Here is a 57671-nt window from a genome sequence, read left to right as displayed (position 1 = left end):
GCGAGCGCGGGATCGTCGGAATTCCGGACGGGATGCCAGTAGAGTTCTTCGATCTCTGAAAGCGCGCGCGGCGTCCCCTCCAGGGACCCCGTATACAGACGCACAAAGACGCGGGTTGCGTTCATGCCAGCAGCCTGGTCCCCGAAGCACCCCGAAAAGGCAAGTGATCCCCTTTCGACGCCGCAGCCGAGTTTCCTCGACGAGTTCCCGCTCAAGTGTCTCGACGTCGCTCTCATCGCCCTCCGGCTTTCCACCTGGGAGTCAAATGCTCCCCGCCCCTCTTGCGAACCAAAAGGATCATGCCATCCGAGATCACGGCCAGTCCGATTTTCAAGATCGTTCGCATCGCGTTCTCTCCCAAAGATGACTAGCATACTAGGCGAGCTTGCGGCGGCTGGCACGCTCACAGGCGCACAGATCTGTGGATAGAGAGAATCTTGCAACGTAAGACCGTATGTCCGTCTTCGTGGCTGAGGTGGCTCGCCCTACACTGGTCTTCCGAGGGTTGCTCGGATAGGCCGAGCCGATCCTCATCACAGGAGGACGAGCCGTGGCAGATTATAGAGAAGTGTTCGTTGGAATCGATGTTGCCAAACTGAAGAATGCGATTGCTGTTGCCGAATCCGGCCGCGAGGGAGAGATCCGCTTTTGGGGTGAAGTTGATGCATCGGATGCAAGCATGCGCCGCGTCATCCAGCGAATAGCTGCAAAGTTTGACCGCGTGCATTTCTGCTACGAGGCCGGGCCAACCGGTTACGGCCTGCATCGGCTGATCCAATCCCTTGGCCATGAATGCATGGTTGTCGCGCCATCATGGATCCCCAGGAAGCCGGGCGACAGAGTGAAGACGAACCGTCGAGATGCACTCGCGCTCGCCCGGCTATTGAGGGCCGGCGAGCTCACGGCGGTGTGGGTTCCCGACGAGGGCAATGAGGCGATGCGCGACCTCGTTCGCGCTCGAGCTGCGGCTGTCGAGACGTTGCGGGTTCACCGGCAACAGATAAGTGCCTTCATGCTCAAACACGGTCGTATCTATCCACGCAAGAAGGGCTGGACGATGCGATATCTTTGCTGGCTCCAGGAGCAACAGTTCGATCATCCCGCGCATCAGATCGCTTTGCAGGAAATGGTCGAGGCGGTCCGCATCTCGAAAGAGCGCGTCGGACGTCTGGAGAGAGTAATTAAGGAATTTGTCCCCAATTGGTCTCTGGCTCCAGTCATCCGAGCGCTGCAGACGCTTCGAGGGATTGATCTGATCGTCGCCGTTACATTCGCCACGGAAGTCGGCGATGTCAGCCGTTTCGAGAGCCCGCGCCAATTGATGGGCTATCTTGGCTTGGTCCCTGGTGAGCGATCTACGGGCGAGACGGTCAGACGGGGCTCGATCACAAAGGCAGGCAACGGTCGGGTTCGGCACATGCTGGTCGAGAGCGCGTGGACTTATCGCTACCCGCCAAAAGTCGGCGCGAGAAAGCTATACCGGCTGGAGGAAGCGCCGCCGGCAGTCAGGGAGATCGCGTGGAAGGCTCAGAGCCGATTGACGGCTCGATATCGCCTGTTGGTCGCGCGGGGAAAACGGACAGCGGTGGTTTGCACCGCAATTGCCCGAGAATTGGCCGGCTTCATGTGGGCTGTTGCAAGGGAGGCGCAGGCGATCAGGACATAGGTCACTGCAGCGAACTTGCACCTCGCGCATGGGCGGAGGCGGGACAACGGCAGGGGAACATCCGTCAGACGCTTTGTGGCCGGCCTTGTCCGACGCCCGTAGTAAGATAGGAACAGCCCCGGACGCACAATCGGGAATGCGGTAGCCAACCCGCGCATCAGAGCTTGAACACCGACGTCCTTGAGTTCCGCCTCCACCCATACGCGATCATCATCATGAATAGTCGTTCGTCAGAACGAGCGATTGCACACGTCCAGAGCATTGACAACGGACATCAGAGCGGATGTGCCAACCCCATCTTGGCTGGATAACACGGAATTGGGTATCGTGCTTCAATGGGCGGCATTTTTGAATTGGGACAGAGTGCCAAAACTACTTCAAGGAAGCCGGATATGAACGGACATAAAACAATCCCGCTCTAAAGGCCGAGGCAATCCGCCTATCCACGCGCTCCTAAAGCTCTATAGCTTAAGAAGTGATGCCTAGTACCTCAATGACAAGCTACTGCGCCGTGGGTTCGCGGCCTATTTCCTATACTGGAAATTGCGTTTGCAATTGCGAATGTTCAGATTAACGTATGCCGAATCGCCGGGCGCATCGATTTTGAACGCAGGTATGCAGAGTGTCAGAAGCATCTAGTTTTTCAGCAGCAGATTCTTTCATCGGCTACGTGTATCAATGCGAATACGCACTATACCGCGCTCTAGATCCCGATGATCATGCGCAGGGCGTTATGATCGAAACGCTGGATGATGTCACGGCAGAAGGCCTGGACGCGCTTGAGTTGATTCAGCTTAAGCATCACGATCAGAAGAAGTTGAAATCGCTGACAGACAAAAGCGAGGATGTCTGGAAGACCGTGCGGGCTTGGTCGGTGGCAATACAGAAGGGAACGGTCGATGCGGCAAACGCCAAGTTCTTCCTCCTGACGACCGATCCTAGCTCGACCTCGTCTATGCTGGCAGAGCATCTTTCAGCCCCCGGCGAAGGGTCCAAACGCAACGCCATCGAAGCATATAACTTGATGGTCGCTATCGCCGAAGAGATGGCCGCCAGCAACGTTGAAGATAATCGCAAGCGCGCCGGGCCGTTCCTAGCCCTCGATGAGGTCCATCGAAAAGCTCTGGTGTCGAACATTACGATCGTCTCCAACATGCCCGTTATCGAAGAACTTAGGAAGAAAATCCTGAAACGTCTGAGTTTCAGCGGCGCGACCGCCGAAAACCTGGAGGAGTTTACCGAGGCGATCGCGGGTTGGTGGTACACAGCCCTGATACAGCGGCTGAGAACGCCGGAGCGCGAGATGATTCTGAAGGAGGCGCTTCAGGAAAAGATTTCGAGCCTGGTGGTCCAGTACGCCGCGATGACGCTTCCAATGTTCGAAGACATCGGAAAGCCCGGGGAAGACGACGTCAACGTGCTACGGCGCAGGCTTTTCGTGAAGCAACTAGCAGCGATCGGACATACCGGAGGCGTGGTTGCGGTCTCCAGCGCCATGACCGATTATTACAAGGCGGATGGCCACATCAAGCGGTGGGTCCAAAACCTTCAGGTCGAACCAAAAGATCTTGCTGCTTTCGAGGACGAGTTGACCGGGCACTGGGCGACCAATTTCGCCACGGCGGAGGCGGAAGCCCGATTTCTATCGGGCGATCCAGATTCCGAGAAAAAGCATCAGGGGCTTGGAAGGACTGCCTTGAAGGAAACGCTTCAGGGCAGCCAGGCCAAGTTGAAAGGCCTTTCGCTCGATTATCTCCGGCGCGGCGTCCTCCATATGATGGCGAACAAGCCGTCCATCGGTTGGCATCCACAGTGGACGTCGATGTTCAAGGGAGACAAATGACATGCCGCTCGAGCAATGGGTTCACCGCCAACCCGATCATGCCAACTGCTTCAACCCCGGTTACCTGGCACTACTTATGCAGGCAACGGTCAAGGCCTATGAGAAGCAGGCCCAACCCATGCCCTTTTCCTTGGTATTTCCCGCTGCTACCATGGTGCTGCATCCGGGCATCCGATCCTCGCTCCCCAAGACGGTTGCTACGGGTTGGCCGAAATGGTTGAGGGACGATCCCCAAATCCGCGTGGATCTTGCATCTTCGATGCGCGCGTTGGTTCCGTCGATCAAGGAGGGTGCGCTGACCGCGCTGAGGTCGCGATGGGTCGCTGCCGCTCCCGGAGGACGACTGACAATATCCACACCGCCGACATTGGGGAAATTACCGATCGCCGCCGAGTTCGAACGAGATCTTTCGGCAGCCACTTTCGTCGGCAAATGGCTGGCTCGAGCGGGTACCGAGCAGGATATCTATATCAAGATCGGGGTTAGGCCCTGATGCAAATCAAATCCGTTATCCTTTATTCTCACGACGGGCGGGTACGCGAGCTTCCGTTCGAGCTTGGAGCCGTCAACATCCTCAGTGGTCCCAGCGGTAAAGGCAAGTCCGCGCTCTTGAGTGTCATCGACTATTGCCTCGGATCGTCTAGCTTCGACGTCCCCGCTGGTTTCATCTCCAGCGCCGTGTCCTGGTTCGCCGTCAAGCTGGCGATCGGGACAGAAATCATGTTCGTCGCCAGGCGCGGCGTGAAAACCGGAACGAAAGCCAGCACAGAATTCCACCAAGTATATCTAGCGGGAGATGAGACGCCCACCTTCGACGAACTGCGTCCCAACGTCAAGCGAGAGGAAGTGATCGACCGTATCGGAGGTCGGCTCGGTGTTGGCGAGACCCTGCTGCCACGCGCCGATGGTACGGCGGACAAGAAAAAGCTCACCTTCAGGTCAGGCTTGATCTATTGCCTGCAGAAGCAGAATGAAATCGCCAACCCGGACTTGTATTTCCATCGCCAGAGCGAACTGGCCCAAACTATCAGGGACACCCTGCCATACTACCTTGGCGCAATCTCCCCGACTATTATCGAGAACCAGGCACAGCTGCGGCTCATGAAGAAGCGGTTGCGCGAGATCGAGCGCGAGTTGCAGAAGAACTCGTCGGTCTCCGAGCGGGTAGATAGCGAGATCCAGTCTCTCATCGCAGATAGCGTAAGGCTCGGCCTGTTGGACCAACCCCCGTCGCCGGGTACCTCCGCTATCAAGCTCGTCGACATGCTCACAGAGCGATTCGCACAAACAAACTTCGTAATCGGAGCAGGCAGCGATGTCGATACCCTGACACGCTTAAACACCGAACTGGTCAAGCGAACCCGCGAGCGTGCCGATCTCAAGAAACAGATCGACGCCCTCCAACAATTCGACGGCGATCAGGATGTCGTCGATGTCGCCTTGAACGAGCAGCGCAGGCGCCTCCAGGCGATCGAGGTCCTTCCCAACTGGCACGATGCCGCCACATGCCCCCTTTGTGACAGCCAACTGGCGACCGTCACCGCTTCCGCTGCCGACATGCGATCGGCACTGGTAAAGCTCGAATCAGAGTTGAGCGTGGTTGGAAGCGACCGCGTCGATCTAAGGCGGCATCTTTCCAGCAAACGCGCCGAGCTCACCGAAATCAATGAGCAGATCTCTGATATTCGCCGCGAGGTCGCTCGCTTGAACGAGGAACAGGAAGAGATCCGAGCACTTCTCGAAAAGCGGAACGAAATCTCCCGCCTGTCCGGCATGTTTCAGATGTTCCGTAAGCTCGTCGTGACGGCTGACAAGGTCGGCAACGCGGCGCTGGAGAGCGCTCGGGATGCCCTAATCTCCGACATCGAGGTGCTCGAAGACGAAACAAACCTAGGAGATGTACGCGCCAAGACCACCATGTTCCTCGGCGCCATCGGCAGCACGATCACCGAATGGGCTCGTGAACAAAAACTGGAGTATTCGGCCGGGTTTCTCACTTTCGACATCCGAGGTCCGCGGCTGGTCAGCCAGCTTCCCGACGAGACAGTACCGTTCTCTCGCTTCGGCAGCGGCCGAAATTGGGTCTGGTACCATCTGCTGGGCCATATGGCACTCCACGCGTGGTTTCGCGGCAACAATCGACCAGTACCCTCGTTTATCGTTCTTGATCAGCCATCACAGGTTTACTTCCCGTCAGTCGCGGGTGCGCGAGACAAAGAGGACTGGCAAGAGGTGAAGCGAATCTACCATTGGCTGTTCAAAGTGGCGGCCGACTTGGAAGGCGGTATTCAGATCATCGTTACTGACCACGCAAGGTTCGAGGACGACAAGGAATTCATGCGGAACCTAAGGCATGATTGGTGGAACGACGAGACGTTGGTTCCTATCGATTGGCCGAACGGCTGATCGGTAAGGACACGTTCGCGGTCGGTTGGTTTCCACGTGGAGCTTAGCCCGTCGCCGCCAGCCGAACGATCCCTAAGTGACACCCCATGCCCGAAACCTCCCCCTCCCCGTCATCTCCCTAAGATCGAGCTCCAAAACGATCCGCCGCGCCGCCTGCGGCGTGACGTCGAGCGTCTTCGCCACCATGCCTGCCGACACCAGCGGTTTTGCTATCACCAGCTCAACCAGCTCCGGCAATTTTGACGACGTCCGCCGTCCTTCCAGTTTTCGGTCCATCATCGTTTTCGCCAGCGCCAGCCGGTCGTGCTCTTCAGCCCGATCTCGGCGGCCGCCAGAAGCCCGTGGGCGATGGCGAGCAGCCGAGTCTCGCGGTCGCGGTGGCGGCGTCGGTCGACGGGAATGGTTTTCAGGCCAAGATTTACGGCGGCGAGATGCGCGCCTGACGTGATGCCGGCCTGGCGCAGGATTGCGGCGCAAAACAGCCGGCCAAGCCAGGGCGCATGCTGCAGCACCGAAAACTCGTTCCAGGCATCCAGCGCGACGATCGCCTGCAGCACTGCCGGCAGATCTTCCATTTGCCGCAGCACGGTGCGCCATTCCTCCAGCCGCTCGTCTTCATCCCAGTCTAGATCATAAACCAACGGATCCTTTTCCCGAACCCGAGCCGGGCCGGGCGTCCTTGCCTGTTCGATTGCGGCGTCTGATCGAGCCAGCACTGCATCGATGGCGGCGAATTCTTCCGCCAGCGGGCCGGCGTCATCATCGTCCTCCTGCCCCTCCCCTTCTGCGGGTTCGCCGGAATGCACCACGCCGACTTCTTTGGCGACGTGGCCATCGCCACCAGATGATGCTGCAGGCCGCGCCTGCCCCCGCAAACTGCGTAGACTGTCGGGCGACAGCGCCCAGCCGGCTGGCTGGCCAGAAATGCGCCGGCGGGTGCGCAGCACGTCGCGGGCGATGGTGAGTTCGTGGGTCGGGGTGCGGATATCGCGGGTGGCGTCGTGGAGGACGAGGTCCTCGAGATGGACGAGTTCGCCGTCGACCCACAGCGAGGCGCAGGCGTCGGCGAATTGGGCGCGTTCGAGGAACGCCGTCGCCGACGGTTGAACGGGCGATGCGCTCGTCGAGACGGGCGAGTGCGATGCCGGCGTCCGAAATCGGCCGCAGCAGTAACTGGAGCAGATCTGGTGGCACGGGGGATTCCGATTTTTTGTGAATCATGATTCACTTCCTTTATGACGAAGCGCCGCCTCCCCATGGTCGAGCATGCTGATACGCTGTCGCTGAAGGCGCTGCGGGAATTGGTGACGGGACTTGTGGCGCGGGCCGATCGGGCAGAAATCCGGATTGGAGCGCTTGAGGCTGACAACCGAAAGCTTCGAGAAGAAAACGACCTGCTCAGGGTAGAGAACACCCGGCTGAAGGTCGACAACCAGCTTCTGCGTGATGAGATTGCGCGGCTTAAAAACCTGCCGCCACGCCCACCGTTCAGGCCATCGGGCATGGACCAGGCAACCAGCGACAAGGCGGTTGCCGGCAGCCGAAAGCCTGCCCGGCGTCGCGGGCCGAAGGGCGACACGGGGAGCGCCACGCGCGAAGAGGTGCTGCCTGCCAGAGCCCCACCTGGATCGCGGTTTAAAGGCTACAAGGATTGCGTGGTCCGGGATCTGGTCGTGCGAGCCGAAGTGGTGCGCTATCGCCGCGAATGCTGGGTGACACCGGAAGGACGCACGATCATTGCGCCGCTGCCAGCAGGGATAAAGGGCGGCTACGGCGCCAGTCTGCGTCGCTTCTGCCTGATGCTTCATAGCCATGGGCAGGTCACGACGCAGCGATTGACGACCTTGCTGAACGATGTCGGTGTCGAGATTTCCAAACGCCAGGTCATCCGGTTTTTGACAGAGCGGCTGGATGGCTTTCATGCCGAGGATGCCGCCGTGCTGCATGCCGGCCTGGTCTCGGCTCCCTTTGTCACGGTCGACGATACAGGTGCCCGCCATTCCAATCGCAATTTCCATACGACACAGATCGGAGGCGAACAGTTCACCGCCTTCCGCACGACGCCGTCGAAGTCGCGGCTGAACTTTCTGGCCCTGCTGCGCGGCAACTATCAGGACTATGTTCTCAACGATGCCGCCTTCACCTTTCTGGAAACCCGTCAGATGGACCCCGCCCTTCTGGCGCATTTGAAGACATGCGAACCGCGGCGGTTTGCCAATCAGGTTCCGTTTCTCGAGTATCTGGCCGCCAATGGTATCGACATCTTCGACAAGGACATAATCCGCCCGTTTGCCGAGGCCGGCATCTGGGGCGCCATCCGCCATCATGGTCTGGTCGGCAATGCGGTGATCGTATCCGACGATGCCGGACAATTCCGCGTCGGCACCCATGCGCTGTGCTGGGTCCACGCCGAGCGGTTGCTGCACAAACTGATGCCGGCGACGCCCGGCCAAGCACGGAATGTCGAAACCCTGCGGAATCTTATCTGGCATTTTTACAGGGCCCTGAAAGCCTATCAGCGAAGACCTGATCCCCGTGCAGCCCGGGGCCTTCAGGCTCGGTTCGATCGGATCTTTTCGCTGCGCACCGGTTATGGCGACCTCGACAAACTGCTGTTTCGACTGGGTCGCCGCAAGGCCGAACTGCTGCGGGTTCTGGAGCGGCCTGAAACCCCGCTCCATACCAATGCGTCGGAAAGAGATCTGCGCGGACTTGTCATCAAGCGAAAGATTTCCGGCGGCACGGTCAGTCGCAACGGTCGGCAGGCGCGTGACAGCATGCTCGGCCTGATGAAGACCTGCCAAAAGCTCGGCCTGTCGTTCTGGCACTATCTCGGCGATCGGCTGGGGATCAATGACGAAGTTCATGCTATTGCACCCCTCGCCTCGATGGTTGCAGCACGCGCCTGAACGCTCTCCGCCCTTCGAGCACCCAGCTTCTGCGTCAGACATGCTGATTGTCTCGGCATCGCCACCAAATCAGCCCCGCTTACCCCAGCGGACCCCTTTGGGCCTTGGCTTGGCGAGGAAGTAATCCATTGAAATCATAGTAAACGCGGCATTAACCAGAAACGATACCGGCGATTGCTTCCGCTGATGCTGACGATCGCGGGCTGCGGTTCTAACCATCGATAAGTAGCGCTTATCGATGGTAGATTGATTTCGCCGTGCAAATCACGGAGAATCGCAACAGATCACGGCCCTGGAGGCCGGCGAGACCCGCGATTTTGGAGCGTCCGTGGCGAAACCAAAAGAATCAATGACCGCCGTCGAGCGACGTGCCGAAGAACTCGACACCATCGCCGCCGTGCTGCCGATCGACCGCCGCGACGAGCTCGCCCAGTTGCTCACCGACCACGACGTCGAAACACTGCGCCATCTCGTCAACCAGGGCATGGGCGACAACACCTTGCGGGCGCTGACCTCCGATCTCGCCTATCTGGAAGCCTGGGGCATGGCGGCCACCGGAAAATCCCTGCCCTGGCCGGCGCCCGAGGCGCTGCTTTTAAAATTTGTCGCGCAGCATCTGTGGGATCCGGAAAAGCGCGCCGTTGATCCAGATCACGGCATGCCGGCCACCGTCGACGAAAACCTTCGAAGCCAGGGGTTTCTCAAATCCGTCGGTCCGCACGCGCCAGCCACGGTGCGCCGGCGACTGGCAAACTGGTCGACGCTGACCAGATGGCGCGGGTTTGACGGCGCCTTCGCCTCCCCTGCCCTCAAGTCGGCCATCCGCCTGGCGGTTCGCGCCGTCCCCCGGACGCGGGGTCGCAAAAGCGCCAAGGCCGTCACCGGCGACGTGCTGGCACAACTGCTGGCGACCTGCGCCACCGACAGCCTGCGCGATCTGCGGGACCGGGCAATCCTGATGGTCGCCTTCGCCTCCGGCGGTCGACGGCGCAGCGAAATCGCCGGGCTGCGTCGCGAACAGCTGACCGTCGAGCCGCCGATCGAGGTGCCGGACGGCCCTCCCCTCCCCTCTCTCGCCATCCATCTCGGCCGCACGAAAACCAGCAGCGGCGACGAGGACGACGTTGTCTACCTGACCGGCCGGCCGGTCGTGGCACTGAATGCCTGGATGACGGCGGCGAAGATCGACAGCGGCAGCGTGTTTCGGGCGATCGGGCGATGGGGGACTGTTTCGAAGCGGGCAATCGATCCGCAGTCGGTCAATGCGATCATCAAGCAGCGGGCGGTGATGGCGGGTTTGGACCCTGGGGAGTTTTCCGCCCATGGGCTGAGGTCAGGTTATCTCACCGAGGCGGCCAATCGTGGAATCCCCCTTCCCGAGGCGATGGAGCAGTCTCGCCACCGGTCGGTGCAGCAGGCATCGAGCTACTACAATAATGCTACGCGTCGAAGCGGACGGGCTGCCCGTATGCTTTAATTGCGGGAGGAGGAGGATTTTCTTAAACCCGAGCAGCTGCATTGGACTGCAACCCCACAGCGGCCGTTTTTCCGCCCTAGCTGGTGGCAATGATTCTCGTCAGTGAACTCGCTTGGATGCTAATTTGAGTCGCCAGATGGATTGTCGCCACCGCAAAATGTATCCCTTGCGCCTATTGCTTCGAAGATTCCAGTGTACGGGTGAAAAGGGCATCCGGAGATACACCCTCGATAACATCTTGTTGTTGCACAATAATATTTAGATCTCTTTGCACGGGCGACGGTCGGCATTAGGGTTTTGTTAACCCTAAATAGCTTGCCAGCCTGTTAGAATCGATGCTTATTGCAAGCAGCGGAGTGATTAGGAAATTCCGCTCAGAAGCGCTATTTCAAGAAATCAGGCCGGGGATGCCCAAAATCGCTGCAAAATTACCGCCAAAAGATGAAGACCTGATGGGGTTGATTGAGCGCCATTCTCGTTCCTTGTCGGCGCAACTGCAAGAGCATCAGCTCGCGACCTTTCCCCCTACGGCGGAAAAGGGCATCCGCACGTTTCAGCCAGCGGAGGCAGCAAAGCTGGTCGGCGTGAAAGAAGTATATCTGCGCCAGCTCGCAAACGAGCTCGAAGGTCTCCAGGTCAGCACCAGTCCGACCGGGCGCCGGTCGTATTCCGTTGAGGACATGCACAAGATCCGCAAGCACCTCGACCAGGTGGGCCGTGGCAATCGCCGCTATCTTCCACACCGCCGCGACGATGAAGCGTTGCAGGTTATCTCGGTCATGAATTTCAAGGGCGGGTCCGGCAAAACCACGACTGCCGCTCATCTGGCCCAGTATCTCGCGCTTCGCGGCTACCGGGTGCTCGCTATCGATCTTGACCCGCAGGCGAGCCTGTCCACGCTCTTTGGCAACCAGCCAGAAACCGATGTCGGCGTAAGCGAGACGCTTTATGGTGCGATTCGATACGACGACGCTCGCCCAATGGCCGAGATTGTTCGCGCGACCTACATTCCTGATCTTCATCTGATCCCCGGCAACCTCGAACTTATGGAGTTCGAACACGATACGCCGCGGGCGCTGATGAAGCGGAAGATCGGCGATACCATGTTCTTCCACCGGATCAGCGAGGTGCTAGACCAGGTGGCACCCAATTACGATGTTGTGGTGATCGACTGCCCGCCACAACTAGGCTACCTCACCCTCTCCGCCCTGACCGCAGCCACCTCGGTTCTGATCACCGTGCATCCGCAGATGCTCGACGTCATGTCGATGAATCAGTTTCTGTCGATGACATCGGATCTGCTCCGGGAGATCTCATCGCACGGTGCGCGCTTCGACTATAACTGGATGCGCTATCTCGTGACGCGGTTCGAGCCGAGTGATGGGCCACAGAACCAGATGGTCGGGTATCTCAGGGCGATTTTCGGAGAAAATGTTCTAAACTTCCCGATGCTGAAGACAACGGCCGTTTCCGATGCCGGTCTCACGAACCAGACCCTTTTCGAGGTGGAGAGAGGCCAATTCACCCGGGCCACTTATGATCGCGCGCTTGAGGCGATGAACAACGTCAACGACGAGATCGAGTCGCTGATCAAGAAAGCATGGGGAAGAAAGTCATGAGCAGGAAGGACATCCTCCGCACCCCCAAGCCAACCGCCGCCGTCGCGGCGCCGGTTGAAAGACCGATTAAGAGCCGAAGCATTCTTCCGCTCATGGGCTCCCCACCAGCGGAAGGAGCGACACCGGCATCATCGCGTCTCACTAGCCAGGTTGGCGGTGCTTTCGCAGAAGGTAAGGCGAGGTTTGAGCGCGCCGAAGAAATCGAAAAACGCCTGGCTGAGGGCCAAACCATCATCGAACTCGATACGGATACGGTCGATCCATCTTTCGTTCAAGACCGCATGCCCGGTGATATTGCCGGTCTTGTTGAAGCGATCCGCGAACAAGGCCAGCAGATACCTATTCTGGTGCGCCCTCACCCCGAGGCACCGGGGCGCTATCAAGTCGCATTTGGGCACCGTCGTTTGCGCGCCGTCTCGGAACTCAACCTGCCCGTCAAGGCGGTTGTCAGGGAACTTACAGACGAGCAGCTCGTAATTGCCCAAGGTCAGGAGAACAATGAACGCCAGGACCTGACATTCATAGAAAAGGCGCGGTTCGCCTCCCGGCTGACCGAGCAATTTTCACGAGTTGTCGTGATGGCAGCGTTGTCCGTCTACAAAAGCGATCTCTCGAACATGCTGTCGGTGGTGACCCGCATCCCCACGGAAATTGTCGACGCAATCGGCTCGGCGCCCGGGATTGGCTTGAAAAGTTGGGTGGCTCTCGCCGAGCTTCTCACGCGCGACGATGACCTTGAACAGGCTTCGACTTTCCTGCGATCGGCCGAGGCGAAAGCCCTGCCCTCGCCCGACCGGTTCAAGTCGCTCGTCGCCAGCCTCAAACCTACACCAACCAAGCGCGGACTACCGGATCTCCTGACAACGCCCACGGGGCTACGTTTGGCCCAGGTAACGAAGAGCAAAACCAAGTTGGACCTGTCGATCGATCGGCGCGAGATGCCAGATTTCGCCGCCTTTGTCCTGGAGCGTTTGCCAGCGCTCTTCGAGGAGCATCGCTCCAGGAACACTACTCAAGACCAGTTGAACAACGGAGATTAAGCGGAAAAAGAAAAAGGCCCCCAAAACGTCGCCGTCGTGGAAACCTCTTTCAGATCTAAGCAACCTGAGAATCGCACTTCCACGGATATTCGTCAAGAGTCTTGGCACCGATTTGGTGAGCCGATTTCTTTTGCCTTTTGAAAGGTGAAAGAGGATGCAAACAGGAAGTGTGACGACGCCCTTTGGGCGGCGGTCTATGACGCTTGCTCTCGTGAAGCGACAGGTCGCTACAAGAGAGATTAAGGCGGGAAAATCGGTCGAAAAGTGGAAGGTCTTCCGGGACGCTTCAGAGGCTAGGGAAGCGCTCGGCCTGCAGTCGAGCAGCCTTGCTGTGCTCGACGCGCTGCTAAGTTTCTACCCGGAGAACGAATTGCGCCAGGAGGCACAGTTGGTGGTGTTTCCATCGAACGCACAATTGATTCTGCGCGCCCATGGCATGGCCGGAGCAACACTTCGCCGTCATCTTGCATTGCTGGTGGAATCCGGGCTGATCGTTCGGAAGGACAGCGCGAACGGCAAACGTTTCGCGCGCAAGAACAATGCTGGTGAAATCGAGAATGCCTTCGGCTTTGATCTCTCACCAATGCTCGCCCGATCCGAAGAATTGGCTCTCATCGCGCAGAAAGTCGTTGCCGCGCGTTCCTCATTCCGGAAAGCCAAGGAGAACCTGACGATCTGCCGCCGTGACGTCCGCAAGCTGATTTCGGCAGCAATGGAGGAGGGTGCCGAGGGCGACTGGCTAACCATTGAAGCGATCTATGTTGAACTCGTTGCCCGTATTCCCCGGTCCCCGACCATGGAAGACGTAGCGGGTGTTCTGGACGAAATGGAGCGTCTTCGCGACGAGATCATTAATCGATTGGAAGATCAGCAGAATTCACAATTTAGTAGCACCAATGATGCTCAATTTGAGCAGCACATACAGAGTTCAAATCCCGAATCCATCTATGAGTTTGAACCTAGCTCTGAAAAAGAGCAGGGCGTGAAGCCGAGCAAACCCGGCAGGCCAAAGGTCGAGCCGCTGAAGGCTTTCTCTCTTGGTGTGGTGCTGAAGGCCTGTCAGCAGTTGGCTGACTATGGACCGGGCGGAGCTGTCGGTAGCTGGCGTGATCTTATGTCGGCAGCGGTCGTGGTGAGATCGATGCTGGGAATCAGCCCATCTGCTTACCAAGATGCGTGCGAGGTCATGGGGCCGGAAAATGCCGCGGTGGCAGTCGGTTGCATTCTTGAGCGCGCAAATCTGATCAATTCCCCAGGTGGATATCTGCGGGATCTCACGCGGCGAGCCGAGCGGGATGAGTTTTCTCTCGGTCCGGTGATCATGGCGCTACTCCGCAACAATGGTGGCAGGCTCCTTCAAGCGGTGTAAATCGCCGTTAGTTGCGACTAACTGCGCTAAACGACTGAAATATAAGGTGCTTCTGGACTGCTTGGCGTTTCCGTCTTCTAGCCCGCGAATTTTGCGGTTTGGCAGCAAAGTTCGTTCTACTGCAATCCAGGCATCGCGATATTTGGACATCGGGGGAGGGAAAGTTTAGTGCTGGCTGTGGAGTTGCTGGTGTGAATCTCGGGTAATTTCTTTACCTACCATGGTCTGAAACACTCGAACCGGTCTGGCTTTCAGTTCTCAGACAATCGGGTGGAAGACAGGTGCTTGCGTTCGTTGGAATTGCTCAACAGGCGTCGCTGACGGGAGCTTATTGGCGGTTAGTCATGACTAACCGCCTCAAGCGACTGAAATCACATCGGTTTCGCAGACCAACGGTCTTGGTCGCCGCCAGGTTCTTCGAGTTGAGCGGCGCGCGGGCAATGAGCGCGCGGGGTTTTGAAAAGTGTGGACCCCGCGGGTGCCGCGTACTTTCCTGCTTCGGACGCCTCGTGCAAAGTCTGCGGGATCGTGACGGGATCATCGTTCATCTCCAAGAACTCGTAGCAGGACCGGCTGTCGGGCGCTGACCAAGCCTACGCGCCGCCAGTATCCTCGCCCCTCACAGTTTTGATAAACACATTATCAGAGCTGCTCGTCCGGCGAGGCAGAGCAAGAAGGGCAGCGAGTGCTGGGTGGGTGGCGAACATACAAGCTTCAATTCCACCGCAGGCGGAGTTTGCCGTGGCTGCCCGACGTCCGTCTGCCCCCGCACACGGAGGCGCGGGAGGCGAACCTCGTCTCCTCATCGTGCGACTAGTGATTTCGGTGGGAGCGGGATCTTACAATAAATGCAAACCGACATTTTCGCGCATAGCCTCGCCCGACGGCCGCCTAGGCCATGCTACGTTCGCAAGTGAGCGTCCATCGTCGATAACTCGTGTATGAATACCGCCTGTTCAACCGCGCCGAGCGTCTCTCTCAGGCGAGACACGCGGTTCGAGCCTCGACAGTCGTGGCAAGCGCGAACCGCAATGCTCGGAACCCAAGGATTTCCGGATGGAAATTATTGGCGGAACCATGATGTGGCAATGTCATGACCGCAATTCGGTCATCAAAGCCTACGAAACACGTCCGCCATGGCTGGCGCCATTTATCATGCCGAAGCGCGGCGTCACCCGTTCCCAGCCAGCCGATGCCATCATGTGACCAGAAGAAGCGACCGTAGGGTGGTCCTTCGAGCGAGGAGCGCCATTGCCGGGATGGCTCGGTGTGGCTTGAGCTTGCGACGGCGCGTTGAGATAACGGCCCAGAGTAAAGTGACATCGAAATCGCATTGTGTCCTCCGGCAAAATGCCGGGTGTAGATTTCGACCAGCCGCTTGGCACTTTCCATAGAGCGTATGTGTTCAAGCAGCGATTTGGCGAGCTTTGCCTCGTCATTTCCCCGGAAACCAAGCACCTTTTTAATGTCCCGGAGAAACCGCTTTCGGGCGGGATCATCGATCGGATGGACATAGGGCAGGAGAACCCAATTGCCCCTGCGCCACGCGTCACCTGTAAAGGATTGCCACTCAAGCTGGAGATACGAGCTGGATGCAGCCACATAGGCGCGGTTTTGCGTCTCTCGCGCTGTCGGATCCGCAGGAGTGAGCTTTTCAGCGATCGGCCCGTGTGGGGCACGCAAGTAAGTCGCCAGTCTGTTTGCCGACAAGCCTTTGGATGGAGCGTCATCAAGTCGTATCCGGCGTCCAGCGGACGGGCCGTCGATCGGACCGTCGGGTTCCGCGCCACGCGGAGGAGGGATATCGTCAGGCCCGCCCGGTTGAAGGAAGATGACCCGCTCCGCACCTCTCCCGACCCACCAGGCTACGGGGCTCTCACAGTAGTCGAGCGACGATCGGGATGCCGTACCGCGCTCAAAATCGAAAGCACGAAAAGCAGGCGCTCTACAACATCCAGGTAAGGAACGATGACCGTCTTCGCTGGCGCCATTGCCTGCAGACGATCGATGCCGTTGATGTGATCAGCATGAAGATGTGAAACAAAAAGCATGTCCGTCTTTCCGTCGCATGCTGCCCGGTAGAGCGACATTTCACTGTTGAAAGCGTCGCTTCGTTCCGAGCTGCAGTCATAGACATAGGAAAAGCCTGTGACGGGGCGCTCATTGGCAGAGCGCACGCCGTCGAGCGACCCCTCGACAGTCGAGATCAATCCGGAGTGAAAGCCGCCATGGCCGACCGGGTGCTGGGTACGTGTAATTTTTGCGTGTTGCATCTACGTCCGGATTTTTAGGGGTGAAGATCCTCGTTGGCAGTCGAGGGTCTATCGTTTGAGAAGCGATTGGGGTGGTGGTCGACGTCGGCTCAAGACGAGATGGACGAGGTGTGCTGCTTTTTTCCGCGGCCGAGAAGGCTCGCACGGATCTGCTCTGATTTCGTCGCGCCTGACGTGGAGGAAGGGGAGGGTGAAGACGGCTCTGAGTTTCGCTCACCGCCGGTCGCCTTTTGCTTCAAACCTAGAAAACGGTTCTGCGCCGTCATGCGATCATCCTCGCTCAGGGCTTCCAGCGGCATACCGTCCAGATCATGGCAAACGGAATTGGGCTGGGCGCTCGCGAAATAATATCGCTTGGAGTGGACAAAGGCAGCAACCGCGCGGCGCAACGTCGTCATGCCAACACCGGGTTTCAAAAGCGGGCGAATTTCCTCAAAGAGCCCGATAGCAAAGGGTCGGATAGGATCGCCTGGCCTTGCCGGCAGGATCCCGACCGGGCATACTAGCAAAGCGTTTATGGCGTCTGCTTTCTGGATGTCGATCTGCGAAGCTACGATCGGGCCGCGGCTGACTGTCCAAGGCTTTGTCATAGGTTCCAACCCAATCTTTTCTTTCCCTGCGAGGCTGGGATCTACATCCTCTAAGCTGTTCTTGTTGCAGAAATGCATATTGCGGCAGCCGATCTCAAGGCCCGACTGCGCTTCATCCGGCTGTTTGGTACAGAACAGTCTGCGCATGAGCTACGGGAAATGCTCGCCCTCGTCTCCGCGGGAGTGGCGGTCCTTGGCAGAATCCTCTATATTGCAAACATGAGCGACGAACAGACCATATCGAAATCCACCAAGTCGGCCGTTGAGAAGGTCCTCCGTGATCGCCTCGGCCAGGCAGGGTTTTCTGGCGCCGACATTCGGGCCGATCGAGACAGCGATGGCGATCCGATCCTGCTCGTCGACGTGAATTATTCCTATTCGGACAAGCCGATCAGTTCGAAACTCACTTACGGTCTTTCGACTGAGGTGCGAAAGGCTTTGAGCGCCCTTGGAGAGACGCGGTTTCCGCATATTCGGCATCATTTCGACGAACAGCAGAAGATCGCAAGCTAAGTGTCGAATGATTTAATCGCCACCGCTCGGCGGCTTGCCAAGGCCAGCCCCAAGCGTCCACGCCAGTCCGACCTCAAACGTGGTGTCAGTACAGCTTACTATTCGCTGTTTCATGCGCTGGCTCGCGATTGTGCCGATCTACTGGTGGGGACAGGCGATACGCGCAGTGAGCCGGCATGGGCGCAAGTCTATCGGACTCTCGAGCACGGTGTCGCGAAAAATTCCTGCAAAGCGGCGGCAAGCCGCGGCTTTCCGGGCAATATCGTCTCATTCGCCGATACGTTTGTCATCCTGCAGGAAGAACGTCATCGCGCCGATTACGACCCGCTTGCGCGTTATGTGCGGGCAGAAGTCCTCGTTCTAATCGACAACTGTGAGCAGGCAATCAGAGATCTTGCATCGGCGCCGCGATCGGACCGCAAGGCATTCGCGGTATGGGTTCTGCTCCAGAAAAAAAGATAGGGCCTTCTCCTAGAGCTGATTGCAAATAGAACAAAACAAGAACACGAATAGTTTTCGGACATGAGGTCCTGTGTGCAACGCTCAAGCCTGGCTGCGCCAGTCGTACCCGAAGGGTTTAATCCCTGGCCCAGTATTGCCGGCTCCAGGCGCAAGGGAAGCATCGCCTGCCGAAGAGACGGTGGGACGTGGTGGGGAGGCGATAGAGGAAGAGGAGGGACGGGAAAGCTGTGGCGGATTGAAAGGGGTGGAGAGAGGCTCCGCCCGGTCCGTCATGGAGATACGATATGGCACAAGCCATCCAGAAAATCACCCTCAGTGCAGCCCGGGATATTCCCTTCAACAAGCTGGTGCTCAGCCAGCAGAACGTCCGCAAGATCAAGGCAGGCGTCTCGATCGAAGACCTAGCGGAAGACATCGCCCATCGCGGGCTGCTCACCAGCCTCAACGTCCGTCCCGAACTCGATGGCGACGGCAACGAGACTGGCATCTACCGCATCCCGGCCGGCGGGCGCCGTTATCGCGCCCTCGAGCGCCTGGTCGCGCAGAAGCAACTGGCCAAGACTGCTGGTGTCCCCTGCATCGTCAGCAAAGGTGAAACCCTCGAAGTCGAGGACTCGCTCGCCGAAAACGTCCAGCGCGTCAGTCTGCACCCGCTCGATCAGTTCCGTGCTTTCCAGACCTTGCGGGAGCAGGGGCTTGGCGAAGAGGAGATCGCCGCGCGCTTTCGTTTCGGTCGCGACCGTCAGGCAGCGGCTTCGTCTGGCGTCCGTCACGCCGCGGCTTCTCGACCTCTATGCCGAGGACGAGATGACGCTGGAGCAGATCATGGCCTTCTCGATCACCAACGACCACGTTCGCCAGGAGCAAGTCTGGGATACGGTCTCCCGTTCGCATAGTCGCGAGCCCTATTACATCCGCCGGCTGCTGACCGAAACCGCAATCCGCGCCAGCGACCGCCGCGCCGTCTATGTCGGCATCGAAGCCTACGAGGCCGCAGGCGGTCTGACGATGCGCGATCTCTTCGACCAGGATCAGGGCGGCTGGCTGCAGGATCCGGCGCTGCTTGAGCAGCTCGTGATGGAAAAGCTCAAGGCCGACGCCGAGGCGATCCAGGTGAGCGAAGGCTGGAAATGGGTCGAAGCCGCGTTCGATTTCCCTTACGGCCACACATCCGGCCTGCGCCGCTTCTACGGCGAGCAGGCCGAAATGACTGAAGATGAACTGGCACGCTATGACGCCACCCGCGCCGAATACGACAAGCTCGACGCAGAGTACGCGGAGGCAGACGAGTACTCGGAAGCGACCGAACAGAAGCTGGAGGAACTCGGCAGCGAACTCGATCGGCTCAACGACCGTCCGTACGTTTTCGATCCGCAGGAGGTCACCCGCGGCGGTGTCTTCATGTCGCTCGGCGCCAGCGGTGAGCTCAAGATCGAGCGAGGCTTCGTGCGGCCGGAGGATGAACCGAAGGCCGAGATCGATCCCTCCGCCGATGACGATAACGATTGTTCCGATCACCGCAGTGATCTTCCGGCAACCCGGGCGGCCGGCGGCGAGGGCACCCAACCGGACGACGAGGACGAAACGATCAAGCCGCTTCCCGACCGCCTGGTTCTCGATCTCACGGCAGCTCGGACGATCGCTTTGCGCAACGCGCTGGCGAACAACCCGGCCATCGCCTTTGTCGCCGTCCTGCATGCCTTTCTTCTAAAGACCTTCTACGTCTACGGTTCGGATTCATGCCTGGAGGTAACGCTGCAGAGCGCCCGCTTCAGCCAGACGCCCGGTCTCGGCGAAACGGTCTGGGCGAAGGAGATCGATCAAAGGCAGGAAGGCTGGGGCCAGGATTTGCCCAAGGATCCGAACGATCTCTGGGATTTCCTGATCAAGCTCGATGAGGTCAGCCGGCAGGCCCTGTTTGCACATTGCGCCTCGCTTTCGGTCAACGCGGTGATCGAACCCTGGAACAAGCGGACTCGGGCGATCGCCCACGCCGAGCAATTGGCCCGCTCCATCGGTTTCGACATGGTGGAAGCCGGTTGGACGTCGAATGCCGACAACTATCTCGGCCGTGTCACAAAAGCGCACATCCTGCAGGCGGTTCGTGAGGCAAAGGGGGACCAAGCAGCGGAGCTGATCGGCCATCTCAAGAAAACCGACATGGGCCGCGAGGCCGAGCGGCTGATCACAGGCTGCGGCTGGTTGCCTGAACCCCTTCGCATGACGATCGGGGAAGGCACGATCGAAAGCGACGCTGTCGCAGATGGTGCCGTCCAGCCCGATGAGGTTGAGCCTGTATTCGAAGCTTCAGACCTGCCGGCCTTCCTGCTCGACGAGCCGGAAACGTCGAGCGATGGCGACGGCGATATGGAAAGTGGGATCGATGGCGAGCATCTCGCTGCCGCCGAATAGGTTCACGAGCGTCACATCAGCCTGACCCGTTCGCATTTGCGGTCGGGTCTTCTTTCCCAACAGCCCGGCCATCGCGCCGGGCTTTTCCGTTTCAGGAGGCACCTATGCCTGACTTCACCATCGAAACCACCTATCACCTGCCGGTCTTCCGGCGTCGCACCTATGAAGCTGGCACGCTGGACGAGGCGTGCTGTGCTGCCATCGAAGATGACAGTTGGGATATCGCCGAGAAGGACTTCGATTCCTCGGGCGCGATTCATATCACCGGCATCTGGGACGGTGCACATGCGGCCTATGCGGGTCCGCCGATCCAGATCCCCCAGCAATTCGATGAACCTGTCCAGCGCCGGGCGCGTCATTTCGAGATCCTGCTCGGACTGCTGAAGATCCTGTTCGATGACATCAGTGCTGCCCGGCCACCGTCGCTCGATTGGCTCGACCGATCTGTCTGGGCGATTGCCCGAGGAGAAGCCATTCTCGCCGGAGACCCGGATCCTGAAGGGCCGGTCGGCCCACCAAAGCCTTCCCACGTCCTGGTCAGACTTCAGGAGGATCGTGTGCGCGCCGCAATCACCGCGGTGCTCGACATAGACCCGAACTTTAAGGGTTTAACACCCGAGGCCGTGACCGACGACGAGGTCCACGTCGCGTGCCTGTCTATTGCCACCACGATGGACTTTTCCGACGTGGTCGGAAACGCCGAATTCCAGGCGGCGCTCTTGGCAATCCGGTCGGCGCACCGCCGGCTGGCTTCCGATTGACCCTCTTCCCAACATCCTTCCCAACCTCGCCCGGCTATCGCGCCGGATTTCCGCTTTTAAGGAGACAGCTTATGACCACTCTCACCTGCAACAACCCGTCCGACCGTTCCGGCTTCAAGGTCGATATTTCCCGCGGCGAACGCATCGGCCGCGTCTCGTCCGAATGGTTCTCACGTCCCGACGATGAACGGTTCCTGTCGCTGACCGAACTCTACGATACCGTTCGATCCCGAGCCGAGCGCGCCCATGCCCGAACGATCGAGAGCGCTGCGATCCGTGTCGAAGCAACGCGCGACAATGCCGGGCGGCTTGAGCTTCTCGTTCCAGGTCAGTGCCAAGCGATCGCACCGACCCACTGGAGCTACGGCCAGCTTTGCAGCCTCGTTGGCGCTCCCGCCACCTATATGCGGCAACTGCCGGCGCCGCTTGCGGCGATCAACCTGCAGCATGGCCTGCTCAACCATCGTGCCGAGCTCGTCAAGACGCTTGAGATGGATGACGGCCGGCTGGAACTGCGGGCGGTGACCGGACCGGAATACGGTCGGATCTGGGATCATGAACTGGTCTCGTCGGTCATGAAGATCGCCGGCAACGGGACCGGCGACACGATGTGGAAAGTCCCAGGTGTTCTCGACTGGGCGACGATGACCCACAATCCCTTCGTCGACATCACCAAGGACACGACCACCCTTTATGCCAGTGATCGCGACGTCTTCCTGTTCCTGGTCGACGACACCCATCCGATCGAAGCCGGACGCCTGCCGAGCGGTGAGCCCGACCTCTATTTCCGCGGCTTCTACGCCTGGAACTCTGAGGTTGGATCGAAGACGCTCGGCATCGCCTCCTTCTATCTGCGGGCGGTCTGCGCCAACCGCAATCTCTGGGGCACGGAGAATTTTGAGGAAATCACCATCCGCCACTCGAAGTTCGCCGCGCAGCGCTTCGCGCACGAGGCGGCGCCCGCGCTGACGAGTTTCGCCAATTCCTCACCGGCACCATTCATCGCCGGCATCAAGGCGGCACGCGAGCGGGTCGTCGCCCGCAAGGACGACGACCGCGAAACCTTCCTGCGCCGACGCGGATTCTCAAAAGGTGAGACCGGCAAGGTGATCGAGATGGTGCTGTCGGAGGAGGGACGGCCACCGGAGTCAGTCTTCGATTTCGTGCAGGGCATCACCGCGCTGGCGCGCACCAAGACCAATCAGGACACGCGTCTCGAACTCGAAGGCAAAGCGAAAAAGCTGCTGGAGAGTGCTGCCTGACATGTTCATGCGCGCCTGGCTCACACCCGGCCGCGTCTGCAAACCCCATCGTCGTCATCCCAGAGCCCGGTCAAGCGCCGGGCCTCATTTTGTCTGGAGCACCCAATGGCTATCCCCGATCATGCCCGCACAAACTTCGACACGCTGCTGCGCGCCGCGTCCGATGGCAATCTTGCTCTCATGGAATGCCTCGATGCCGCTACATGCGAGCCGCGTTACGTGCTCTGCGCCGTCGGCCGCACCAATGGCGAATACGTCTTTACGCCATTCGGCCATCTCGCCGACGGCAATCCTTACGACACCTATCTGCCACCTAGTCCTGACGATTCGACGAGCTTCATCGTAAGCGCGACGACCTAATCCTGACGATCGCCAACAGTTCAAGCTGGCGATCCCAATCCCTCCCTGGATGCCCGATTTCGTTCCTCCGACCTGCGGCACGACGTTGGGCTCCGCTGTTCTTTCCTCACTCTTGGAGCATCCTTCGATGAATATCATCTCGCATCCTCAGAACATTTCCACCACTCCACGATCTCACGTCGGAGGCAGCGCTGAAGGCCTCATGGACGCTGCTGCCCAAGTCATGTTTCTTTTGGAACGGGGCAAAACTGTCGCCACCACAGACTTGCGGCAAATCATGAACGAGATTTTCGGCGGCAGCGACGCCGAGGGCGTCTGGCTCTGGAAGGAGGCCTATGAGGCGACTGAAATCGCCCAGGTGCTGTTCCTCCGCAAATTCCGCGCGATCGTATCCGGAACCCAGTCGCCCCAAGCGACGCTAGCAATGCTGACGAAAGTGGCAAACCTCATGGCGACCCATACACGCCGATCCGAGGAGAGCCAGGCACGACAGCAATTCTCGACCCCGATCCCGCTTGCCTACGTCGTATCTCGTGCTGCCGGCATCATAGCCGCTGACGTGGTGCTCGAGCCGTCTGCTGGGACCGGCATGATGGCGATCTTTGCGGAGCTTGCAGGCGCTCGCTTGGCGCTCAACGAATATGCGGTGGTGCGGCACTCGCTGCTACAGCGGCTTTTCCCTGGCGTTTCGGTGTCGCAGCACGATGCCGCGCATATCGACGATTACCTCGATCGTTCCATTCGACCGACCGTGGTGCTGATGAACCCGCCTTTCTCAGCCGGCGTTCACGTCGAAGGTCGCGTGGCTGATGCCGCCTGGCGGCATCTGACCTCCGCATTCGCGCGGCTTGCTCCCGGTGGGCGATTGGTCGCGATCACCGGCGCGAGCCTTTCTCCCGACAATCCCGCATGGCGGGACGCTTTCGTGCGGCTGCAGGAGAAGGGTACGGTCCTGTTCACCGCGGGGGTCGATGGCGGCATCTACGCCCGTCATGGAACTACGATGGAAACCCGTCTGATCGTGATCGACAAGATCCCGGCGGTCGATCATTCGAAGCTTGTGGCGTCGAAGGGTACAGCGCACGATTTGGAAACCCTGCTCACCTGGATCACCGGCCTTCCACCTCGCCCGCCCGCGACGGCGCCGAACTCCGTCGGTGCGATTTCCAACGGCATCCTGCTCGCGGACACGATGTTTCCAGCAGCGGTTGCCACGCCGTTGCATCGCCCCGCGGTCGGCGGGAAGGCGAAGCCTTCACCCATGGCCCGTCCTGCTCCCGTCGATGATGAGATCATTGAACTCTCCTACGAACTGCACGATGCTGCTGCGCCGGACCATATTGGCGCCGCCGATGGTCTCTACGAGCCCTATCGGCTGCAGTCGATCCACATCCCCGACGCAAGGCCCCATCCCGACACGCTGGTCGAATCCCTTGCCATGGCATCCGTCGCACCGCCGAAACCGACCTATCGTCCGCACCTGCCGAAGCGCACCGTCATCAGCGGCGATCTCTCGGATGCCCAGCTCGAGAGCGTCATCTATGCCGGCGAAGCCCATTCCGGCTATCTCGCCGGCTACTGGAATGTCGATGCCTCCTTCGACAACCTGAAGGCTGTAGCGCCTGACATCGACCACGCCGTCCGCTTCCGTCGCGGCTGGTTCCTCGGTGATGGCACGGGCGCGGGCAAGGGCCGCCAGGCCGCCGGCATCATCCTCGACAATTGGCTCAAAGGCCGCCGTCGCCATGTCTGGATTTCGAAGTCCGACAAGCTGATCGAGGACGCCCAGCGTGACTGGGGCGCGCTGGGCCAGGAAAAGCTGCTGGTGACCCCGCTGTCGCGGTTCCGCCAGGGCAGCCCGATCAAGCTGGAAGAGGGCATCCTCTTTACGACCTTCGCGACGCTGCGCATCGACGAGCGGGAAGGCAAACGCTCGCGCGTCCAGCAGATCGTCGACTGGCTCGGCGACGATTTCGACGGCGTTATCGTCTTCGACGAAGGCCATGCGATGGCAAACGCAGCCGGCGGCAAATCCGAGCGCGGCGACAAGGCGGCGTCGCAGCAGGGCAGGGCAGGCCTTCGTCTGCAGCGCGCACTGCCGGATGCCCGCGTCGTTTACGTTTCGGCGACCGGCGCCACGGACGTCGAATCGCTGGCCTATGTCGAACGGCTCGGTCTCTGGGGCAGCGCCGACTTTCCCTTCCCGACGCGCTCCGAATTCATCGCGGCGATCGAGGACGGCGGTGTCGCCGCCATGGAGGTTCTCGCAAGAGACCTGAAGGCGATGGGCCTCTACGCGTCGCGGTCGCTCTCCTTTGAGGGCGTCGAATACGAGATCCTCGAGCACGAGCTCACCGAGGAACAGATCCGCATCTACGATTCCTATGCCGAGGCATTCCAGGTCATCCACAACCATCTGGACGCAGCGATGGAAGTGTCCGGTATAACCGGCAAAACCGGAACGTTGAACAAGAGTGCCAAAGCCGCCGCACGCTCGGCCTTCGAAAGCTCGAAGCAGCGCTTCTTCAATCATCTTCTGACCTCGATGAAGACGCCAGCCCTTCTCAAGGCGACCGCTGCAGATCTGCAAGAGGGTCACGCTGCGATCGTCCAACTCGTCTCGACGGGCGCGGCTTTGACCGAGCGCCGGCTGGCACAGATCCCGACCGAGGAATGGGGCGATCTGCAAGTCGACGTGACGCCGCGGGAATATGTCATCGACTACCTGATGCATTCCTTCCCGGTGCAGCTCTTCGAGGAATATTCCGACGCCGAGGGCAATCTCAGCTCGCGGCCGGTTCATGACGCGGACGGCAACCCTGTCATCTGCCGGGAGGCCGAACGGCGTCGCGACGAACTGGTCGAAACCTTGGGTAGCCTGCCGGCGATCCCGACGGCCCTCGACCAGATCGTCCAGCATTTCGGCACCAGCCAGGTCGCCGAGATCACCGGCCGCTCGCGCCGCATCGTCCGCCGCGAGGACAGCAGCACCATCGCCCGCTATGCGGTGCAGAGCCGGCCGGGCAGCGCCAATCTCGACGAGGCCCGCGCCTTCATGGACGACGACAAAGACATTCTCGTCTTCAGCGACGCCGGCGGGACCGGCGGGACCGGCAGATCCTACCACTCGGATCTCGCCGCCAAAAATCAGCGCCTGCGTCTTCACAATCTTCTGGAGGCAGGTTGGCGCGCCGACGTGGCGATCCAGGGCCTCGGGCGCAGCCATCGCACCAATCAGAAGCAGCCGCCCCGGTTCCGGATGATCGCCACCAACGTCAAGGCCGAACGGCGCTTCCTCTCGACCATCGCCCGGCGTCTCGACACGCTCGGCGCCATCACCCGTGGCCAGCGTCAGACCGGCGGACAGGGCATGTTCCGATCCGAGGACAATCTCGAATCCCAATATGCCCGCGACGCGCTGCGGCAGTTCTACGGACTGCTGCATGCCGGCAGGATCGAAGGCTGCTCGCTGGACAAGTTTGAGAACATTACTGGTTTGTCGCTCACCTCGGAGGAGGGCGGACTGAAGGATGAACTGCCGCCGATCCAGACCTTCCTCAATCGCATGCTGGCGCTGACGATCACCATGCAGAACCTGCTGTTCGACGCCTTCGAGCAGTTGTTGGCCGCTCGTATCGAAGGGGCGATTGCCGCCGGCATCTATGACAAGGGGCTGGAGACGATCACCGCCGACAGCATGACGGTCACCGACCGGCGGCTGATCTATACGCATCCGGTCACCGGCGCGCAGTCGCATCTCCTGACCATCGAGCGCAGGGATCGCAACGCACCGATGCGGCTCAAGGATGTTCAGAGCCTTGTGAGGCAGGATCCGCGCGCGAAGCTGATGATCAACGGGAAGTCGGGCCGGCCGGCGGTGATGGTGCCGACCCGCTCCATCATGTTGGACGACGGTTCGGTCCAGCCGCGCGTGTCGCTGATCCGGCCGATGGACGAGCTCCGGTTCGAAACCCGGCAGCTTGAAGAGACGAGTTGGGAGGAGGCTGACGAACAGGCTTTCGTCCTCGCCTGGAATACCGAAGTCGCCGCCGTGCCGAAATTCTCGACATCGGTAGTGCATATCGTCAGCGGGTTGTTGCTGCCGATCTGGAAATTGCTGACGCAGGACTTTTGCCGGGTACGGCGTTTGCAGACCGATGATGGCGAACGGATAGTTGGCCGTGTCATCGCTCCGGACAGGCTGGCCGGCCTTTGCCGCAACTTCGGGATCGATCAGACGGAAGTATTGAGCGGCGACCAAGCCTGGACGGCGCTGGTCGACGGATCCTCGATCATCGGCCTTGCCGGTGACATGACGCTCCGCCGCGTGCGTGTGATGAATGAGTACCGCGTCGAACTGACCGGCTTTACCGATGGCATGCGCGATTGGCTGCGGTCGATCGGCCTGTTCTCCGAGATGATCAACTGGAAGCTGCGTTTCTTCGTCCCTGTGACAGACGAGGGTGCGGAGATCCTGTCGAAGTTGATGCAGCATCATCGTCTCGTCGACATCGCACGCCGGTCATGACGGAGGTCTGTCATGCTATCCGCCTCCGATCTGGCGGGCCGTCTCGCGCAAGACGCGGAGGCGGTCTGCCGTCACTATCTTTCCGCCGGCCGCCGCGCCGGCAACTACTGGCTCGTCGGCGACGTCGCCAACAGCAAGGGCCGATCGCTCTACGTGCATCTGGCCGGCCCGCGCGCCGGCAGGTGGACCGATGCGGCAACAGGCCAGTTCGGTGATCTGCTCGATCTCGTCCGCGAGACCTGCGGCCTTGTCGATTTCCGGGACGTTGCCGAGGAGGCGCACCATTTCCTGAGCCTGCCTCGGCCTGAGTCGGTGTCGTTTCGCAGGACGGACGCCCGAAATTCTGTGCCGGTCAACCGGCCCACGTCCGAGCGGGCCCGGCGTCTGTTCCGCATGACGCAACCATTGGCGGGCACGCTTGCGGACTCCTATCTGCGCGAGCGCGGTATTCTGCGCGGATCCAGACATGCGGCGCTGCGCTTTCATCCGTCCTGCTACTATCGTGATCTCGTCACCGGCCGGACAACCAGCTATCCGGCCCTTATTGCCGCTGTCACCGACGCTGCCGGCGCGATCACCGGAGTGCATCGCAGCTGGCTCGATCCCGACGGCGTCGGCAAGGCGAAGGTCGACGATCCGCGCCGGGCGCTCGGTGGCCTGCTCGGCAATGCCGTCCGCTTCCGGTTTCCAGCCAATGCGTCGGTGCCGGTCCTGGCGGCGGGCGAAGGCCTCGAAACCATGCTGTCGCTCTCGCACGTGATGCCCGGCATGCCGATGGTCGCGGCCTTGACGGCTAATCACCTCGCGGCCTTCAACTTCCCGCCCGGATGCCGGCGCCTCTACATCGCCGCCGACGCGGATGCCGCCGGCCGTCATGGGATCGAGGGACTGAGCCGCAGGGCCCAGGAACTCGGGATCCTGCCGCTGGTGCTGTCGCCCGAGCTCGGCGATTTCAACGAGGATCTTCGCTGGCTGGGGCCCGACCAGATGACCGCAAGCCTCAAGGCTCAACTCACTCCGGAAGATGCGGTGACTTTCCTGCCCGCATGAGGTTGGCCGGAAGAGGCGGGCGGGCGTGACCGGCGCCGAGTTGGGGAAGGACGGTCCAGCGCGTGTCCCCTGCGGGGCGCGCGCCCGCGGGCCTGCCGAGAGGCGACCCTTACCACGCGGGCCTCGAGCCTTCAGCGGGTCAGTCGGGTTTCTTCCCCTGCCGGTCCGCAGGCGCGGCCCGTCATTCCTCGCGGATCAAGAAACCCTCTTGTCCCCGCCCGGCGCTTCGCTGGGCCGCTGCGCCTCGCTCGCGGTTCCGGCCTCGGCCCGCGTGACCGGGTTCGCCGTCAGGTCGCGAGAGGCGCGGCCAACCGAACGGAGACCACCATGGACCTGATCCTTCACCCCGACGACGGCTTCGAGCCCCACCACGCTTCCTCTCCGACCGACCGCTTCATCTACGAGATGCAGGTCTTCGGCTATCGCCCCTTCCAGGACGAGCCCGATCCGCGGCCATTGCCGGAGGAACCGCAGGTCCAATCATCGATCACCACGATCTTCGAGGCCCTCGCGGAAATGCTCGGCGACACCAGGCTGGAGCCCGATCTAGAAGACCTGTTCTGGTCTATCCCCAATCTCTTCCATCGCGTCGGCGAGCGCATCCAGCGCGAGCTCGATCGCAACGAGGAAGCGCAACGCACCGGCCAGCGCGAGCAGGACGGCTCGGAGGTGAAGAGTGTCGAACTCGAACGTCTCGTCGCCGAAGGCATCACGCTCTTGGAGCGCAGGAACAGTTTCGAGTTCATGCGCGACTTCAGCGCGGATCTGTTCGAGGCGCAGACCGGTTCGTCCTGGCGACCGCGCACCGGCTCGAAGGTCAACCACGCCAACATGACGGCGGCGATGATCGATAGCCGGGACTTCCTCTCCGCTCGCCGCCGTGCCGAGACCGAGGTGCTGATCCCCGCCGGCACGAAGATCGCGTTCTCCGGCGGCATGGATTATAACGATCATGAGCGGATCTTGGCCAAGCTCGATCAGGCCCATGCCAAGTATCCCGACATGGTCCTGCTGCACGGCGGCTCGCCGAAAGGCGCCGAACGGATTGCCGCCTGCTGGGCGGACTCGCGCAAGGTGACGCAGATCACCTTCAAGCCGAATTGGACGAAACACGCCAAGGCCGCACCGTTTCGGCGCAACGACGAGATGCTCTCTGTCATGCCCGCCGGGGTCATCATTTTTCCAGGGTCAGGCATTACCGCCAATCTCGCTGACAAGGCACGCCGTCTGGGCATCCCGGTCTGGCAAGCCTCAGGAGACGCCACTTGAGCGCCGTTTTCTTGAAAACGAGGAAAACATGGAAGTCGAAACCAGGCGACTTCAACAACCAGATCGCAACACCGCTCACACAATCATGTCGCTAGACGGAAATCATCACGACTCTTCTGAAGATTCTGATGGATGGATGCCCTTGGCTGTACAGGGTTCAACGCGCACTTGCTCGACATTGTCTGGAAAGACGATGATTTCGTGTTCGCCGCGGCTCAGCAGATACGCCTTCACGTGTTGCTTGGATACGAACCCGGCTGCGATATAGGCTGGCCGACGGTTGAGGCGAGCAAAACGCTGCGCGAACCACTCAGCGACGCCCTTGTGCGTCGTCCATGAGAAGCCAAGTGCCTTGCTATCGTCCCTCTCCAGACCGTGCCAGACTGGCACCATATTGGGAAGGTTATGAAAGGCCGCCAGCTCCGTCGTGTTGAGTGTCACATCCAATTTGGCCTCCTGCCAAATGTCCTTCCAGAATTCATCATGCTCCTCCACGTTCTCGCTATCTATCCAGACCGACTTGATCAAGTGCCATGTGGCCAGGTGGTCAAGCGTCAATTCGCCGTCGAAGAGAACACGTTCCAAAGCCTCAGCCCGATATGGGCGCTCGTGAAGGGTAATGTATCCGCGCCAATTCTTCTCACGCCAAAACCGCTCCACTTCTTGCTTGCGGTGACGGTATGCATGGTTGTCGGCCTTATGGTAGCCGGCCAGTAGCATCACGTTGATGATCAGTGGGTGATGAAGCATCTTCCCAATCGGACCCTTGCGAACATGATCTCGCAAGTCGGCGTGCAGCTCTTCCCTGCAGGAAAAATCATCGATAAAGTTCATTTCGTCCGCCAAATCGGTTCGTGTGCGAATGGCGTTGCCTTAACGACATCTGATGCCCTCTCGTGTGGCGGCCAGTGGCGAGCCGAACTCTTACCTGCGATGAGTCCTTCCTAGAACGAAAATTGCGGCCGTGCCAGAGCGGTGGGCAATTCGAACAGCGCGCCGATCGAAGCGGCCTCCGCAAGTGAGGATGGAATAGGGGCGGGCTGGATTGGGCTTGCCTTGTCTAACTGGCCGATAAGAGAAGGCGTGTTTATCCGGACGCCGACGATGCACGACGGTCGAGCAGTAAGCGCGGCGGGGTAGCCATCGCGCAGCTGGGGCCAGGCGTCTCCTCCTGGCGTCGCAATCAGAGGCCATTCCCGTTCTTTATGTCGCCTTTCTAAGGGACCGGCCGCGATCAGCGTCAACCCGCAAGGGGTTCCCCTTCGCTACGCTGCGGTGACGCCTGCGGCGCGGCCCCTTCTTCGGGCGCCATCGGGAATGGTCCCGATGCAACGAAGGAGACAATTCCATGGCTACCACGATCGCAACCCTCACCGAAAAGACCGACGGCACGCTCGAAGGCGTCTTTGCCACCATCCGGGTCAACGCCCCGATCGCCCTCGTCCCGAACGCCAGCAAGGCGAGCGAAGAAGCTCCGGACTACCGCATCATCCACCGCAAGACCGGCTTTGAGATCGGCGCAGGCTGGAACCGCATCTCCCGCCAGACCGGCGAGGAATACATCTCCACGAAGATCGAAGCGCCCGAGATCGGCGTGATCTTCGGCAACGTCGCCCCGGCGCCCGGCGGCGAGCCCGGCAAGAAGGTCATCCTCTGGAACAGCCCGGCCTGAACCGGACCGCCGGCCCGAAATCGGGGCCGGCGTCCCCTTCCAAAGGAGGCCGCCATGAGCCGCTACACAATTACCGTCACCAGGACCGCATCCCTCCACTCCGACCCTGATGCCATTATCGGATACGACCGTCCGCTTCAGACGTTCTTCCTCCAGGCATTTCCGGATACCGAAGGCGAGGATATTGAACTCTGGCTTGGCACTAACTTAAGGGAATTCGAAACAGTGTCGCAACTGCGTACCGCAGCAATCGCACGCGGTTTCGACTTCATACCATTGGCATCCGGCATTCTTCACAAGCTGCTGGACGACCATGCCCGGGAAGCGCATCACGCGGTCAGCGACACGATCATCCAGGATTTACTCAACGGCACATCCGCCCGCTGACGCAAACCCAAACGAAAATAGCCCGGCACGGCGTCGGGCTATTTTTTGCTTGGCTAGCAAGATTACTTGTTCAGCGCATCCTTCAATGCCTTGGCTGGCGTAAAGGATAGCTTCCTGGCCGCGGCAACCTTGATCGTTGCGCCAGTCGACGGGTTGCGAGCCTCGCGCTCCGGTGTCGCCTTCACCTTGAACTTGCCGAAGCCGGGCAGCGACGTCTCGTTGCCGGCAACGGCTGCGTCGGCGATCGATGCGATCACCGCTTCGACGATCGCCTTTCCCTGGGCCTTGGTGAGGCTGTGTTCGCCGGCGATCTTGTCGGCGATTTCATTAGTGGTGGTCATTTTCTTCTCCGCATCGTTTCAGACGCAGAATCCCTGCCATTGCCGACCGGAACTGTCATCGACACGCTGCGGCTAATGCGCGGAAAGCCCCGGATCTCCACAGTTATTCACGTGTTCACGTCTCAGTAACCCGAAGACGGGCATCGAGCCCGTCCTCGGGTTTGGGTGCGATACGGAGAGGAAATGTCTGCTCAATCCGTCCGAGGGTCTCATGGGCGCATGACGGCCTCAAGGACGAGCGGTGCCCCCAATTTTGCCTCCGCTCCGGTTCCCTACACTCCGACAAAATCGGCACCCCCACTCGCCCCCGCTGGCGGTCGCGTTCGCGATCCCTGACCCCGCCACGCCCCCATGACCGCGCGCGTCGTCTTTCACAAATGTCAAGGAGACGACGACGATGCTTCTGGAACAACACATTGAAGAGCTTCACCTCGAACTGCGCGAAGCAATCGGTCCGGTGGAGCGCCGCGAGATCGAAATCGAACTGGAGCTGGCTCGCGCCGAGCTGGCGGTGATCACCGCAGAGCAGGAGGGCGCAATCGACGCCGAGCCACCCTTCTGAGGGTGGCTTTTGCCATATCGCCTGACCTGGCGCTTGCGGGAAGGGCGGAAGCGGTCGGATACCCCCACTCCTGCTTCGATCCCACGCCAATGGCATGAGGATGGCATCCGCCTCCACGGCACTTCCTTCGCTATCGATCACTCGATGCATCTTGCCGTATATGCGGTTTCGGCCTGTATCCGCGCGACCGCCTCTTTCGCAAAAGCTGAAGGAACAGCCTGACCGCCTCTTCCTCCCGCGCGAAATAATACTCCCGCCTCTGACCTGTTGCGCCGATGCGGCCCCATCGGCGGATGAGACAGGCCTCGCCGAACAGGTTGGGCTCGATCGACATGGCATAGTAGCGGGCCATGTTTTTCTTGGCGTCGATGCGTTCGACATAGAGCTGGTAGCGTTTCGCGATCATGACACGGAGAATCGGGCAGGGCCGACTCGGCGTCCAACGACATGTTTGAATCGGTCGGCCTCTATTGATTCATGGCGGTGATGGGTTGTCGGAAGGGGCAGCATGATCCGGGCGAGCCGCCTGCGGCGGACGGTGCTATTCGCTGGCGCTCACGGAGCCCGTAAGCGGTCTCCGCCCATTCGGGTGACTCCCCTCTCGCGGCTGCCGCATCCTCAGTGCGATTATCTGCACGAGCAGCCAGACGAAAAGGTTGCAGGGCCGGCTGCGCTCGGCAAACGGTCACGTCGCCTGTCGGCGACATGGTCTATCTCTCTCTGACTTCCTATTGTCGCATTCGCCCCGGCGGCCTCAAGGACGTCGCGGCCCCTCCAATTTTTCCGCTGCGCCGCTGACGCGACACAACGAAAAAATCGGTTCCTCCGCTCGCCGCCGCTGGCGGTCGCTATCGCGATCCTTGACCCCTTGGGTCGCCAATGCGGGCACCTTTTCGTCAGAACGAAAAGGAGGCTTCTTATGTCTGATTTCAACTTTCTCATGCTTCATGCCAAACTCGCCGGCTTCAAGCTTCTGGTGAGCGCGAACCGTATCGGCTGCGAGGATGAATTCTCAAAGATGCTCCACGACCGGCTGATGGCCGGCCTTGATGGGGCGATCCGCTCGACGCGCCACATCATGGACCTGCAACGCGAGTTGGTCATCGGGGACGATTTGGAGGGGACGATATCGTGCCAACTCCAAGGCGAGGAGGAAGTCCTCGCCCGCCGCACGTTTGTGCTCCTCGATGAGCTAGAGATCGATTACTTCACCTATGAGTATCGGGTCAACGGCGGTGAATGGCACAACGCCTTGTCGGCAGACTGCGACGGCATCGAGATCAGCTATCCGACGACCGTCTCGGTGAGCGACACGGAGATCGGCCCCCTCGCTACGATCATCCACGATATTGCGCGGGAAACAGGTATTGCCATCAGCGTTGCGCGCGTCGTTTACGCTTGAGCTGATGGGACGAGAGGCCGTTCCGCCTCTCGTCTTTCCCATTGGCTTGACCGCTTGCAGGCATCGAGCCAGCGCGCGTTCCTGAGGGGAGAGACTTGCCGCCTCTCCCCTCAAACACCCCTCTCCCTGTGGTGCGGGATGACACCCGCCCGGCCTTTCGGGCCGGTTGGCGGACGCTGCCGCGACTTTCCCAAACAAGTCGGAGAGGATGAACTCCTTGCGCTACGCCCGCATTCTTCGGTCATCCGCTCCAGGTGTTCATCCTCTCCTGCGGTGCGCTCGCCGTCTCATCGTTCGCATGTCGTCGATGCCCGTTCCCTCCGGTCACTGTCCTCTCGACTCCTCACGACGACAGCTCGCTTCAGCATCTATCTCCAAATCGGCCTAGGCACCGTGCTGTTCCTCCGGCGCGGATCACAGGCCTGCGCCTGTGATCGCTGTTGCTATGTCTGACGACTCGCAACAGCATTGGGCGGCTCGGGCACGGTGCCTAGGCCGATTTGGAGATAGATGGCAGGATAGGCTAACGGTATACCGTTAGCCATTTCGCCCGAGGGGCGATTGCCGAGAGGCGTGATCAGTGCCGGAATCTGTCGCCGCTTATTCTGGACATAGACTTGGTCCTGATCGAGGTCGTTCGGCGACGGAGAGAGGCACCTCCTCACGGCGCCACCTTAAATCGCTGGTCGATGAATCGGCGGGCGAGCAATTCCCCTGTTCTGCCAATCGGTAAAAGAGAGAGCCGGCGTTCTCGCGTTTCAGCGTTTAGGCTGGTCGGTGGATCAGCGAATAGGTTCGTCAGCGATTATGCGGCTAGGATAATAGGCGAGGGGGTGCTTCGCCGACTCTGCGCATCGGCGAACCGGCGAACGTGTCTCTAGCCAATCAACTGTTTCGGCGAATAGGCGGTTGAGCAAATTACCGCTTTGCGGATTGGGCGAAGGTGCCGACGGGTGATTGCGTGAACCAGCGGTTCAGCGATTGCGCGGATGAGCGATCTAGCGAATGAACGTCGAGGCTGCTTTTAGCGGGGAGGCTCTTGCCAACGTAAGCCGCTAATTCATCGGGCATTCCGTTCGGAACCTACTTGAGAAATTCCAGGAACGCTGCCACGCGGGCGCTGAGCAGACCGCGCGATAGATCGCCCGTAGTGCGATCTCAGATCATGAGCAGGTGCGGTTTAAGACCCGTTTCTGCAGCCGCGGTTGAGACGAACGACCTTATGGCGAGCCTCGATATTCAACACGAGTCTTTTAGATGGTGTGCCGCTCGATCAGAGGAGTCCCTGTCCCAGCGATGGAGGTTGATGATCCGAGCGGCATCTTTGAGGCTTATCCCGTGCTTCTTGGCGAAGTTTTCGACGCCATATGGGTCTGAAATCTTCTTGCGTGCGTCCTGCTCGATTTGTTGACGTCGTTGCATGTGCCGCGTCAACGGGAGGGACCGCTTCGTCGGTTTTTGGTGCTTCCATTTGATGTGGCGGCGCCCTTTGCTCGGTATAACCCTCATACGTCGGACGTTGCGGCAGGTCGTCTCCGCAGCATTTGAAGCCCTCAGGCGTCCGCATCTGGTTGAAAAAAATTATACTGAAGTATAAGTGTAACTCGCGGCGCGAGGGGTGAGGTCAAGGGAGATCAGACTACCACTGCGTGGCTTTACGCTGTTAACAACCGGATCTGCACCTGACGCACAATCGATCCCTACTGACGAAGGAATGGTACAAGGTTCCGATATCGATTGATTGCCCGGGCTGCGGCGCACAGACCCGGTCCGCCGGCATTGTCGTCGGACCATCAAGCCTCGTCAATGCTGCCGACGGCCCTGAGAACGATGTTCTGAAGCGGCCATGGACACCGCTTGATGCCTTCGCATTCGTAGAGTCACTCGGTGGTCGAACGAAGAATGTCGAGCAGTTCATCGTCGACCGCTTTCACAGCGCGTTCGAGTTCAGGAGCGATCGCTTGCTGTCGATCTGCGAGCATTGCGGGGAAAATCTCTCACCCGCCGCTACGCGCTCTGCCGCCATGAACGGCTTCGTCCGCCTTGGGCAGAGACGTCTGCTGGTCAACGAACGGATGCTGCTCTTCGCATCGCACGTTGTGTTGACGGAATTCCATGGCGGCACGTCGATCGAGGAAAGCGGCCTGCCGCATCCAGATTACGCGCTCATGCTGATTTGCGATGCGGAAAGCGCAGGCGGAGAAACCGGAACGATCGAAGTGTGGCACAGCATCGCGAGGAACGACTACGCCGTTATCGTGAAGGGTCATGAGGGTCGCGAGATGCTTCGGGACGGCGCCAATGATGATCTGTCCGGCGTTGTGTCGACCATCTCCGACCTTGGGTTGGTGTTGACGCAGCTTCACCTAGCACAGCCATCGTCACCCTATTGCGTCCTTGCTCGTGACCTGTTTTTCGAGGCGCTCGCCGGAGCCGGATATCAGCAGGAGAATTAGGAGGCGATACCATGTGGAATTCTAGAATGCGGCTGATATTTTTGGCTATCGTGATCTTGCTGTCGGGATGTGGGCATGTGGCGCAACAACCACGGCCACAGCCAATCGCGCCGTTCTCTTATCTCTGCGCTGATGCCGAGCCCGGTTATTGAAGCGGTGGTCGGGTACCTAAGCCGGGAAGGGGAGATCGGTGGATACGAAGCTGCAGCTGAGTCCAACTCTCTACTGGAGGGGACATATGACAGCTTGGCCACCTTCGTAAACTGTGGCCGCGACGAGATTGCGATAGCTGAAAATGCGACGATCGCCTGGCAACGCGCCTTCTACTCCCTCTCTTTCGGACCTGGAGACCGGATCCTGACGGCAAGTGCCGAATTCGCAGCCAACTACATCGCCTTTCTGCAGGTTGCCAAGCGCACCGGCGTATCGATCGAAGTCATTCCGAATGACGCTTCTGGGGTCCTCGATCCGGACGCACTGGCGAAAATGATCGATGATCGCGTTCGGTTGATAGCAGTTACCTGGATCCCGACCAACGGCGGGCTTATCAATCCAGCAGCAGCGATCGGTCGAATAGCGCGAAAAAACGGCATCCTCTATCTTCTCGACGCATGCCAAGCTGCGGGTCAAATCCCGATCGATGTCAACGCGCTCGGGTGCGACATCCTGACTGCTACTGGCAGGAAGTTTCTCCGAGCGCCACGGGGAACGGGATTCATGTACATGCGTAAATCACTCCTGGATAAGATCGAGCCAGTGATGATCGACCTCTATGGCGCGCCCTGGACTGGTCCGGATCGATACAAATTGCGACCGGATGCCGGGCGTTTTGAAACATGGGAGAAGAACTATTCGGTTCGTCTCGGCCTGCGGGCAGCAGTGGACTACGCGCTCGACATTGGGCTCGAAAATATCGAAGAGCGCTGCAATCACCTTTCGTCAAAGCTTCGCGAAGGCCTGCGTGGGATACGAGCCGTGTCCGTGCATGATCTCGGGAGGCCCCTTGCTTCCATCATCTCATTCACTGTCAACGACTGGGACTCGTCATACGTCATGGCTTATCTGACTGGCAAGGGAATCAACGTCTCAGTTTCCCCTCCTTCCAGCACACCCGTCGACGCCTATACGCGACAACTCCCGCCCGTGGTGCGAGCGTCGCCACATTATTACAATACCGAGGAAGAGATCGATGCGTTCCTGGAGGCGATTGCTGGTATTGCCTCATAGTTGAGTTGCTCGCCTGACGAATGAGCGGATCTTTTCAAAAGGCAAAGCAGTTGATGCGACCTTCTGTTCGCACGTGTTAAGCGGATCATGCCAACGCAACGCCGCCCTGACCTTCCATCAGAACGACAAGCTTCAAAACCGATGAAGATCGGCTCGACTCGAACACTGCGCGGTGTTCGTCGATGAACGAGATCATCGCTTCAATGGGCGGTCGAGCTCCGCCATCGCGAAAAATGCTGACGCTTTGCGCAAAATCTCGTTGGCCAGCCGAGTTCTCTCGCTCCAGCGCCTTCATCCTCTCGGCGACGTCGCTTGGGGGCCCAGAGCGGGATCCATTGTCCGCCCGGCCTTCTTCACCCTCCCACTGAGCGTCTGAGCAGTGCAGCCGATCTTGGCGGGGGAGGGAGTTCCGGTGAAAACTTGTTCGTTGTCTTGCTCATATCGGCTCCACTTTCTCAAGAGTTGGAGCCTCCGGCACTCCGCCGAGGTTCACATCAAACGGCTCCGGGCATTTAAGCGCAGCGTCATCTAAGCATCCATTTCGTAGATTGACTTCATTCAAACTATCAATTTCACCAATATCATCGAATCCAGTAGGAAGACTGAAGTCGACAAATTCGAAGGCGGCAAAGGAGAGTGGGGTGCAGGATGGCCCAGATTTGTTAATATCGCCCATAGTGCTCTTCCATTATACCTCGACGCCATTGTGTCACGTTGCCCGGCCAACCCCTGCTCAAGCGTGCTTGGATGAACAGCAGGAAGAAGCTCGCTGCAATGGGCTGGAATGCCAACTCAATGTCATACACCACGCTAAAAGCACTGAGATTCGCTACCACCGGGAAACGCGCGCTTTCACCAGAAGAGCATTAGATGATCGAATTCGGGCCGCAAAAAAGTCGTCCCGCTCAATCGGCTACAACTCTCGCAGCCTATCAACCGCGTCAAACGAAGTGGAACCGATAGATCGCATCGAAAGCACGTCGCTAACATCACGCTTTAAGGCCAACACCCGGCCTGTCGGCCTCGTTGTCATCGTTGCGCATTCCTCGACGAACGGCCGCGCGTGAGTTGGCGGACCAAGAAGTTTGTTTCTAACGGATGCGCCGCTGTTAGAATATTTGCGACCAATTGTGTCTTTCACCAAATCGCGAACTTTGGGTCGCTTCTCAAGCGTGCACGGAACTGGTGACTTCATTAGAAACGATCGAATACAAACCAGTAGCCTGGAGTTGCCAGCGTGGATAAGTTTGAAAGGTACGCCATTGAAACACGTTCTTGTCGCCGATGACGACCTCGCCATGCGCAATCTTATTGTCGAGTATCTGACATTGCATGCCTTTAAGGTAACCGCAGTCAGCGATAGTGGGCAGCTGAAACGTGTGCTCGCATGTGAACCGGTTGATCTTGTGGTTCTTGATTTTAATCTGGGTCGTGAAGATGGATCGGACATCGTGCGTAATCTGACGGTGAAATGGGATATCCCCATCATTGCCATTAGCGGCGACCGCCTTGAGGAGGCAGATCGAGTTGGTGCACTGGAGCTCGGTGCAACTGATTTTATTTCGAAGCCTTTTGGAATGCGCGAATTCTTAGCCCGTATCCGCGTAGCATTGCGCCGGCGGCCTATCGGCCCACGGGCAAAAGATCGACGTTCCTTTCATTTTTCCGGATGGACTTTGAACCTTAGGCAGCGTCAGTTAACCTCTGAAGAAAGCGATGAGGTCAAGTTGACGGCCGGTGAATTCAATCTTTTAGTCGCCTTTTTGGAAAGGCCACGTGACGTTATGACGAGAGAACAGCTTCTACTTGCGAGCCGAGTTCGAGGAGAAGAGGTGTGTGACCGAAGCGTTGATGTCCTCATTTTGCGCGTGCGCCGAAAGCTTGAAACAGATCCGGCCAACCCCCGTCCTAATTAAAACAGCCCGGGGCGCAGGCTATTTTTTCGACGCTGATGTGGGCATCCAGCACGGGGACAATGGCCGTCTTGTCAATGGTCCTTACGACAATCGGGTGCGTGTTGCGCACGGGCCATCGCCGATCTAATAACGGCAATCAGGACCTGCGCGAGTGTAGTGGATTTCTTATGACGAGACCACCGAGTAGTCATGCAGCATATCGCTGCCAAGCGTCTCCTCGTCTTCTGAATGCCGCCTAGAACCAATCGAGATTCATTGTATCCAGATCATAACTACAGCGAGATGGATGAATCCTGTGAAATGGATAGCTCGACTCTAGTAGCGGGGGGAAACCGTCGGAAGTGCTTCAGCGATTGAAGCACCTTTCGATGTGATTGCGCTGCTTGTAGATGACGGATCCTGCGGGATAATGATGTTTCGGGAACGATTTGAGGATATCACCGCCTCGGCCTCCATGTTGGCAATTGTTGCGCGCAAGGAATTGCTGTCACAGGCTTTATCATCCAAGACGATCTTACCTGTCTGGTCATGAATAAGAGCGGGAGCGTCGGCTCGGCTGCCCGCGAACACGTCAAAGAGCATCTCGACCTCTGCCCTCGCAGCCGGCATCAACCACGAAGGCATCAACGCCGAAGTGGCAGTGGGAATTCCAGACCCTCGGCAAGGGCTCAATAAAGTCGCCGACCAGATCTGGATGGACACGCTACCTCTTGCAGCGCCTGACCGAAAGTACGGCATCGACATCGAGTATCATTGTAAGCCGCACGGCGACGCCGACTGGACCGGTTCGGGCATGCAACATGCGCGAAGTTGGCGGCAAGGCCCATTTTGAAGCGCTGACGGCCCAGTTCGAAAAGAACCTGATGGACCACATCAACGTCTACGGTCCTGACAACGACAAGCGCCTGACCGGCAAGCATAAGACGGCTCCGTGAAACAAGTTCTCCTACGGCGCTGACGACCGTGGTGCTTCGATCCGCGTGCCGCACTCCTTCTCAGGAAGCACGACAAGGGCTACCTCGAAGATCGCCGCCCGAACTCCCAGGCGCGCCCTACAAGCTCGCTTCGCAGATTCTGAAGACCATCTCGGAGAAAACCCCTCCGACTCCGCTTCGGCTGCATCCTAAGTTTTAATACGGCGCCGGCCTCCCCGCCGGCGCCAATGCAACTCGGGCGCTGGCGCGCCAATGACGTGATCAGGTTAAAACATCTCACAATGCAATGCTCGACTATTGCGAGTGCGACCGGACGTTTGCATTTGCTGCGACACCCGTGATGCCTCCACCCAGGGCGACGCGACCATGGGAGCCGCAAAACCACCGCCGATTGCGACATTCAACTGCACGTGATCCTTGGCCAATTTTTGGATTGCCGTAGCGAGGCTTGCCTGAGCGCTGGACACCTGCCTTTGCGCGTCGAGAACATCGAGCAGAGACGAGGCGCCATCCTTGTACGAGTCCACCGAAAGCTTCAGTGTTTCTTCGGTCGTTTCCACTTGCCTGTGACGTGAGTTTACTGTGCGAACGTCGCGTCGGACGGCTGTCAAAGCGTCCTGAACTTCCTGCACAGCTGTCAGTACGGTTGATTTCCAGCTTATGTAGGCTGCTGCCGCGGCCGATTTAGAAGTCTCCACGTTTGCCCGCAAACGGCCGCCGTCCAGAATTGGGAGGTCAAGGCTCGGCCCGAAGGTCCATTTCGAGATATCGCCGCGACGGCCACGCTGATTGCTATAGGAAGGTGTGATCGAGCCGGAGAGCGTTATCGCGGGATAAAGCCGTGCTTCCGCCACGCCGATCTTTGCAGTCGCCGCGGCGAGATTCCGCTCAGCTTGGCGAATATCGGGTCGATTGCGAATAAGATCGGCGGGAATGCCGGCATTGATCTTTCCGCGATAGACCGGCTGCCCTTCGTTTTTCTGCAGTTGCTTGACCACCATTTCCGACGGCAAGGCGATGAGGGTAGCAATGTGATGAGCCGACACGCGGAAATTCAGTTCCAGACTTGGTAATTCGGCAATCGTCGACTGGACAAGCGCTTCGGCCTGCGAGACATCCAGCCGGGAAGCTGCTCCCGCTTCGAGTTGAAAATTCGTGAGATCGTAGGTCTCCTGGCGCGACTTCAGGTTCGCTCGAGAAATGGAGACGCGCTGCTGGTAGTACCGGGCGTCGATGTAGGAGGAAACAAGATCTTTGATTAGAGCCAGCTTTGCGACGTCGACAGCCGCATGCGCAGAATCAAGAGAAGCAAGTGCGCTTTCGGTGCTGCGCCGGTACTGGCCGAATACGTCCAGCAGCCAGGTCAACGATAGTTGCCCCCCGGAGATATTCTGGGTGCTCGTGACATCTCGCGCTTTGCAGATCGTGTGTGATGCTCCAAAATCAAGGTTGGGAAAGCCCCCGGCGCCAGTGATGGTGACGTCCGCGGCGGCGGCATTAATCCTTTCGAGCGCCTGCTGAACACTGAGGTTCTCATCCAGGCCGGTGGCAACGTACTGGTTGAGCGTACGATCTGAAAAGGTATTCCACCATGCCGACACCGCAACATCGCCGACGCTCTGTTTTGCACCCTCGGAAAACTTCGCCGGTAAAGGCGTTTCCGGCGATGCATAGTCGGGCCCGAGCATGCAAGATGACAAAAGCAGCGGCAACACCGCAGCGGTTAGACGGAGCGAATGCATTTCAATCAACCTCGATTACAGCACAATTCAAGTCAAACCCGTTTCGCTTGCCCGAAGAATGATGCAAGCGCACAATTGCCGACGCAGTCGATCGAGGCGAAGAATTCGAGCGTGAGACTACGAAATCGCGTGCAGCCAAAGCAACAAGTCTACAACCGTTGTCCTCCCCCATTTGACTACATTTGTAATAAGTCGCCAGAAAGCCGGCCAGACTCCGACAGGAAGCTGAATTTCGGCGCTTTGGGTAGACGCTGGCTTATGACACCATTGACGAGTCCAGCAGGCATATTTCGACGGACACGTTAGATTGCCCAACCGGTAACATGATGTCGATTTGAGGCGCGCTGTCTTGCGATTGCAACCCGCCGTGACGGATTCTCCAACACATCGTTGCGCCACATCCCGGATGTGCTTGCAGCGGCTGTCCTCGACAATATTTTGGGGTTCTTCGATTTCACCTGTTGTGACGTCATACCGTGATGATTGATGAGAATTTTCCGGGGAATCCCCGGCACAACGATGCTGCTCTCGGTCATCGCTAAACCACTCAGCGGTATCGCGATCGCAGCGTGGGCAGACATTGCAGGAAGACGACGATTCGGCGTGTACCCTTGACCTGCCACTGAACTTTCATCCAGCGGCGACTAGAGCCCCGGCGGTTTTGAATACGCCAATTGGCGCGGTGTGAGCAACCGGCGGAAACGCGACGTTTTCATCTTGCGCAGCGTTGGAGCCGGTTGCGGCGATGGTCCCGGCAAAGTCTGGTGGGGTTTTGTATCCGAGCGATGAGTGGCCGAAAGCGGTTGTAATCGTCCGCCCATTCAGCAATGGCGCTTCGGGCATGATCGAGGCCCGAAGAAGAGGCTATCGTTGAGCAGCTCGTCGCGCATGCGCCCGTTGAAACTTTCGACATAGCCGTTCTGCATTGGCTTCCGAATTGTAAGGGACCTAATTGCCGGCATTTTGAAATCCCCGCTGCGTTAGCGGGTGATCTCCTTCAAGTTCCATCAATTCGGCCGAAGAATGTGTTCAACGTTAATTGCGTGGAAGATAAAGCCGAGTTCGCTAAGCGGAGAATCGTATCGGATGTCGTCTATTGTGGCGATCAGCCGGTCAGCATCGATCAGTCCCAGTTCATGCAGCAGGCAACGACGGGATAATTGATTAGTGATCTCGCTAGCACCGATAATCAGCGAGCCGGTCAGATAGTGTTCGAAATTTTCTCTTATAGAAACGCCGAAGAACCGTTTGGGATATCCAAGCCGTTCCAACATCCGGCGATGCAGCGCCTTTTCGTGCCTCCAGGCTAAAGGCAAACTCCGATAAAATCGCACGGCTTCTGGCTGGGCGAATGGGCTAATTGGCCATATGCCATGGCTCGCAAACAAAGGAGCCCGCGCGGCGTGTGCCTCCAGTACCGAGATCGGCAGAATAGGAAAGGGTGCCCGATCGCAGCATGCTGCATAGTCGGGCAATCGGCTTTTGAGCACCAGCGTCATGGCGGAGGGAAGGATCGCAGGAAGGAATGCATCGCTGATATTACGAGCGATTTGGTCGTGACTTTGCTCCAAAGCATGGGCCATTAGCAACTCATCACCGCCTGTACCAGTTGCGACCGCCCGCGGGGCTGAGGCAGTTGCGAGCGACTTCAATAGTTGATGGAGGGGCCGCTGCAGATCGGCATTGTAGGGAGCGGGGACGTAGTCGCTACTCACTTCGAACCCACACGGAACCATTGGTATCGTGTCAACACGCAGCGTTTGGTCGTGGAAGCCAAAGTGCTCGATTGCTATTTCGCGCCGCGAAGTCTGTTGACTTCGAGCTGGCCCCTCGACTTCCAAGGCATAGGTTTGCAGGGCGTCAGGATGCTGCCCAGCCAAAATGGCGGCAACGACTGCCGAATCCAATCCTCCGCTGAATTCGCTAGCCGTGAGGGTGGGCGTGAGCGGCCAGCGACGCAGCAGGGTGTCGATCAAACGGCATGCTGCGGCTGCAACATCGGCCTCATCCACAAGTGGGGTCGGGATGAAATACGGTGCCGGAGGGGGATATTTCGTCTCGACGGCTCCGGTCCTGCTGATGCAAAGCGACGCGCGCTCCGTCAGCATGAAAACACCGCGAAACAACGTCGTTGTTGCATAGGGGAGCGTGCCGACAAGACGCAGGCCAGTTCGGTCCGTGTCGACGTCGGCGAGGGTCATGCCCGAATAAAAGTCCGCGATCGACCAGGAGAGATCAATGCGCTCGCCGCTGACCTTCAGATAAAGTGGCGCAACACCTCCATGTCCGGCGCTCAAGGTCACCGTGCCGGAATGGCAGTTGATCGAAATTGTCTGATAGTCCAATGGCCATTGCCCAAAGGCACAGAAATCCTCCGCTCGTTCTATCGACCAATCCCTGAGTGCCACAAGCTGCCCATTCGCTTCGGCGGAACGCTCGCGGCAGATCAGGATGATTTGGTCAGTGGTGTCCCACCGGAAGCTTTCGAGCAAAGGATGGTCTAGGATAGAGATGTTGGGGTAGGGCGGCGGGTACATCGGGGGCTCAGCCACGCACTCGAGATGACCTCGGTCAATCGTTCCCTTGAACATCGGTGATCGCTTAGTTGATGAAAATCTAAAGGGGCAGTGACCGCCGCCTTGGCGACGGTCACACGGATGAAACTTAAACGTCCAGTTTGTCCATGTCGCCTGGCTTGCCCCCCTTGATCATGGCAGCAATTTCTGTGGTCGAAGGGGTCGGTCCGACGCGCGGCGCCTTGGCAAACACGCTCAACTCGCTACCGATGAGATTAACGGGCTTGCGGGTGGTTGTCGTTTCCATGTTATGACTCTCCGTTGGTTGCTTTCCTCGCCGTCCCCATAAAGGGATGCCAATGACGCGAGTGACTGAGGTACACTGACTGTCCCATGCCGTTCTAGGGGGCATAGGCTGCGGAATCATTAGGCTGCAATCGATCCGGGCGGCTACGTGACTGGCTCTCTGACCTAAGCATTGATTGCGAAGTAGCACCGCTTGTGCAAAAGAAATCCAGGCGGGACTTGTGTGCGCCGATGAGCCGGACTGGCGGCGAATTGGTGACCAAAACTCCCTGAGCCGTAAGGTTCAAACATCGAGCGGAATTTCCTATGCTAGCTAGTTGCCTTCAACGTCTGCGGGGCGGACGAGGGGATGACTTCGAGTGGCACGACTAATTCGTTTTCGAAAATGCTGGGCTCTGAGAGTATGTGTGTTTGCCACCCGTTGGCGCGCAAGGAGTTTATCAGCTTTGGATGCGTCTCGCCGATAAGCGAGGTGATGCCGGCAACGCGGCAAAACTCCATCAACCCGATCATTAAAACCCGCGATACTCGAACCCCGTCAATCCTTTCGTCACCGCTTGCAACCGCCCACCGCGTCCATTCGAAAACGTCGTGCGACCTTGGCCACTTTTGACCTCGCATGATTTGCGGGTAGACGCTTGAAAGAAGATGTGGCTGCACCGTAGGAAGGAGCCGAGAATACCCGATCACCGCATCGTTCTTGAGAACGCTAAAATGAATAGCGCAATCGTGATCAAACTGATCTATTTCCCGTCTATCACTCTTGCGTAATGCCTGCCATCCACGTCGTTCCACAAATTGCTGGTGTCGAAATCGCCAGATTTTCTCCATGAGCACGGAGTTAGCCCGAGAGTTCCCAATGCAAATCTTCATCATCGCTCCCTGCCCCCGAGGATTACCATGCGCGATTTTTCTGTCCTTCAAAATGAGTAGAAATACTCATTTCTGAGTTAGGTCGCGGATGTTTGACGTCCTTCGTCGCGCTACCATGGTTTGAAATCAAATAATCCGCGCGGCATAGGAAATGGCGGTAACGGAAACATCAGCCAAAACGGGCTTAAGAATGCCATCATCCCGTACCGCTAGAGTAAATTTGCAGAGCATACGGTGTGCGTCAAAGACGCCTAAGGCTCGATCGAGCCGGCTCTCAGGCCGCTTTTCGTTTGATGGGATTGCGTTAGATTCGGCCGTGCTTATCTGCTACCGACCAAATAGGCATCGACCGCTCTTACCGTCCCGGGTCTCGGGGGCATGACTATGGGTTAATGGTGGTCTGTCAGGGAGTATATCTACTCATTTACGTCACCCAGGAATACTTATAGCTGAATTGGTGTCTCCAATAACACTCGCCTCAGTTGGAGCTGGGCCAAGGAGCGGTCCAAACGATTGGATCAGTCCTGGCGTGAAGATAGAAAATCAGCGGAAAGGGAGAATCAAATGTCCTTGCATGTCAGCTACGTAGACAAGGAAATGACGGATCATGCCCGTGCATCACAGCCGGGAAGCGCGGCGCTTGCCCAAGGAACGCAATATTCGTTGCTGTTGAAGAATCAATCGGCGCAACCTTGGACCTTCTACGTCTATCAAAAGATGCCTCAGCCTGTTGCCAATGTCTTCTCCTTGGCATGGTTCTGCTCTCCGTATCAAATTCGGGTTGGCAATCAAATCAAATTCACTTGGGAGCTCGCCTATAACTTCGTCTGGAGCGACACGGGACACCTGATTGCTGGCGTGGACTTTCTTGCCTCTGGAGTGGAGGACTGCAGCCCCAGCGGGAGAAACACCACTACTTTTTCATTAAGTGATGGACCTGGCCTGACCGCGCCGATCAAGGGTGATCCTGCAGGATCACTGGTCATCAACGATGCTGCCAATGTGCCAAACAACCGGTTCTCCGTGGGCATCGGCATGTCCGGAACAGGAACTTATGTTGCACAAGCGGGCACCAATCTGCTCCACACGTTCACGCCGACTCCGAGTTATTGGATTGCGGCGGGAACGAATGTGACCATCGGCTCGGTGCTCAGTATCGACACGATCACCCAGACCAAGGAAGCCAAGTTTCCCTCTGCCGTCTTCAATCTCGTAGGCGTGCTCCAAGACGACAATACCTGGGATGTCAACCCGGCTTGATGGCAAGGTGAATTAGCATCAGCTCCGTCCGTCAGGACGGAGCTGATGCAGGGGAGTGCCTGTTGTTGCTGATAATTGGCATTCCTTCCCTCACACATCAATTTGACCGAGGAACCAAAGATGTTTGCAGGGCCTCCAATCGGTGCGGTGTGTCCCTTTGCGGGGCAAGTTGCCCCTATCTCCAGCTCGGTTAATACAATCTGGAGCAACACACCCTGCGCAAGCTCTGGCGTGGCTGCGGGTACAAATGCGGAAGCTCCGATCAGCTACGTCGAAGCCCAGGGATGGATGCTTTGCGATGGACGCTATCTCAGGGCAGCCGCCTATCCAGAACTCTACGCCGTTCTCGGCGGACTCTATGGAGAGCGGAATTCCACGGCCGATCTGGAATTTCGGATTCCAGACTACCGTGGGCTGTTCCTGCGCGGTTTCGATTCCGGTGCCGGTATGGACCCTGACGCGAAACGACGGCTAGATCCAACTGGCAATAATGTTGCAAACGTTGTTGGATCACTCCAATGCGATGCTCTGCAAGTTCATGCGCATCCCTATGAGATAACGACGCCGGCGGGAATTTCGCAACAGGGCAGTGCCGCCGGAACTTCCATTTCAAGCAAATCGACAGGTTCACCGGAAAATCCGGCACGCACAGCTCTTGAGACGCGTCCCAAGAACGTGGCCGTGAATTACCTGATCAAGTTTCGGTAACTTGAAAGGGGCGCAGATCCTTTCATTCGATTCAGAGACATCGGTCCGGAAGCGACATCTTGCCGGCCGGCAAAAGAGGAGAAGCCTAATGACTGCTACTTTGAGAGCTTTCGGATGCCTAGCTGCTTTCGCTCTGACCTTCACCTTAACGCAGGGAGCCGCGGCTGAGGAGCACCAAAAAGGCAAGGTCGCAGCGAAGCCCGTAGAAACTGGCGTTGTGATCCGCGGCATCACGCTTGCCGGCCCGGTTGGAAATCCGGGAACGTCAACCGGGAAAACATGCGATTTCAGCGGTGAGCCCGTGGATCCATCCGGACGTTTGGAGGGGGCAAGCGTCAACTGCAGGCCAAGTGGCAACCGGGCGAATACATTGCCAGGGCTTCCCGCACGCTTTAACGCGTATTGCGTGATAAATGCGCCGGTCAAAAGTGCGCGGCTAATCCAAGCTGCCCGACCAGACAATGCCAACCACTGCGATCTGTCGGGGATCACCCCGAAAGACGCGACTGGTCAATTCGGGGGGGCCGTCTGGCGGTAGGCGGCCATTGGACGACTTCTGAGGAAACAAATTCAAAGCACGTCCTCGCAGCCATCCAATGGATGCTCTCTGCTCGACCTACCGAAAACTGTGTTGCGCCTGTCTATCAATTCAGGCGCAGATTTAGCATTTCAACGGGCTACCATCAGATCATGATCGCTGTCGTGATCCAACAGGCCCGATCCTTGAAGTGGCCGAAAACTCCATATATTTCAGCGAATGATCCTGAGACGAAAGCTTTCGGCAATCATCTGGGGTGTATTAACCACATTGAGTTTTCGCTGGATGTTCAAAATGACATTTTGAATGGTTCGATGGGATCGTCCGAGAATCGTTGCGATCTCTATTGCTGTTTTGCCTGCGGCACACCAATGGATGATTTCGCGCTCTCGCGTTGTGATCATGGGTAAGGCCTGAATCTTTCGACTGGCATCATTCCCAATTTGGGCGCGGAGCAAGCTGTGCGCGTAAGCCGCCATCAGATAGAGCGCGCTTCGGTCGCAGGTTGAGAGCTCTACCCTTTCCGCTCCAAAACTGACAATCGATTGAAACCCGGCGGCAGTGTGTAAAGGAACGCTAAAGCCGTCAATCAACTTGAATTCGCGTGCCTCATTCATGACCCGACGGCTCTGCCGAGCGAGTTTTTGATCTCGCAGAGCTTCCGACCAAACAAATGCGTGATCACATGTCTTGCTAAACTGCACTATGGGGTCGGCGTGGACATAGTTGTTTTCACGATAGCGATCAAACCACCCGGCTGACCAATTGCCCAAAACGAAATAGGGATCAATTCGCTCCGGAGGCGAGGGGATGCCGGATATCGCGAAATAACTAAACCCGAAATATTGTGAAATTTTTCCAAGTAAGAGTAACACATCGTCTTTGCTCTTTGCGCTGGCTGACTCTGACAGGAAATCGAACACCAGATTCGAGACCGCTGAGGATTCTTCCTTCACGACAACCTCCCGGTTCGGCGCAAGATTAACTTCCTCACATCTAAGCAGTGAGTGTCCAGTTCCGCGGGCAGCGAAACTCTGAAAACCATATTAGATACCCTTGATGCATACAACCAAAAAGCGCATATTGCAGGTGGGATCGTCCTCGGCAAACCGTTTGGCGCCGCTCGTCTAAAAACAGTTCGAGCCGTCAATTTTAACCGAGTGCGTCAGCCCGATCGCCATAGCTTGGCATTCACTCGGAACCGTACGCAGACGACCCACAACTTCGAAGCAGGGCCCGTCGCAAATTTTGGCGCTCAACGGTATGTTGACATGGAAGAGAGATTGCCGCTCCGAAAGTTGTGGAGCGAGCCGATGATTCTGAGTGCTACTGCCGAAAAGCTGAAGCGGCAATCGATGGATGATTTCAAGGCCGGCATTTTTCAAAGCATGGCCGATCGCGCTGGCGGTTGCCTTGTATCTGGGTTAGCTCAAGGCTTCAGACGAGTTCGTCAGAAGCGAAAGTTTAGGCCCGCTTCAATTACATTATCGTTGAGGTCGGACTTCGAGCTGATGCCTCCGCTCTTGGTCGGGACGGCGTTGTTAATGACGTAGTTGTACTCGATCTTTGCCGACACGCCACCCGAAAACGCGTGCTCGACGCCGCCGCCGAAGAGGTTGCCCTGTTTCCAGCTATTCGGTCCGGATTTCCACATGTTCGATCCGGATGCGGCGTGGCGGCCCTCGAACTCGGTCGTTGTGACGCCCGCGGTGCCGTAGACGAAAGTGCGGTCAAAGCCCAGGCCAGCCTTCGCTTTCGCGGCACCGCGGAAGCGGCTTTCCACCTTGCCGCCGGGCACACGCACTTCGTTGTTCATGTAAGAGCCTTCCAGTTCTGCGCCGAAAACGCCCGATCCGGCCTGGAAATTGTAACCTACCTGAGCGCCCACCGCTGGGGCGCGACCATTGTTGAACGGGTTGAATTTGGAGGCCGCGACACCTCCGTGAAGACCGGCGTAAGCCCCGGCCCACGAGAAGGTTCCCGGTGCGTCATAAGAGGGGGCGCTCGGAACGCTGTGGTCCGCTAGATCGGCCGCCGACGCGCCGGATGCCATTAGGGTCGAGACGCCTACGGAGAAGATTTTTCTTTTAATTAGCGACATATTAACTCCATAACGAGCGAAACTAACATCCGGTGCTGGGCTGGACGCCCAAAGGTCTGCAAACCCCGCCTGACCCGCGGAGAGGGCATCATGAGCTTCCATGAGAAAAGCCAGATCGCTGGACTGGATCAAGTTTCGCATCGCGTCCGTTGGGTCTTGTGTCGATCCGACGCTCTTTGGGACATAGGAGGCGTTGTCCCTGCTGTGCCGGAGCCTATCTCCTGAGCCATACCCCGACGTTCCTCCCTGCGACAGCCCTTCGGCTGTTGGATAGCATGGTCATACCTTTTTCATAAGTAGACTCTCTACAATTGCCCGATTAAAGACAAGAGACGCACAGGATATATTTAATAATATATTCGCTTATCTTACGCCAGAGAGCGGTAGTGCATTGATAGCTCACCATTTAGTGGAAAACTATACGGAAATATATTTCCGCATATATTATTGTTTGTTTTCCAGCTGGTGGCACAAGCATTTGCCGCGCCAACAAACTTAGGCCCGTACAACGAAAGCGCGACTGTAGCTGAGCTTGTGCCACGACAGAATTCACGACGCTCGTCCGGGCGGCCAGATCCGCAGAGCGTCCCTGCAACTCCTGGTCCAGGAGCCTGTAATCCGCAGTGATATGATAGTCGGTCAGCCGATGGGTGGGGCCGAGCGGCTGCCGACCTGCGGTGCGATGCCCGATCCCGAGGCCGGTTCAGCCGTCTGGGCAACTCGCGAGTGATGGGTGAGACCCCCGTCCGACTCCCACCCCGCCGTGTTGGGCTCACCGTTGGTGGAGAAGCGTATCATAGGGACGCGTCGGGTCGGCTTGAGGATATTCACAACATTGACGGCGTCGTCGCGACCAGTATCTCTGCGCTGTTCTTGCGGGTGATCAGCATCCCCAATTTGTTCTTCCTGAACCGTTGCGGAAGCCCAGATCGTTACCGCCGAAGCGAAGATACTCTCCACCGAAATCGCGATTGCGGCCACAAGTTGTTCGAGCTGGCGGGAACGCGTTCAACCCTTGCAGAGCACGGGCTTGATCGCCACTGGCGCAACGCCCGCACCCATACTCTTCATGACCCGGTCCGCTGGAAGTACGCCATTTTGGGTAAGTATTTCCTGAATGGCGAGAAGCCACCGCTCCATGCCTGGAGCTGAGGTTTTCGATCTGCAAAGTAACCTGAGATCAGGTGCTCTGCAGATCACGTCTGCAGCGTATACGAGGGGGAAGCTTTCACCTTCGTCAACGAGGTGTCGCGGACATTGTTGCCACTTCTTGGCCGCCGATTGTCATAGCCCCAAGTCTTTTTCATATTCTGCCGGCCATCTACGAAGGGCGCTCAGTGCGTCCGGACGATAAACATTTTAGCATCCATCATTCAAATCGTTCGGATCAGATCAATGGATTTCACTAATTCGCTCTTAGAAAACATAAGGGTGCTGGCAGCTTCGGCTGCCTCATAAGGAGTATATGCGATGATGATCAAAGGCACTGATAACAGCCCCTTAATTAATGGATCCGATGACAACGACACAATCTATGGACTTAATCGCAATGACTGGATCAACGCCGGCGGCGGCGATGATCTGATTTGGGCTGAAGGCGGAATCGACATGATCCAGGCCGGTCCCGGCCATGACATCGTCTGGGCCGGGGATGGCTCAGACGCAATCAATGGCGGTGATGGTGACGACGTCCTGTATAGCGACGGCTCATACGTCGCCTTCAACCCCTTCGAACAGCGCCGCGTAACACCACATAGCGGCGAGAGCGACGACTGGCTCGACGGCGGAAAGGGGAAGGATATCCTAGCGGCTGGTGACGGCGCAGATGTTTTGACTGGCGGCGAAGACGCTGACGCCTTCGTGTTTCGGTTCCACGATCCTATGGTTGGAACAACGCACTGCTATACGACTGTGAAAGATTTCGACCCGAAGCAAGACCGTTTTGTCATGGACGCCGATCACTTCGGTAAAGGGGATCTGTTTGGCGCAAATTTCATCAACCACTCGAAGGGTTTCCCAGGCCAATTTGCGGACACTTTCTACAATGGCAAGGCCGCGAACGCGCACGGTGAGCACGTTGTGGTAATCACAGATCGTGGGTTCACGTCTAGCTCTGCCGCCGCGACCGCTATTCACGGGGAAGCCCGCGGTGACATCATTGTCTACTATGATGAAAAAACTCTCGGTCAGGATGGCAAAACTCACGGTGCGACACTAGCCTATGTCGATTCCGCGAACCACGCGCATGCCTTCGCTCATGTCGACAATCTGCACGACATGTCAGATCTTACCTCGTTTACGGGGGAAAATTTCGGCTTCATTTAATTCGAAGACCCGAGGAGCGTTCCACCCTTGGGGCGCTTCTCTTTTCCAACGTGGCGCAGTACGGAAATAGAAACGACGTAATTTTGTGATCGAATGCACCGGCCCGTGAACAAGGTTCAATGGCCGGTCGCGTGCGTCCAATGTCGGCGTTGTTCAACCGAAAAGACGTAAGCGACAAGCTGAGGCCGTTCAGGCTGTGTAGCTCCACGGCATGAGTGCATCGATTTCGCTGCTGGGCCAACCGTTGGCTATGCGCTCAAGGGTCTGGGTAAGCCAGGCCTGCGGATCAACGTTGTTCATCTTCGCTGTCTGAAGGAGCGTGGCGATGGTCGCCCAGGTCCTGCCACCACCGTCACTGCCGGCGAATAGACTGTTCTTTCTCGTAATTGTCTGGGGCCTGATCGCGCGCTCGACGATGTTGGAGTCGATCTCGATACGGCCGTCGGTCAAGAAGCGTTCGAAGATGGAGCGACGCGAGGTGGCATAGCGGATCGCTTCTGCGAGCTTCGACTTGCCGGAGATCCGCGGCAGGGTCTTCTGCCAAAGGTCGAAGAGCTCAGTGACGACGGCAGCAGATGTCTGCTGACGCGCCGCGACACGAGCATCAGGGCTTTGCCCGCGGGCTGTTTCTTCGACCTGCCAGAGCTTTGCCATCAGCTCCACCGTCTCGGTCGCAATCGTCGAGCTTTCCGAGGCGTGGAGCTCGTAGAACTTGCGCCTGCTGTGGGACCAGCAGCCGGCGAGTATCATGCCGTCATTGCCTCCGTCAGATCGAGCGAGCTTGTTGTAGGCACCATATCCGTCGACCTGGAGGATGCCGTGATAGCCATTCAGATGCCGGGCGACACGATCGCCAGCACGGCTATCTTCGAAGCGATAGGCGACCATCGGCGGGCCACTGCCGCCAAAGGGTCTGTCATCCCTGGCATAGGCCCATAACCAAGCCGTCTTTGCTGATCCGGATCCCGGCGCGAGCGTTGGCAACGTCGTCTCGTCAGCGAAGATACGCTCCGCCTTTTTAATCTCGGCAAGGATATAATCGGCCAGGATGTCGAGTTCGAAGCCGAGTTTGCCCATCCATTGGGCCATCAGCTTACGATCGAGCTCGACCTTGTCGCGGGCATAAATTGCCTCCTGCCGATAGAGCGGAAGGCCATCGGCATACTTGGAGACCGCGATCTGGGCCAGAAGTGCTTCCGTTGGAATGCCACCCTCGATGATGTGCGCGGGTGCGGATGCCTGGATGACGCCGTCTTCGTTTTTGAAGGCATACTTTGGCCGCCGGGTGACGATGACACGGAACTTCGCCGGCACGACGTCCAATCGCTCAGAGACGTCTTCTCCGATCAGCACCTTCTGCTTGCCGGCGTGTTCGGGCAGTTCAGCCGGCTCGATCACCAATTCGACCCGCTCCAGGTGAGGTGCGAAGCCCTTACGCGGCCGCGGCTGACGTTTGCCATCCGGATGGGCTGCGCCCTTGTTGACCTGGGCCCGGATCGCGGCGATGCCGCTCTCGATCTCCTCAAAGACAAATGCCTGCTGCTCATCGTCGATGCCTGGAGGTCCAAGCTTTTCCGATCGGCGGCCGAAGCGGGCACGATCGAAGGCTTTCAGGATCTGGGTCAGTCGTTCGATGCGCTCATCAGCATGGGCGTTTCTCGCCTTCAGATCTGCGACCTCGCTCTCCAGAACGTCGGTCCGTGCCGCCTTGTCGGCCATGGCAAGGACCATGGCCTTCAGCTTCTCTACATCATCCGGGAGCTGCAGATCAGGCGGCGTCATGAAGCCTACCAGAGCATATTCTGCTCCAGTTTTCCTGCCCTTTCAGGCGGTTGATTCACTTCGCCGCAGGCCTTTACCCAACAATCTCCGGCGGCTTAACCGCCACAGAGCGAACCCGCTTCCAGTCCATGCCGTCAACGAGCGCCATGAGCTGGGCATGATTGAGCTGCACCCGATTATGGCCGATCCGCGGCCAGCAGAACTGCGCCTTCTCCAGCCGCTTGGAATAGAGACAGACCCCTGATCCATCCCACCAGACGATCTTGACCCGGTCTGCCCGCTTCGCCCGGAAGACATAAAGCGAGCCGTTGAACGGATCACTGCCGGCGTCGCGCACCAGCGACAGCAGGCTGTCCGGCCCTTTGCGGTTATGCGGGGCTCCGCATAACCGCAATTATGTGAAGCGTGCAGTTATGTGAAGTCCGCCGCGGCTCGAGCTGCTTCCTCGTTTTTGTCCAATAGCTTAGATCGTTCATGAGCCTTCCCCACTCGGCATAATTGTTGTCGTCTCGAGACGTTCTTTTTGTCATCGAGAGGAGACCACCCGTGCCAAAATCGACGGAAGTTCTACCAGAATGCACGCAACTGATGGACCCAGGCAAATTGCGTCCGTTCCTGGAGGCGTTCACGAGCCGATTGTTGAAGTTGGGACATACCCGCCTGACGGTGTCAGGCTACGAAGCTTCGGCCCGTCATTTCGGACAGTGGCTACAGAGCACGAAGATTGCCATCACGGAGATTGACGACGATGTCGTTCGCCGCTTTGCGCAGCACCGATGCCGTTGCCCTGGCAGCCGGCAAGCCGATCGTCTGTCGGCCAAATATGTAAATCGCGCGCGCCGGTTCATTGGTTTCCTGGTGGAATACGGGGCGGTGACGCCGTCGACACATGAGCTGCCAGGTGTGGACCTTCACGAGGTCCAAATTGTTGCTTTCCAGACTTGGCTGAGACGGCATCGGGGGATATCCGAGCGCACCGTCCGTCGCCACGGCCGTATGGTCATGCGGCTGCTTGCCGGCCTCGGTCCTGATCCAAAGCTGTACGATGCCCGTCTTGTTCGGCAGGTGATTCTTGACGAGGCCCAGCGAAGTTCGCGCGCCAACCTCAAGACGATGACGATGGCGTTGCGAGGCTACCTCAAGTATCTGGCTACCCAGGGTTTGTGCCAACCGGGGCTTGATCAGGCCATACCGACGGTCCCGCAATGGCGGTTATCGGCCTTGCCGCTCTACATCTCCACCGCCGACGTTGATCGGGTGGTTGCGTCGTGCGACGTCACGACACCGATCGGCATCCGCGATCACGCGGTTCTGCTGCTGCTGGCACGTCTCGGTCTGCGCGCCGGCGACGTTTCGAGCATGTGCCTTGAAGACATCGACTGGCGAGAGGGCACTTTATGTGTGCGCGGCAAGGGCCGCCGCGAGATCCGGCTTCCGCTGCCCCAGGACGTCGGTGAAGCGATTATCGACTATCTACGCGAGGCCCGTCCGCCCGCCGCCTGCGAGCAGATCTTCCTGCGGGCTGTCGCGCCGCATCGGCCGTTGGCGAGCGCGACTGTCTCTAGCATCGTCAAGCTTGCGCTTGTAAGGGCGGGTATCGACAACGCTCCCTCCCGAGGCGCCAATCTCCTGCGACACTCCGCGGCGACCAGCATGCTTCGGGCCGGCGCCACGCTGGATATGATCGGGACCGTGCTTCGCCATCGATCGGTCGACACGACTGCCCACTATGCGAAGGTGGACATCGACATGCTGCTCCAGATCGCCCAGCCTTGGCCGGGGAGTGCGTCATGCTGAGCCAGGATCTCTCGCGATATGTGGAACTCCAGCGCACGGTGGGCTTCAAGTTCCGCGTCCAGCACACGCTTTTGAGGAGCTTCGTCACCTTCGCCGAGAAGCATGGCGATCGGCACATTGAAGTCACTCGTGTACTTGAATGGGCGACGCTTGCGCCATCCCCACAGCAGCGCTGCAACCGGCTGGTGACGGTCCGCCGCTTTGCGTTGGTGCTAGCAGCCGAGGACCTGCGCCATCAGATTCCTTCCGCCGAAGCCCTGGGGCGCAACCTGCTCAAGCGGCGGATCCCGCACATCTATACCCGGGATGAGATCACCGCGTTGTTGCAGGCGGCCGCACAATTGAAGCCGTCAGACACGATCCGGCCGCTGATGTACGAGACCCTGTTCGGATTGCTGGCCGCCACCGGAATGCGCATTTCCGAAGCCCTCGCGCTTCGATTTGAGGACGTGACCGCCGATGGGCTGGTTATCCGACAAACCAAGTTCCAGAAGAGCCGCTTGCTGCCGCTCCACGACACGACGAGGGACGCTCTGGACAAGTATTTGTTGGCGCGTCGTCGGCTCGGAACCTTGAACAGCATGCTGTTCGTTTCCGCTACGGGCGCCCCGCCGGCCTACAGTACCGTGATTGCTGTCTTCCTCCGCCTCGCACGATCGCTCGGTGTGCGGGGAGAGCCCGGGCAAACGGGCCCCCGCATTCACGATCTGCGGCACACATTCGCCGTGCGCTCCCTCGAGCAATGCCAGCACGATCACCATGCCGTCGGCCGCCATATCGTCGCCCTCAGCACCTACCTCGGCCATGCCCACGTCACTGACACCTACTGGTATCTGCAGGCAACGCCGATCCTGTTGAGGCAGATCGCAGCGGCTGGCGAGGCCTTGCATCAAGGAGCCGTCACATGACCGCGCTGGCTCCGCATCTCACCACCTTTCTACGAGAACACCTGCCGCAAGAGCGGCGGGCAAGCCCACACACCTGCGAGGCTTACGCCTACAGCTTCCAACTGCTGC

The 57671-nt window shown here is 58.6% G+C and carries 44 protein-coding genes, 9 pseudogenes and 1 other annotated feature (1 of these 54 running past the window's edge); of the genes and pseudogenes, 33 read left to right on the top strand and 20 right to left on the bottom strand.

All coding sequences use genetic code 11. The features are described 5' to 3' along the window. Window positions 1–125 carry the 5' portion of a hypothetical protein gene (locus HJB91_RS28140; protein ID WP_221156581.1) on the bottom strand. 97 nt of this gene lie to the left of the window's left edge, so the window shows 125 of its 222 coding nt (coding positions 1–125); its start codon is at window positions 123–125; its stop codon lies off the left edge, out of view. Between the two features lie 40 nt (window positions 126–165). Next, window positions 166–249: pseudogene (locus HJB91_RS31305) on the bottom strand (hypothetical protein); the annotation flags it as partial. Between the two features lie 301 nt (window positions 250–550). Between HJB91_RS31305 and HJB91_RS28135 the strand changes: the two are divergent. From HJB91_RS28135 to HJB91_RS28120, 4 genes are all read left to right on the top strand, one after another. Next, window positions 551–1666 carry an IS110 family transposase gene (locus HJB91_RS28135; RefSeq protein ID WP_221156577.1) on the top strand — a complete coding sequence of 372 codons (1116 nt, stop codon included), beginning with the start codon at window positions 551–553 and terminating at the stop codon, window positions 1664–1666. Between the two features lie 622 nt (window positions 1667–2288). Further along, complete coding sequence (locus HJB91_RS28130) at window positions 2289–3509, top strand: ABC-three component system protein (RefSeq protein ID WP_221156575.1); 1221 nt, start codon at window positions 2289–2291, stop codon at window positions 3507–3509. Window position 3510: 1 nt separating this feature from the next. Then, window positions 3511–4002, top strand: a complete 492-nt coding sequence (locus tag HJB91_RS28125) for a three component ABC system middle component (RefSeq protein WP_221156574.1) — start codon at window positions 3511–3513, stop codon at window positions 4000–4002. Then, window positions 4002–5915 carry a DUF3732 domain-containing protein gene (locus tag HJB91_RS28120; RefSeq protein WP_221156572.1) on the top strand — a complete coding sequence of 638 codons (1914 nt, stop codon included), beginning with the start codon at window positions 4002–4004 and terminating at the stop codon, window positions 5913–5915. The genes HJB91_RS28125 and HJB91_RS28120 overlap by 1 nt, the downstream gene beginning before the upstream one ends. 72 nt (window positions 5916–5987) lie before the next feature. Here HJB91_RS28120 and HJB91_RS28115 read toward each other — a convergent pair. Continuing rightward, window positions 5988–7136: pseudogene (locus HJB91_RS28115) on the bottom strand (RHE_PE00001 family protein). A 14-nt stretch (window positions 7137–7150) separates the two neighbouring features. Between HJB91_RS28115 and HJB91_RS28110 the strand changes: the two are divergent. The 5 genes from HJB91_RS28110 to repC all read left to right on the top strand — a co-directional run bounded on the left by HJB91_RS28110 (window position 7151) and on the right by repC (window position 14329). After that, window positions 7151–8824 carry a transposase gene (locus HJB91_RS28110; RefSeq protein ID WP_221156570.1) on the top strand — a complete coding sequence of 558 codons (1674 nt, stop codon included), beginning with the start codon at window positions 7151–7153 and terminating at the stop codon, window positions 8822–8824. A gap of 328 nt (window positions 8825–9152) precedes the next feature. Next, on the top strand, window positions 9153–10301 hold the full coding sequence (locus tag HJB91_RS28105) for a site-specific integrase (protein ID WP_221156567.1): 1149 nt from the start codon (window positions 9153–9155) through the stop codon (window positions 10299–10301). Between the two features lie 407 nt (window positions 10302–10708). Further along, complete coding sequence (gene repA, locus HJB91_RS28100; protein ID WP_221156565.1) at window positions 10709–11920, top strand: plasmid partitioning protein RepA; 1212 nt, start codon at window positions 10709–10711, stop codon at window positions 11918–11920. Then, on the top strand, window positions 11917–12960 hold the full coding sequence (gene repB, locus HJB91_RS28095; protein WP_221156563.1) for a plasmid partitioning protein RepB: 1044 nt from the start codon (window positions 11917–11919) through the stop codon (window positions 12958–12960). The genes repA and repB overlap by 4 nt, the downstream gene beginning before the upstream one ends. A gap of 154 nt (window positions 12961–13114) precedes the next feature. After that, window positions 13115–14329 carry a plasmid replication protein RepC gene (repC, locus tag HJB91_RS28090; RefSeq protein ID WP_221156561.1) on the top strand — a complete coding sequence of 405 codons (1215 nt, stop codon included), beginning with the start codon at window positions 13115–13117 and terminating at the stop codon, window positions 14327–14329. A gap of 978 nt (window positions 14330–15307) precedes the next feature. Here the strand turns inward: repC and HJB91_RS28085 are convergent. The 3 genes from HJB91_RS28085 to HJB91_RS28075 all read right to left on the bottom strand — a co-directional run bounded on the left by HJB91_RS28085 (window position 15308) and on the right by HJB91_RS28075 (window position 17192). Next, window positions 15308–16012, bottom strand: coding sequence for a hypothetical protein (locus HJB91_RS28085; protein ID WP_221156559.1), 705 nt, complete (start codon window positions 16010–16012; stop codon window positions 15308–15310). A 182-nt stretch (window positions 16013–16194) separates the two neighbouring features. Then, window positions 16195–16539 (bottom strand): MBL fold metallo-hydrolase, encoded by a 345-nt coding sequence (locus tag HJB91_RS28080; protein ID WP_221156557.1) that lies wholly within the window; start codon window positions 16537–16539, stop codon window positions 16195–16197. A gap of 152 nt (window positions 16540–16691) precedes the next feature. After that, window positions 16692–17192, bottom strand: coding sequence for a ProQ/FINO family protein (locus HJB91_RS28075; RefSeq protein ID WP_221156580.1), 501 nt, complete (start codon window positions 17190–17192; stop codon window positions 16692–16694). Window positions 17193–17351: 159 nt separating this feature from the next. Between HJB91_RS28075 and HJB91_RS28070 the strand changes: the two genes are divergently transcribed. From HJB91_RS28070 to HJB91_RS28030, 9 genes and pseudogenes are all read left to right on the top strand, one after another. Then, window positions 17352–17705, top strand: coding sequence for a hypothetical protein (locus HJB91_RS28070; protein WP_221156555.1), 354 nt, complete (start codon window positions 17352–17354; stop codon window positions 17703–17705). After that, window positions 17706–18167: a hypothetical protein gene (locus HJB91_RS28065; protein ID WP_221156553.1), complete on the top strand. Its 462-nt coding sequence runs from the start codon at window positions 17706–17708 to the stop codon at window positions 18165–18167. A gap of 284 nt (window positions 18168–18451) precedes the next feature. After that, window positions 18452–20579, top strand: a pseudogene (locus HJB91_RS28060) (ParB/RepB/Spo0J family partition protein). Between the two features lie 104 nt (window positions 20580–20683). Then, on the top strand, window positions 20684–21340 hold the full coding sequence (locus HJB91_RS28055; protein ID WP_221156551.1) for a hypothetical protein: 657 nt from the start codon (window positions 20684–20686) through the stop codon (window positions 21338–21340). A gap of 71 nt (window positions 21341–21411) precedes the next feature. Beyond that, complete coding sequence (locus HJB91_RS28050; protein ID WP_221156549.1) at window positions 21412–22602, top strand: DUF932 domain-containing protein; 1191 nt, start codon at window positions 21412–21414, stop codon at window positions 22600–22602. A 105-nt stretch (window positions 22603–22707) separates the two neighbouring features. Beyond that, on the top strand, window positions 22708–22962 hold the full coding sequence (locus HJB91_RS28045; protein WP_221156547.1) for a DUF6117 family protein: 255 nt from the start codon (window positions 22708–22710) through the stop codon (window positions 22960–22962). 127 nt (window positions 22963–23089) lie between these two features. Further along, window positions 23090–27490 carry a strawberry notch-like NTP hydrolase domain-containing protein gene (locus tag HJB91_RS28040; protein ID WP_221156545.1) on the top strand — a complete coding sequence of 1467 codons (4401 nt, stop codon included), beginning with the start codon at window positions 23090–23092 and terminating at the stop codon, window positions 27488–27490. Between the two features lie 12 nt (window positions 27491–27502). Further along, complete coding sequence (locus tag HJB91_RS28035) at window positions 27503–28540, top strand: toprim domain-containing protein (RefSeq protein ID WP_221156543.1); 1038 nt, start codon at window positions 27503–27505, stop codon at window positions 28538–28540. 327 nt (window positions 28541–28867) lie between these two features. Then, entirely contained in the window at window positions 28868–29809 is a 942-nt protein-coding gene (locus tag HJB91_RS28030) for a DUF2493 domain-containing protein (protein ID WP_221156541.1), read from the top strand. Window positions 29810–29914: 105 nt separating this feature from the next. On the opposite strand, the gene HJB91_RS28025 is transcribed toward HJB91_RS28030, so the two are convergent. Continuing rightward, window positions 29915–30643 carry a hypothetical protein gene (locus HJB91_RS28025; RefSeq protein ID WP_221156539.1) on the bottom strand — a complete coding sequence of 243 codons (729 nt, stop codon included), beginning with the start codon at window positions 30641–30643 and terminating at the stop codon, window positions 29915–29917. Window positions 30644–31157: 514 nt separating this feature from the next. Here HJB91_RS28025 and HJB91_RS28020 point away from each other — a divergent pair. Together HJB91_RS28020 and HJB91_RS28015 are read left to right on the top strand one after the other, a co-directional pair. Next, a complete protein-coding gene (locus HJB91_RS28020) occupies window positions 31158–31481 on the top strand; it encodes a DUF736 family protein (RefSeq protein WP_017958522.1) in 324 nt (107 codons plus the stop codon). A gap of 54 nt (window positions 31482–31535) precedes the next feature. After that, window positions 31536–31868 (top strand): hypothetical protein, encoded by a 333-nt coding sequence (locus tag HJB91_RS28015; RefSeq protein WP_221156537.1) that lies wholly within the window; start codon window positions 31536–31538, stop codon window positions 31866–31868. A 62-nt stretch (window positions 31869–31930) separates the two neighbouring features. Here HJB91_RS28015 and HJB91_RS28010 read toward each other — a convergent pair whose 3' ends face one another. Continuing rightward, entirely contained in the window at window positions 31931–32209 is a 279-nt protein-coding gene (locus HJB91_RS28010; protein ID WP_221156535.1) for an HU family DNA-binding protein, read from the bottom strand. Window positions 32210–32606: 397 nt separating this feature from the next. On the opposite strand from HJB91_RS28010, the gene HJB91_RS28005 reads away from it, so the two are divergent. Beyond that, window positions 32607–32771 carry a hypothetical protein gene (locus HJB91_RS28005; RefSeq protein ID WP_221156533.1) on the top strand — a complete coding sequence of 55 codons (165 nt, stop codon included), beginning with the start codon at window positions 32607–32609 and terminating at the stop codon, window positions 32769–32771. Window positions 32772–32901: 130 nt separating this feature from the next. Here the strand turns inward: HJB91_RS28005 and HJB91_RS28000 are convergent, their stop codons facing one another. Beyond that, window positions 32902–33177: a WGR domain-containing protein gene (locus HJB91_RS28000; RefSeq protein ID WP_221156531.1), complete on the bottom strand. Its 276-nt coding sequence runs from the start codon at window positions 33175–33177 to the stop codon at window positions 32902–32904. A gap of 513 nt (window positions 33178–33690) precedes the next feature. Between HJB91_RS28000 and HJB91_RS27995 the strand changes: the two genes are divergently transcribed. The 3 genes from HJB91_RS27995 to HJB91_RS27985 all read left to right on the top strand — a co-directional run bounded on the left by HJB91_RS27995 (window position 33691) and on the right by HJB91_RS27985 (window position 37856). Further along, window positions 33691–34173: a hypothetical protein gene (locus HJB91_RS27995; RefSeq protein ID WP_017958527.1), complete on the top strand. Its 483-nt coding sequence runs from the start codon at window positions 33691–33693 to the stop codon at window positions 34171–34173. 1961 nt (window positions 34174–36134) lie between these two features. Further along, the gene (locus HJB91_RS30960) at window positions 36135–36629 is read left to right on the top strand and encodes a hypothetical protein (protein ID WP_259669970.1); all 495 of its coding nucleotides are present in this window, start codon (window positions 36135–36137) and stop codon (window positions 36627–36629) included. 75 nt (window positions 36630–36704) lie between these two features. Then, window positions 36705–37856 (top strand): aminotransferase class V-fold PLP-dependent enzyme, encoded by a 1152-nt coding sequence (locus tag HJB91_RS27985; RefSeq protein ID WP_259669971.1) that lies wholly within the window; start codon window positions 36705–36707, stop codon window positions 37854–37856. A gap of 123 nt (window positions 37857–37979) precedes the next feature. Further along, window positions 37980–38094 (bottom strand) — a sequence feature (AL1L pseudoknot). Here HJB91_RS27985 and HJB91_RS27980 read toward each other — a convergent pair. Both HJB91_RS27980 and HJB91_RS27975 read right to left on the bottom strand, forming a co-directional pair. Then, window positions 38017–38252, bottom strand: a pseudogene (locus HJB91_RS27980) (IS3 family transposase); the annotation flags it as partial. It overlaps the preceding feature by 78 nt. A gap of 40 nt (window positions 38253–38292) precedes the next feature. After that, window positions 38293–38532, bottom strand: a complete 240-nt coding sequence (locus HJB91_RS27975) for a hypothetical protein (RefSeq protein WP_221156529.1) — start codon at window positions 38530–38532, stop codon at window positions 38293–38295. A 586-nt stretch (window positions 38533–39118) separates the two neighbouring features. Between HJB91_RS27975 and HJB91_RS27970 the strand changes: the two are divergent. Both HJB91_RS27970 and HJB91_RS27965 read left to right on the top strand, forming a co-directional pair. Then, window positions 39119–39899: pseudogene (locus HJB91_RS27970) on the top strand (response regulator). Between the two features lie 416 nt (window positions 39900–40315). Then, window positions 40316–40906, top strand: a pseudogene (locus HJB91_RS27965) (glutamine synthetase); the annotation flags it as partial. Window positions 40907–40973: 67 nt separating this feature from the next. Here HJB91_RS27965 and HJB91_RS27960 read toward each other — a convergent pair. From HJB91_RS27960 to HJB91_RS27940, 5 genes and pseudogenes are all read right to left on the bottom strand, one after another. After that, window positions 40974–42449, bottom strand: coding sequence for an efflux transporter outer membrane subunit (locus HJB91_RS27960; RefSeq protein ID WP_221156527.1), 1476 nt, complete (start codon window positions 42447–42449; stop codon window positions 40974–40976). 630 nt (window positions 42450–43079) lie between these two features. Continuing rightward, window positions 43080–43381 (bottom strand): annotated as a pseudogene (locus tag HJB91_RS27955) (transposase); the annotation flags it as partial. Between the two features lie 75 nt (window positions 43382–43456). After that, window positions 43457–44986 carry an asparagine synthase-related protein gene (locus HJB91_RS27950; protein WP_259669972.1) on the bottom strand — a complete coding sequence of 510 codons (1530 nt, stop codon included), beginning with the start codon at window positions 44984–44986 and terminating at the stop codon, window positions 43457–43459. Window positions 44987–45113: 127 nt separating this feature from the next. Further along, window positions 45114–45272 carry a hypothetical protein gene (locus HJB91_RS27945; protein ID WP_017958612.1) on the bottom strand — a complete coding sequence of 53 codons (159 nt, stop codon included), beginning with the start codon at window positions 45270–45272 and terminating at the stop codon, window positions 45114–45116. A gap of 308 nt (window positions 45273–45580) precedes the next feature. Then, window positions 45581–46147 (bottom strand): acyl-homoserine-lactone synthase, encoded by a 567-nt coding sequence (locus tag HJB91_RS27940; RefSeq protein ID WP_138333855.1) that lies wholly within the window; start codon window positions 46145–46147, stop codon window positions 45581–45583. A 561-nt stretch (window positions 46148–46708) separates the two neighbouring features. Between HJB91_RS27940 and HJB91_RS27935 the strand changes: the two genes are divergently transcribed. Together HJB91_RS27935 and HJB91_RS27930 are read left to right on the top strand one after the other, a co-directional pair. Then, a complete protein-coding gene (locus HJB91_RS27935; RefSeq protein WP_138333857.1) occupies window positions 46709–47404 on the top strand; it encodes a protein rhiA in 696 nt (231 codons plus the stop codon). 231 nt (window positions 47405–47635) lie between these two features. Further along, on the top strand, window positions 47636–48112 hold the full coding sequence (locus HJB91_RS27930) for a tail fiber protein (RefSeq protein ID WP_017958615.1): 477 nt from the start codon (window positions 47636–47638) through the stop codon (window positions 48110–48112). A gap of 750 nt (window positions 48113–48862) precedes the next feature. On the opposite strand, the gene HJB91_RS27925 is transcribed toward HJB91_RS27930, so the two are convergent. Then, complete coding sequence (locus tag HJB91_RS27925) at window positions 48863–49606, bottom strand: LuxR family transcriptional regulator (RefSeq protein ID WP_018496492.1); 744 nt, start codon at window positions 49604–49606, stop codon at window positions 48863–48865. 494 nt (window positions 49607–50100) lie between these two features. Then, the gene (locus tag HJB91_RS27920; RefSeq protein WP_221156578.1) at window positions 50101–50751 is read right to left on the bottom strand and encodes an outer membrane protein; all 651 of its coding nucleotides are present in this window, start codon (window positions 50749–50751) and stop codon (window positions 50101–50103) included. 910 nt (window positions 50752–51661) lie between these two features. Between HJB91_RS27920 and HJB91_RS27915 the strand changes: the two are divergent. Both HJB91_RS27915 and HJB91_RS27910 read left to right on the top strand, forming a co-directional pair. Beyond that, window positions 51662–51903, top strand: a pseudogene (locus tag HJB91_RS27915) (SfnB family sulfur acquisition oxidoreductase); the annotation flags it as partial. 318 nt (window positions 51904–52221) lie between these two features. Then, entirely contained in the window at window positions 52222–53076 is an 855-nt protein-coding gene (locus HJB91_RS27910) for a calcium-binding protein (protein WP_221156525.1), read from the top strand. 189 nt (window positions 53077–53265) lie between these two features. Here the strand turns inward: HJB91_RS27910 and tnpC are convergent, their stop codons facing one another. Together tnpC and tnpB are read right to left on the bottom strand one after the other, a co-directional pair. After that, the gene (tnpC, locus tag HJB91_RS27905; RefSeq protein WP_221156523.1) at window positions 53266–54858 is read right to left on the bottom strand and encodes an IS66 family transposase; all 1593 of its coding nucleotides are present in this window, start codon (window positions 54856–54858) and stop codon (window positions 53266–53268) included. 73 nt (window positions 54859–54931) lie between these two features. After that, window positions 54932–55252 carry an IS66 family insertion sequence element accessory protein TnpB gene (gene tnpB, locus HJB91_RS27900; protein ID WP_204339724.1) on the bottom strand — a complete coding sequence of 107 codons (321 nt, stop codon included), beginning with the start codon at window positions 55250–55252 and terminating at the stop codon, window positions 54932–54934. 152 nt (window positions 55253–55404) lie between these two features. Between tnpB and HJB91_RS27895 the strand changes: the two genes are divergently transcribed. From HJB91_RS27895 to HJB91_RS30955, 3 genes and pseudogenes are all read left to right on the top strand, one after another. Beyond that, a complete protein-coding gene (locus HJB91_RS27895) occupies window positions 55405–56655 on the top strand; it encodes a tyrosine-type recombinase/integrase (RefSeq protein WP_221156521.1) in 1251 nt (416 codons plus the stop codon). Further along, on the top strand, window positions 56649–57563 hold the full coding sequence (locus HJB91_RS27890; RefSeq protein ID WP_221156519.1) for a tyrosine-type recombinase/integrase: 915 nt from the start codon (window positions 56649–56651) through the stop codon (window positions 57561–57563). The genes HJB91_RS27895 and HJB91_RS27890 overlap by 7 nt, the downstream gene beginning before the upstream one ends. Next, window positions 57560–57671, top strand: a pseudogene (locus tag HJB91_RS30955) (integrase/recombinase); the annotation flags it as partial. The gene HJB91_RS27890 and the pseudogene HJB91_RS30955, both read left to right, overlap by 4 nt.

The organism is Rhizobium sp. NLR10b, from assembly GCF_019685435.1.
Classification (GTDB): domain Bacteria; phylum Pseudomonadota; class Alphaproteobacteria; order Rhizobiales; family Rhizobiaceae; genus Rhizobium.
The sequence above is the reverse complement of the archived record's forward strand: the minus strand, read 5'-3'. Positions and strand labels throughout refer to the sequence as shown.

Bases quoted from the DNA above. Each gene is read 5' to 3' on its own strand.
- repA (WP_221156565.1), top strand. From the start codon at position 10,709: ATGCCCAAAATCGCTGCAAAATTACCGCCAAAAGATGAAGACCTGATG.
- HJB91_RS28055 (WP_221156551.1), top strand. From the start codon at position 20,684: ATGCCTGACTTCACCATCGAAACCACCTATCACCTGCCGGTCTTCCGG.
- HJB91_RS27975 (WP_221156529.1), bottom strand. From the start codon at position 38,532: ATGGGCGATATTAACAAATCTGGGCCATCCTGCACCCCACTCTCCTTT.
- HJB91_RS27950 (WP_259669972.1), bottom strand. From the start codon at position 44,986: ATGTACCCGCCGCCCTACCCCAACATCTCTATCCTAGACCATCCTTTG.
- HJB91_RS27960 (WP_221156527.1), bottom strand. From the start codon at position 42,449: ATGCATTCGCTCCGTCTAACCGCTGCGGTGTTGCCGCTGCTTTTGTCA.
- HJB91_RS27910 (WP_221156525.1), top strand. From the start codon at position 52,222: ATGATGATCAAAGGCACTGATAACAGCCCCTTAATTAATGGATCCGAT.
- HJB91_RS28000 (WP_221156531.1), bottom strand. From the start codon at position 33,177: ATGATCGCGAAACGCTACCAGCTCTATGTCGAACGCATCGACGCCAAG.
- HJB91_RS27985 (WP_259669971.1), top strand. From the start codon at position 36,705: ATGTGGCGCAACAACCACGGCCACAGCCAATCGCGCCGTTCTCTTATC.
- HJB91_RS28125 (WP_221156574.1), top strand. From the start codon at position 3,511: ATGCCGCTCGAGCAATGGGTTCACCGCCAACCCGATCATGCCAACTGC.
- HJB91_RS28045 (WP_221156547.1), top strand. From the start codon at position 22,708: ATGGCTATCCCCGATCATGCCCGCACAAACTTCGACACGCTGCTGCGC.
- HJB91_RS27935 (WP_138333857.1), top strand. From the start codon at position 46,709: ATGTCCTTGCATGTCAGCTACGTAGACAAGGAAATGACGGATCATGCC.
- HJB91_RS28015 (WP_221156537.1), top strand. From the start codon at position 31,536: ATGAGCCGCTACACAATTACCGTCACCAGGACCGCATCCCTCCACTCC.
- HJB91_RS28005 (WP_221156533.1), top strand. From the start codon at position 32,607: ATGCTTCTGGAACAACACATTGAAGAGCTTCACCTCGAACTGCGCGAA.
- HJB91_RS28120 (WP_221156572.1), top strand. From the start codon at position 4,002: ATGCAAATCAAATCCGTTATCCTTTATTCTCACGACGGGCGGGTACGC.
- repB (WP_221156563.1), top strand. From the start codon at position 11,917: ATGAGCAGGAAGGACATCCTCCGCACCCCCAAGCCAACCGCCGCCGTC.
- HJB91_RS27995 (WP_017958527.1), top strand. From the start codon at position 33,691: ATGTCTGATTTCAACTTTCTCATGCTTCATGCCAAACTCGCCGGCTTC.
- HJB91_RS27940 (WP_138333855.1), bottom strand. From the start codon at position 46,147: ATGATGAAGATTTGCATTGGGAACTCTCGGGCTAACTCCGTGCTCATG.
- HJB91_RS28040 (WP_221156545.1), top strand. From the start codon at position 23,090: ATGAATATCATCTCGCATCCTCAGAACATTTCCACCACTCCACGATCT.
- HJB91_RS28010 (WP_221156535.1), bottom strand. From the start codon at position 32,209: ATGACCACCACTAATGAAATCGCCGACAAGATCGCCGGCGAACACAGC.
- HJB91_RS28030 (WP_221156541.1), top strand. From the start codon at position 28,868: ATGGACCTGATCCTTCACCCCGACGACGGCTTCGAGCCCCACCACGCT.
- HJB91_RS28025 (WP_221156539.1), bottom strand. From the start codon at position 30,643: ATGAACTTTATCGATGATTTTTCCTGCAGGGAAGAGCTGCACGCCGAC.
- HJB91_RS28110 (WP_221156570.1), top strand. From the start codon at position 7,151: ATGACGAAGCGCCGCCTCCCCATGGTCGAGCATGCTGATACGCTGTCG.
- HJB91_RS27890 (WP_221156519.1), top strand. From the start codon at position 56,649: ATGCTGAGCCAGGATCTCTCGCGATATGTGGAACTCCAGCGCACGGTG.
- HJB91_RS27945 (WP_017958612.1), bottom strand. From the start codon at position 45,272: ATGGAAACGACAACCACCCGCAAGCCCGTTAATCTCATCGGTAGCGAG.
- HJB91_RS27920 (WP_221156578.1), bottom strand. From the start codon at position 50,751: ATGTCGCTAATTAAAAGAAAAATCTTCTCCGTAGGCGTCTCGACCCTA.
- repC (WP_221156561.1), top strand. From the start codon at position 13,115: ATGCAAACAGGAAGTGTGACGACGCCCTTTGGGCGGCGGTCTATGACG.
- HJB91_RS28020 (WP_017958522.1), top strand. From the start codon at position 31,158: ATGGCTACCACGATCGCAACCCTCACCGAAAAGACCGACGGCACGCTC.
- HJB91_RS28050 (WP_221156549.1), top strand. From the start codon at position 21,412: ATGACCACTCTCACCTGCAACAACCCGTCCGACCGTTCCGGCTTCAAG.
- tnpC (WP_221156523.1), bottom strand. From the start codon at position 54,858: ATGACGCCGCCTGATCTGCAGCTCCCGGATGATGTAGAGAAGCTGAAG.
- HJB91_RS28070 (WP_221156555.1), top strand. From the start codon at position 17,352: ATGCTCGCCCTCGTCTCCGCGGGAGTGGCGGTCCTTGGCAGAATCCTC.
- HJB91_RS28035 (WP_221156543.1), top strand. From the start codon at position 27,503: ATGCTATCCGCCTCCGATCTGGCGGGCCGTCTCGCGCAAGACGCGGAG.
- HJB91_RS28075 (WP_221156580.1), bottom strand. From the start codon at position 17,192: ATGACAAAGCCTTGGACAGTCAGCCGCGGCCCGATCGTAGCTTCGCAG.